Source organism: Marinobacter adhaerens HP15, assembly GCF_000166295.1.
GTDB classification, from domain to species: domain Bacteria; phylum Pseudomonadota; class Gammaproteobacteria; order Pseudomonadales; family Oleiphilaceae; genus Marinobacter; species Marinobacter adhaerens.
Genome location: NC_017506.1, coordinates 3,487,099 through 3,544,769 on the forward strand (window position 1 = coordinate 3,487,099; position 57,671 = coordinate 3,544,769).

48 protein-coding genes (1 of these 48 running past the window's edge) are annotated in these 57,671 nt (G+C 58.7%); 23 read left to right on the plus strand and 25 right to left on the minus strand.

The window, feature by feature from the left end; genetic code table 11:
* Positions 1-25: 25 nt before the first annotated feature.
* Complete coding sequence (gene yihA / locus HP15_RS16495; RefSeq protein ID WP_014578513.1) at positions 26-673, plus strand: ribosome biogenesis GTP-binding protein YihA/YsxC; 648 nt, start codon at positions 26-28, stop codon at positions 671-673.
* Between the two features lie 114 nt (positions 674-787).
* On the opposite strand, the gene HP15_RS16500 is transcribed toward yihA, so the two are convergent.
* On the minus strand, positions 788-1,537 hold the full coding sequence (locus HP15_RS16500; protein ID WP_014578514.1) for a TetR/AcrR family transcriptional regulator: 750 nt from the start codon (positions 1,535-1,537) through the stop codon (positions 788-790).
* Between the two features lie 192 nt (positions 1,538-1,729).
* Between HP15_RS16500 and HP15_RS16505 the strand changes: the two genes are divergently transcribed.
* The 4 genes from HP15_RS16505 (at position 1,730) to coaD (ending at position 6,336) form a co-directional block, all read left to right on the plus strand.
* Positions 1,730-3,175 carry a coniferyl aldehyde dehydrogenase gene (locus HP15_RS16505; RefSeq protein ID WP_014578515.1) on the plus strand — a complete coding sequence of 482 codons (1,446 nt, stop codon included), beginning with the start codon at positions 1,730-1,732 and terminating at the stop codon, positions 3,173-3,175.
* Between the two features lie 169 nt (positions 3,176-3,344).
* Positions 3,345-3,983 (plus strand): hypothetical protein, encoded by a 639-nt coding sequence (locus HP15_RS16510; protein ID WP_014578516.1) that lies wholly within the window; start codon positions 3,345-3,347, stop codon positions 3,981-3,983.
* Positions 3,984-4,011: 28 nt separating this feature from the next.
* Positions 4,012-5,601 carry a GMC family oxidoreductase N-terminal domain-containing protein gene (locus tag HP15_RS16515; protein ID WP_014578517.1) on the plus strand — a complete coding sequence of 530 codons (1,590 nt, stop codon included), beginning with the start codon at positions 4,012-4,014 and terminating at the stop codon, positions 5,599-5,601.
* A gap of 258 nt (positions 5,602-5,859) precedes the next feature.
* Positions 5,860-6,336, plus strand: coding sequence for a pantetheine-phosphate adenylyltransferase (gene coaD / locus HP15_RS16520; RefSeq protein WP_014578518.1), 477 nt, complete (start codon positions 5,860-5,862; stop codon positions 6,334-6,336).
* Between the two features lie 60 nt (positions 6,337-6,396).
* On the opposite strand, the gene HP15_RS16525 is transcribed toward coaD, so the two are convergent.
* The 5 genes from HP15_RS16525 to HP15_RS16545 form a co-directional block, all read right to left on the minus strand.
* Positions 6,397-7,686 carry a DUF945 family protein gene (locus HP15_RS16525; protein ID WP_014578519.1) on the minus strand — a complete coding sequence of 430 codons (1,290 nt, stop codon included), beginning with the start codon at positions 7,684-7,686 and terminating at the stop codon, positions 6,397-6,399.
* Between the two features lie 21 nt (positions 7,687-7,707).
* Complete coding sequence (gene ppk1, locus HP15_RS16530) at positions 7,708-9,849, minus strand: polyphosphate kinase 1 (RefSeq protein WP_014578520.1); 2,142 nt, start codon at positions 9,847-9,849, stop codon at positions 7,708-7,710.
* Positions 9,850-9,898: 49 nt separating this feature from the next.
* Positions 9,899-10,918 carry a porphobilinogen synthase gene (gene hemB, locus HP15_RS16535; RefSeq protein WP_014578521.1) on the minus strand — a complete coding sequence of 340 codons (1,020 nt, stop codon included), beginning with the start codon at positions 10,916-10,918 and terminating at the stop codon, positions 9,899-9,901.
* A 141-nt stretch (positions 10,919-11,059) separates the two neighbouring features.
* Positions 11,060-12,082 carry a lipase secretion chaperone gene (locus tag HP15_RS16540; RefSeq protein ID WP_014578522.1) on the minus strand — a complete coding sequence of 341 codons (1,023 nt, stop codon included), beginning with the start codon at positions 12,080-12,082 and terminating at the stop codon, positions 11,060-11,062.
* Between the two features lie 157 nt (positions 12,083-12,239).
* Positions 12,240-12,461, minus strand: coding sequence for a hypothetical protein (locus HP15_RS16545; RefSeq protein ID WP_008173503.1), 222 nt, complete (start codon positions 12,459-12,461; stop codon positions 12,240-12,242).
* Positions 12,462-12,733: 272 nt separating this feature from the next.
* Between HP15_RS16545 and HP15_RS16550 the strand changes: the two genes are divergently transcribed.
* The 4 genes from HP15_RS16550 (at position 12,734) to panP (ending at position 17,429) form a co-directional block, all read left to right on the plus strand.
* Positions 12,734-13,366: a TetR/AcrR family transcriptional regulator gene (locus HP15_RS16550; protein WP_014578523.1), complete on the plus strand. Its 633-nt coding sequence runs from the start codon at positions 12,734-12,736 to the stop codon at positions 13,364-13,366.
* 2 nt (positions 13,367-13,368) lie between these two features.
* On the plus strand, positions 13,369-15,069 hold the full coding sequence (locus HP15_RS16555; RefSeq protein WP_014578524.1) for an isovaleryl-CoA dehydrogenase: 1,701 nt from the start codon (positions 13,369-13,371) through the stop codon (positions 15,067-15,069).
* A 151-nt stretch (positions 15,070-15,220) separates the two neighbouring features.
* Positions 15,221-15,565, plus strand: a complete 345-nt coding sequence (locus HP15_RS16560) for a DUF503 domain-containing protein (protein WP_014578525.1) — start codon at positions 15,221-15,223, stop codon at positions 15,563-15,565.
* A gap of 187 nt (positions 15,566-15,752) precedes the next feature.
* A complete protein-coding gene (gene panP / locus HP15_RS16565) occupies positions 15,753-17,429 on the plus strand; it encodes a pyridoxal-dependent aspartate 1-decarboxylase PanP (RefSeq protein ID WP_014578527.1) in 1,677 nt (558 codons plus the stop codon).
* Between the two features lie 173 nt (positions 17,430-17,602).
* Here the strand turns inward: panP and HP15_RS16570 are convergent, their stop codons facing one another.
* Both HP15_RS16570 and HP15_RS16575 read right to left on the minus strand, forming a co-directional pair.
* Positions 17,603-17,869, minus strand: a complete 267-nt coding sequence (locus HP15_RS16570; protein ID WP_008173512.1) for a hypothetical protein — start codon at positions 17,867-17,869, stop codon at positions 17,603-17,605.
* An 89-nt stretch (positions 17,870-17,958) separates the two neighbouring features.
* Complete coding sequence (locus HP15_RS16575) at positions 17,959-19,518, minus strand: inorganic phosphate transporter (RefSeq protein WP_014578528.1); 1,560 nt, start codon at positions 19,516-19,518, stop codon at positions 17,959-17,961.
* Positions 19,519-19,725: 207 nt separating this feature from the next.
* On the opposite strand from HP15_RS16575, the gene HP15_RS16580 reads away from it, so the two are divergent.
* The 3 genes from HP15_RS16580 to HP15_RS16590 all read left to right on the plus strand — a co-directional run bounded on the left by HP15_RS16580 (position 19,726) and on the right by HP15_RS16590 (position 24,016).
* Positions 19,726-20,829: a GGDEF domain-containing protein gene (locus HP15_RS16580; protein ID WP_014578529.1), complete on the plus strand. Its 1,104-nt coding sequence runs from the start codon at positions 19,726-19,728 to the stop codon at positions 20,827-20,829.
* A gap of 79 nt (positions 20,830-20,908) precedes the next feature.
* A complete protein-coding gene (locus HP15_RS16585; RefSeq protein ID WP_014578530.1) occupies positions 20,909-21,355 on the plus strand; it encodes a flavodoxin in 447 nt (148 codons plus the stop codon).
* A gap of 81 nt (positions 21,356-21,436) precedes the next feature.
* Positions 21,437-24,016, plus strand: coding sequence for an EAL domain-containing protein (locus tag HP15_RS16590; protein WP_049784499.1), 2,580 nt, complete (start codon positions 21,437-21,439; stop codon positions 24,014-24,016).
* Between the two features lie 4 nt (positions 24,017-24,020).
* Here the strand turns inward: HP15_RS16590 and HP15_RS16595 are convergent, their stop codons facing one another.
* From HP15_RS16595 to HP15_RS16605, 3 genes are all read right to left on the minus strand, one after another.
* Positions 24,021-24,878, minus strand: a complete 858-nt coding sequence (locus HP15_RS16595; RefSeq protein ID WP_014578532.1) for an acyl-CoA thioesterase — start codon at positions 24,876-24,878, stop codon at positions 24,021-24,023.
* A 134-nt stretch (positions 24,879-25,012) separates the two neighbouring features.
* A complete protein-coding gene (locus HP15_RS16600; RefSeq protein WP_014578533.1) occupies positions 25,013-26,167 on the minus strand; it encodes an NAD(P)/FAD-dependent oxidoreductase in 1,155 nt (384 codons plus the stop codon).
* A gap of 58 nt (positions 26,168-26,225) precedes the next feature.
* A complete protein-coding gene (locus HP15_RS16605; RefSeq protein ID WP_008173532.1) occupies positions 26,226-26,393 on the minus strand; it encodes a rubredoxin in 168 nt (55 codons plus the stop codon).
* A gap of 264 nt (positions 26,394-26,657) precedes the next feature.
* On the opposite strand from HP15_RS16605, the gene HP15_RS16610 reads away from it, so the two are divergent.
* The 5 genes from HP15_RS16610 (at position 26,658) to phoR (ending at position 30,859) form a co-directional block, all read left to right on the plus strand.
* The gene (locus tag HP15_RS16610; protein WP_014578534.1) at positions 26,658-27,215 is read left to right on the plus strand and encodes a hypoxanthine-guanine phosphoribosyltransferase; all 558 of its coding nucleotides are present in this window, start codon (positions 26,658-26,660) and stop codon (positions 27,213-27,215) included.
* Positions 27,196-27,759, plus strand: coding sequence for a chorismate--pyruvate lyase family protein (locus HP15_RS16615; protein ID WP_014578535.1), 564 nt, complete (start codon positions 27,196-27,198; stop codon positions 27,757-27,759). Before HP15_RS16610 ends, HP15_RS16615 begins: the two co-directional genes overlap by 20 nt.
* A gap of 69 nt (positions 27,760-27,828) precedes the next feature.
* Positions 27,829-28,716 carry a 4-hydroxybenzoate octaprenyltransferase gene (gene ubiA, locus HP15_RS16620; protein WP_008173537.1) on the plus strand — a complete coding sequence of 296 codons (888 nt, stop codon included), beginning with the start codon at positions 27,829-27,831 and terminating at the stop codon, positions 28,714-28,716.
* A 77-nt stretch (positions 28,717-28,793) separates the two neighbouring features.
* Complete coding sequence (phoB, locus tag HP15_RS16625) at positions 28,794-29,486, plus strand: phosphate regulon transcriptional regulator PhoB (protein ID WP_014578536.1); 693 nt, start codon at positions 28,794-28,796, stop codon at positions 29,484-29,486.
* A gap of 53 nt (positions 29,487-29,539) precedes the next feature.
* Positions 29,540-30,859: a phosphate regulon sensor histidine kinase PhoR gene (gene phoR, locus HP15_RS16630; protein ID WP_014578537.1), complete on the plus strand. Its 1,320-nt coding sequence runs from the start codon at positions 29,540-29,542 to the stop codon at positions 30,857-30,859.
* On the opposite strand, the gene HP15_RS16635 is transcribed toward phoR, so the two are convergent.
* A complete protein-coding gene (locus HP15_RS16635) occupies positions 30,856-31,731 on the minus strand; it encodes a response regulator (RefSeq protein ID WP_041645678.1) in 876 nt (291 codons plus the stop codon). The genes phoR and HP15_RS16635 overlap by 4 nt on opposite strands.
* A gap of 228 nt (positions 31,732-31,959) precedes the next feature.
* Between HP15_RS16635 and HP15_RS16640 the strand changes: the two genes are divergently transcribed.
* The 3 genes from HP15_RS16640 to rsuA all read left to right on the plus strand — a co-directional run bounded on the left by HP15_RS16640 (position 31,960) and on the right by rsuA (position 34,999).
* Complete coding sequence (locus HP15_RS16640) at positions 31,960-33,210, plus strand: lytic murein transglycosylase (RefSeq protein ID WP_014578539.1); 1,251 nt, start codon at positions 31,960-31,962, stop codon at positions 33,208-33,210.
* A 62-nt stretch (positions 33,211-33,272) separates the two neighbouring features.
* Complete coding sequence (locus HP15_RS16645) at positions 33,273-34,301, plus strand: metal-dependent hydrolase (protein ID WP_014578540.1); 1,029 nt, start codon at positions 33,273-33,275, stop codon at positions 34,299-34,301.
* Between the two features lie 5 nt (positions 34,302-34,306).
* Positions 34,307-34,999, plus strand: a complete 693-nt coding sequence (gene rsuA, locus HP15_RS16650; RefSeq protein ID WP_014578541.1) for a 16S rRNA pseudouridine(516) synthase RsuA — start codon at positions 34,307-34,309, stop codon at positions 34,997-34,999.
* 3 nt (positions 35,000-35,002) lie between these two features.
* Here the strand turns inward: rsuA and HP15_RS16655 are convergent, their stop codons facing one another.
* Together HP15_RS16655 and pbpG are read right to left on the minus strand one after the other, a co-directional pair.
* Complete coding sequence (locus HP15_RS16655) at positions 35,003-35,482, minus strand: asparaginase domain-containing protein (RefSeq protein ID WP_014578542.1); 480 nt, start codon at positions 35,480-35,482, stop codon at positions 35,003-35,005.
* Positions 35,483-35,501: 19 nt separating this feature from the next.
* Entirely contained in the window at positions 35,502-36,452 is a 951-nt protein-coding gene (gene pbpG / locus HP15_RS16660; protein ID WP_041645681.1) for a D-alanyl-D-alanine endopeptidase, read from the minus strand.
* 226 nt (positions 36,453-36,678) lie between these two features.
* On the opposite strand from pbpG, the gene HP15_RS16665 reads away from it, so the two are divergent.
* Complete coding sequence (locus HP15_RS16665) at positions 36,679-39,282, plus strand: EAL domain-containing protein (RefSeq protein ID WP_014578544.1); 2,604 nt, start codon at positions 36,679-36,681, stop codon at positions 39,280-39,282.
* 12 nt (positions 39,283-39,294) lie between these two features.
* On the opposite strand, the gene ilvD is transcribed toward HP15_RS16665, so the two are convergent.
* Positions 39,295-40,983, minus strand: a complete 1,689-nt coding sequence (ilvD, locus tag HP15_RS16670; RefSeq protein ID WP_014578545.1) for a dihydroxy-acid dehydratase — start codon at positions 40,981-40,983, stop codon at positions 39,295-39,297.
* Between the two features lie 212 nt (positions 40,984-41,195).
* On the opposite strand from ilvD, the gene HP15_RS16675 reads away from it, so the two are divergent.
* Complete coding sequence (locus HP15_RS16675; protein ID WP_014578547.1) at positions 41,196-43,613, plus strand: phosphoketolase family protein; 2,418 nt, start codon at positions 41,196-41,198, stop codon at positions 43,611-43,613.
* Here the strand turns inward: HP15_RS16675 and HP15_RS16680 are convergent.
* The 5 genes from HP15_RS16680 to ald all read right to left on the minus strand — a co-directional run bounded on the left by HP15_RS16680 (position 43,594) and on the right by ald (position 50,906).
* Positions 43,594-46,320, minus strand: coding sequence for a cation-translocating P-type ATPase (locus HP15_RS16680; protein WP_014578548.1), 2,727 nt, complete (start codon positions 46,318-46,320; stop codon positions 43,594-43,596). The two genes, HP15_RS16675 and HP15_RS16680, sit on opposite strands and share 20 nt — an antisense overlap.
* A gap of 107 nt (positions 46,321-46,427) precedes the next feature.
* Positions 46,428-48,170 (minus strand): alkaline phosphatase D family protein, encoded by a 1,743-nt coding sequence (locus HP15_RS16685; protein WP_014578549.1) that lies wholly within the window; start codon positions 48,168-48,170, stop codon positions 46,428-46,430.
* Between the two features lie 216 nt (positions 48,171-48,386).
* Complete coding sequence (locus tag HP15_RS16690) at positions 48,387-48,998, minus strand: Yip1 family protein (RefSeq protein WP_008173563.1); 612 nt, start codon at positions 48,996-48,998, stop codon at positions 48,387-48,389.
* Between the two features lie 194 nt (positions 48,999-49,192).
* Positions 49,193-49,765 (minus strand): glutathione S-transferase N-terminal domain-containing protein, encoded by a 573-nt coding sequence (locus tag HP15_RS16695; protein ID WP_014578550.1) that lies wholly within the window; start codon positions 49,763-49,765, stop codon positions 49,193-49,195.
* A gap of 22 nt (positions 49,766-49,787) precedes the next feature.
* The gene (ald, locus tag HP15_RS16700; protein WP_014578551.1) at positions 49,788-50,906 is read right to left on the minus strand and encodes an alanine dehydrogenase; all 1,119 of its coding nucleotides are present in this window, start codon (positions 50,904-50,906) and stop codon (positions 49,788-49,790) included.
* Between the two features lie 157 nt (positions 50,907-51,063).
* Between ald and HP15_RS16705 the strand changes: the two genes are divergently transcribed.
* Positions 51,064-51,867: a dienelactone hydrolase family protein gene (locus tag HP15_RS16705; protein ID WP_014578552.1), complete on the plus strand. Its 804-nt coding sequence runs from the start codon at positions 51,064-51,066 to the stop codon at positions 51,865-51,867.
* A gap of 50 nt (positions 51,868-51,917) precedes the next feature.
* On the opposite strand, the gene HP15_RS16710 is transcribed toward HP15_RS16705, so the two are convergent.
* From HP15_RS16710 to rapA, 5 genes are all read right to left on the minus strand, one after another.
* A complete protein-coding gene (locus tag HP15_RS16710) occupies positions 51,918-52,613 on the minus strand; it encodes a lysophospholipid acyltransferase family protein (RefSeq protein WP_014578553.1) in 696 nt (231 codons plus the stop codon).
* Between the two features lie 170 nt (positions 52,614-52,783).
* Complete coding sequence (locus HP15_RS16715; RefSeq protein ID WP_008172950.1) at positions 52,784-52,990, minus strand: cold-shock protein; 207 nt, start codon at positions 52,988-52,990, stop codon at positions 52,784-52,786.
* Between the two features lie 239 nt (positions 52,991-53,229).
* The gene (crcB, locus tag HP15_RS16720; protein WP_014578554.1) at positions 53,230-53,610 is read right to left on the minus strand and encodes a fluoride efflux transporter CrcB; all 381 of its coding nucleotides are present in this window, start codon (positions 53,608-53,610) and stop codon (positions 53,230-53,232) included.
* Between the two features lie 17 nt (positions 53,611-53,627).
* Entirely contained in the window at positions 53,628-56,078 is a 2,451-nt protein-coding gene (locus tag HP15_RS16725; protein ID WP_014578555.1) for an acyl-CoA dehydrogenase, read from the minus strand.
* 130 nt (positions 56,079-56,208) lie between these two features.
* Positions 56,209-57,671, minus strand: partial view of an RNA polymerase-associated protein RapA gene (gene rapA, locus HP15_RS16730; protein WP_014578556.1) — the 3' portion only. 1,399 nt of this gene lie beyond the right edge of the window; only the last 1,463 of its 2,862 coding nucleotides appear in the window; its start codon lies beyond the right edge, outside the window; it ends in the stop codon at positions 56,209-56,211.

A 57,671-nucleotide genomic window follows, 5' to 3' on the forward strand; every position in this document is an offset into this window, starting at 1 on the left:
GAAATCCAAAGGAAAGCCAACCGCTGTGGACCCTGATCTGACTCAAAAAAGCCTCTCATTTAACAGCGCCCGATTCCTCATCAGCGCATCCCGTCTGGACGAGTGCCCGCCCGATTTCGGAGCGGAAGTTGCCTTCGCCGGCCGATCCAATGCCGGAAAGTCCAGCGCACTGAACGCGATCACCGCCAACGGCAAGCTGGCGCGAACCAGTAAAACTCCGGGGCGCACCCGACTGATCAACTTCTTCTCTCTGAACCGCGAGAACTGCCGAATGGTCGACCTGCCCGGATACGGCTATGCCAAAGTATCCCGGGACATGAAAGACGATTGGCAAAAGCACCTGGGCCACTATCTGAATGACCGGCGCTGTTTACGCGGCCTGGTTCTGGTGATGGACATTCGCCACCCACTGACCGATTTCGACCAAATGATGGTGGAATGGTGCGAACATAACAACCTGCCGCTGATGATTCTGGCCACCAAAGCCGACAAATTGAAATACGGCCAGGCCAAGACCGCCATGCTGGGCATTGCCAAAAACCTGAAATCGTATTCCTGCGTCGAACATCTGATCATGTTCTCTGCAACATCAAAACGGGGCGTGGACGAATGCCGGGAGGCCTTGATCGAGTGGCTGGAGGGCGATGCTGGAGAAGCAGAGACAACGGCTTGAAGGCATAAAAAAACCGGCCTGCCAGAAAGCAGACCGGTGAAACGTCAGGGTTTGCGACGTGCTAAAACCTGAGATCGCACTCAGGAGACGCAAGGAATGTCCGAATTCCCAACGTCACTCCATATGACTGTAGTGTTCGACAAAAGTTCCGGAATAGATCGTTTTTTGACCACATTTTCGGGTTTCACTGACAAACCCCGGTGCCGGTGTCGCCCAGTTCATGAAGCGACGGCCGGTATTTTCTCTCAACGCCATAACACGCTCGCGATACGCCGGGGTGAGATAGGGAATTTCCAGAGTGAGCACCTGGTAAATGCCCTGCTTCAGCTCCGTTAGCGTCAGGCAGGCGGATGCCTCGGCCGCATGTGCTGTCTTCAGGAAAGCCATCCAGTTGGTTATAACCAGCCACACGTTCAGCGACATGGCCGATCGGAGATCCTCTTCCTGGGGTTCAATAATGCCCGCTTCCGCCAGCTTCTCGAAGATACGACTGATGGACGCCAGACAGCGGTTGGTGAAATCCCGATAGTCCTGACGCAGCCTCTGATCACTATCGAGAAGGTATTCCAGATCCCGGTGGAAGAACCGATAACTCCAGAGACCGTCGAAGACCGACTCCAGGTAGAAGGTCATGTCGTCCAGGGTCATCGCCCGGTCTTCCGGAATATCCAGGTAGAAATCCACCAGTTTTTCGTATTCCAGAAAGATCTCGTAAATGATGTCCGACTTGTTGCGGAAGTGGTAATACAGGTTGCCCGGCGAGATGGCCAGGTGCGCCGCAATATGGTTGGTCGTGACGTTGCGCTCGCCACGTTCGTTAAAAAGCTCCAGGCTGGAGAGCAGAATTTTGTCTCTTGTCTTCATAGACCCGTCGGCGTTTGTTGTTGTGTCGCTCACAGATGGCCCGATTCGCCATCCGCCTCCGCTTGACTCACTAGAGTATATACTCTAATAATACCCCCAGACGCAAATTGAGTATTTTTTCGCCAGCCTTTCAATATCTGGAATAACAGGTCGCCGACGGACTCTGATCGGCACCAATGAGGAGAAAGCATCATGGGAGCCACTGTCGTCCAGCTCACCGAGAGCAAGAAACAGATCCAGCACACCCACCGCGTGTTTGAGGATCAGAAAAAGGCGTTCCGCAACAATCCGATGCCCTCCCTTGCCGAGCGGCAGGAGAACCTGAAACGCCTCAAGCGGGTTCTGCTCAACAACCAGGACCGGCTTCTGGATGCCATCGACCGGGATTTCAGCTGCCGCTCGAAGGACGAATCCCTGATTGCCGAGGTCATGCCGTCGATCCAGGGCATCAACTACACCCTGAAAAGCCTCAGCGGCTGGATGAAGCCGTCCAGGCGCCACGTCTCCGTGCTGTTCCAGCCCGCCAGCAACAAGGTCCACTACCAGCCCAAGGGTGTGGTTGGCGTGATCGTGCCCTGGAACTACCCTCTGTACCTGGCGGTGGGCCCACTGGTCGCATCCCTGGCAGCGGGCAACCGCACCATGATCAAGATGTCGGAGTACACGCCACACACCTCGGCCCTGTTCAAGGAGCTGATCGAAGCCAGCTTCCCGGAGGACCTGGTCTCGGTTATTAATGGCGAGGCCGACGTGGCTGCAGACTTCTCGTCACGTCCGTTTGATCATCTGCTGTTCACAGGCTCCACGTCGGTGGGCAAGCTGGTCATGAAGGCCGCAGCGGAAAACCTGACACCGGTCACCCTGGAGCTGGGAGGCAAATCCCCGGCCGTGGTCTCTCCGGATGTGCCCATGGAAGACGCGGCCCAGAGAATCGCCTTTGGCAAGGCTTTCAATGCCGGCCAGACCTGCGTGGCGCCCGATTACGTCCTTTGCCCCGCTGACCGGGTGCAGTCGTTTGTCGACGAGTTCCGTGCCCGTTTTTCCGAGATGTATCCCAGCCTGCGGGACAATGACGATTTCACTGCCATCATCAATGAGCGGCAGTACGATCGACTGCAAGGCTACCTTGAGGACGCCCGGGAGAAAGGCGCCGAGCTGGTGGAGATCAACCCTGCCCGGGAGAATCTGAAGGACGGCACCCGAAAGCTGCCCCTGACGCTGGTGCTGAACACCACTCCGGATATGAAGCTGATGCAGGACGAGATCTTCGGCCCGATTCTGCCGATCGTCAGTTACGGCGGCCTGGATGAAGCCATTCATTACATCAATGATCGTCCGCGGCCTCTGGCGCTGTATTTCTTCGGGTACGACAAGACCCAGCAGCAGCATGTGGTGGATAACACCCACTCTGGAGGCATGTGCATCAACGATTCCCTGATGCACGTAGCCCAAGATGATCTGCCGTTCGGGGGCATCGGTGATTCCGGCATGGGGCACTATCACGGCCGCGAGGGGTTCCTGACCTTCTCCCATCACCGGGCCATTTTCACCAAGCAGAAATTCAACAGCGGCAAGTTTGTCTATGCGCCCCATGGGACAACTGCGCACAAATTGGTTTACAAGTTCTTTATCCGCTGAGAACTCGGAGTCTGTCGCGGGCTGGAAGCCCCTTCCAAAACACGCCGTGAATACGTCCGTGTAGGCTTGAGCAAAACATCCCTGTTTTGCACAGTTTTGGAAGGGGCTACCAGCCCGCGACGATTCAGCATTTTCCCCGCTATCCAAAAACAATAACGAGAACACATCCATGCAGAAACAGATCCCTGATTCGTCAGGACACCCTCAATTTGCCGATCTCAACCGCCGAAGCTTTCTAAAAACCGGACTTGGCGGTGCCTTGTTTCTGGGCACCGTCAGCGTCACCGCCGGGCTTAGCGGATGCGCCACGCAGCCGGCGGGCCGGCTGAGTGCCGTTGGCACCCGGATGGACGCCAGCTACCAGTTCCAGTTTTTAAACGAGGATGACATTGCGCTGTTCGAGGCCTTGTTGCCCGCCATGATTGGGCCGGGCTTGCCAGAGCAGCCACAGGCCAGAAACCTGGCAATTGCCGGAACGATCGAACGAATTGATGCCGGTATCCACAAGTTCGGTCCGGCCAACCAAAAGGAACTGCGGCAACTGTTTGATCTGCTGAACTTCGGGCTCACCCGGGTGACCGTTGCCCGGGTCTGGTCCAGCTGGCCGAATGTGACAACGGCGGAAGCCGACGCGTTTCTGGAGCGTTGGCGTACCAGCCGCATCGGGCTTTTCAACAATGGCTACATTGCGCTGACCAAGATCAGCAACGTGGCGTTTTATGGCTATCGGGATTTCTGGCACCTGTCCGGCTACCCCGGACCACCGCAATACGCGGTCGACGCATTGCCACAATTCCAAAACGCCTGATTGCCAGCTGATCTGACGGAGCACAAACATGTCATTGACCGATCGTATTGCCCAGGGCCTGGAATCAGGCTGGAACGTCACCGATAGCGCCCTCCTGACGCAAAACCTGACCGCAGAAGCGGACGTTGTTGTTATCGGAACCGGTGCTGGTGGCGGTACCACTGCCGAGATTCTGGCCCGCAGCGGGTTGTCCGTGATACTCATGGAGGAGGGCCGGCTTTACTATCAGAAAGACTTTAAGATGGACGAGCAGACCTCCTATGCGAACCTTTATCAGGAAGGCATGAGCCGGGTAACCCGGGACGGGGCAATCGCCATTTTGCAGGGCCGCTGCGTGGGCGGTTCCACCACGGTAAACTGGACTTCCAGCTTCCGGACACCGGCGCCCACGCTGAATTACTGGGCCGAGCAGTTTGGCCTGGACGAACTCCGGCCGGACGCCATGGCGCCCTGGTTCGATGGCCGGGAAGAACGCCATTCCATGGCCCCGTGGCAGGTCGACCCGAACGTTAATAACGACATCTTGCGCCAGGGTTGCGAGAAACTGGGCTACAGCTGGCAGATCATTCCCCGCAATGTGAAAGGCTGCTGGAACCTGGGCTACTGCGGCGTCGGCTGCCCGACCAACGCCAAACAGGGCGCCCTGATGACCACCATTCCGGGGGCGCTCGATAACAACGCCCGGCTATTCCACAGCCTGCGCGCCGACCGCCTGGTCATGAACCAGGACCAGATCGACCATCTGGAAGCTTCTGCATTTGCCGACGATGGCGTCACCCCGACCGGCATCAAGGTCAATCTCAAAGCCAGACACTTCGTGGTCGCCGCCAGTGCCATCGGCAGCCCCGGACTGCTACTTCGCTCCAACATCCCGGACCCGCACCAGCGGATCGGCAAGCGTTCGTTCATCCATCCGGTCAACGCCACCGTCGCCCAGATGCCTCAGCGCGTTGATCCGTTCTATGGCGCGCCCCAGTCCATCTACTCTGACGAATTCAACTTCCGCAACGGCGTCGACGGCCCGGTTGGTTACAAACTCGAGGTACCACCGCTGCACCCGGGCATGTCCAGCGGCGTCATACCCGGCCACGGCGAAACCCAGATCAACAACATGGCCGGCCTGCCCCACATGCAGTCCGTCATCGCCCTGCTCCGGGACGGCTTCCACCCCGAAAGCCCCGGCGGCACGGTCTCCCTCCGCGACGACGGCAGCCCGGTACTGGACTACCCCGTCAACGACTACCTCTGGAAGGGCATCCGCGAAGCCTTCCACACCATGGCCGAAATCCAGTTTGCCGCCGGTGCCGAGAAAGTCCGCCTGATGCACCTGGATTCCGACTGGTACACCAACTGGACCGACGCCAAAGCCGCCATCGACCAGCTCCCCATGGCACCCCACCGCGTCCGCCTGTTCACCGCCCACCAGATGGGCGGCTGCGCCATGGGAAGCAATCCGCAAAACTCGGTCGTCAACGGCTTTGGTGAACACCACCACGTTGGCAACCTCAGCGTCCACGATGCTTCGATCTTCCCGACCAGCATCGGGGCAAACCCGCAGCTGTCGGTTTACGCTTTGGCCGCAAGAAACAGCACGAGACTGGCGCAAAGACTGTCCTGATCAGCCGGCAAACGCTGCACGCCGGGGAGACTGGCACTGGGATGACAGGGCCAGTTGGAAGGGCTGATCCGGGAATGTGAGAAGCCAGGGATGGCTTCGCTCAAGCGCACATGGATGTGCTCGTAGCGTTTCCCGGATCAGCCCTTCCAACTGGCACCACCCGCACAGCAAACATGCATTTACCAATGCCCCGGCCGCCAACTACAGGTGGCCAAAAAATGCTGCTATCCTAGGCCCTTGCAAAGAAAGGAGCTGCGCATGTCCAAAGTCATCTACCCGGGCACCTTCGATCCCATCACCAACGGCCACACCGACCTGATCGAACGGGCCGGCCGAATGTTTGATGAAATCGTCGTCGCCATTGCCTACAACCCCAAGAAACAGCCACTTCTCGACCTCGAAGAACGCTGCGAACTGGTCCGCCAGGCAACCGCGCACCTCCCCAATGTCACCGTCACCGGCTTCAGCAACCTGCTCGCCGACTTTGTCCGTGAACAGGGCGCCACCGTGATTCTTCGCGGGCTCCGGGCAGTCTCCGATTTCGAGTACGAATTCCAGCTGGCCGACATGAACCGCCGGCTCGCGCCGGAAGTCGAAAGCGTTTTCCTGACGCCGGCCAACCACCTGTCCTACATCTCCTCCACGCTGATCCGGGAAATTGCATCCCTGGGTGGCGATGTCTCGGAGTTTGTTGATCCGGCGGTAGAAGCTGCCCTGAAAAAGAAGTTCAACTGAAGCTGAACTCACAAAAAAGCCCCGACCAGCGGGGCTTTTTTTGGCAATGAACCAGCGGCGTCAAAGCAACGGCGGCAAAGGAATTTCCACACCGTTCACGTCCAGCACAAGATCCTTCATACTGGCATCAAGCACCAGCCGGTCGCCTTGCTCGACCAGCAGCCCCTGCTTAATCAGCGGTGCCAGCTGTAACCGGAATTCCGGGTATTCCTCCGCGAGCGCGACGGGCAGACTGAGATCCATTTTGCCGGTCAACTGCTGCATCACCATCAGCATTTCTGCTTTCTGATCCGCCGTCAACTCCGGATGGGCGATCCGGGCGCTGCCTTCAATCACACCCTCCGGGGTGGTCACGGTCAGCTCTGGAAAACCAACCGAGAACCCCGCTGCTGCCAAATCCCGAACGGCGGCATTCACCTGCTGCATAGCGGCCATCTGCTGCTCAAACTGCTGGGGACCGCCAGAGGCCTGTGTGATAGCCAGCGCCTGCATGGATGAAAGGCTCTCGGTCAGGTTGCTCCAGGCCGCCACATCCAGCCCGGACAATGCCAACACCAGTCTCTGGGGACCATAACGCTCATCGGCCGTTGAAACGCCAGCGACCTCGAACGTCATTCGTGAATCCAGGCGTTCACCATCGTTGACCGGCTCACTGCTGCTAAGAACCGAAATCCCCTGAAGCATGAACGGGGCTTCCGATGCCGGGGTCACAGCAACCGATTCCACCGCAATCTCGCCGGAGCCGGTCCAGACCTCACCGGTCAGATGACTCATGGTTTGCTCGAGGCGGAAGTCGCTGACCTGGATATCCAGGTCCGGACCGGACAGGGTTACTCCCGGCCAGACCATCAAGGCATCGGCCTGAGAACCGGCGTCACTGACCTCAATTCTTGCCAAGCCGCCACTTGAGGCCAGGGTCTCCCCGGTATCCGGGTCCGTCAGGGTCATCTGGGGCGCTTCGAGTTCGAGAACAGCAGTACCCCAGAGACGGGTTTCCAGGGTCAGCCTCGGCTCCTCACCGGAGAACCAGTCGGTATCGCCGGCGGCCCAGCCATCCTCAGGCTGGAAATCCATCAGGCTGCCGGTCACGCCATGGGTTACATTGGCCCGATAGGCAAGCTTCTGGGATTCACCGGTTTCCGGATTGATCAGGTTCACCGAACCTCTGAAACGGGCCCCGAGAATACCTCTCTCATAGTTATCCGTTTCCATGCGAAGGAAGGGTTGTGCATCGTTCACCTCCGCTGTTGCCTGGTGCCACTGCTGCTCAGTTACGTATCCCACGACCCAGGGCAGGCCGCCCGCTACAGCCAGCACACCAGCGCCGGCAATCATCCATTTGGTGTTCAAACACTTTCTCCAGTTCGGGAATCAGGTTTTTCCGGTCAGCCGTTCAAGCAACACCAATTGTGAGGCAAGGCGCTCTTCACCTTCTGCAGGCTGGTTCTGAATATAACTACCGTCCGGTTGCAGTACCCAAGACTGGCAATTGTCGGCCAGGTAGGTATCCAGATCTTCTCTGACCCGGGCAGCGAGATCAGGATCGTCCAGGGGGAAAGCGGTTTCCACCCGGCTGAGCAGGTTCCGTTCCATACCATCGGCACTGGAACAGTACACATCCGGGCGGCCATTGTTGCCAAAGTAGTAGACACGGGTGTGCTCCAGGAAGCGGCCAATGATCGACCTCACCCGAATATTCTCCGAGAGGCCCGGCACTTCCGGACGCAGACAACAGATGCCGCGGATGATCAGATCGATTTTTACACCGGCCTGTGAAGCCCGGTAAAGCGCCTTGATCAGCTGGATTTCCGTCAATGCATTGAACTTGAGAATAATCCGGCCTTTCTCGCCAAAGCCTGCTTCCCGATCAATCAGGCTCAAGAGCCGGGCATGCAGGGTGAAGGGCGCATGGAACAGCTTCTTGATCTTCAGGGCCTTACCCATGCCGGTAAGCTGCTGGAACAGCTTGTTGACGTCGTCGCTGATGGATTCATCGCAGGTCATGAAGCTGTAGTCGGTATACAGACGGGCGTTACCGGCATGGTAGTTACCGGTGCCCAGGTGCACATAGCGGCGCAGCCGTCCCTCCTCACGCCTCACAATCAGAATCATCTTGGCGTGGGTTTTGTAACCAACCACGCCGTATACCACGATCACGCCCGCTTCCTGCAGCCGACTGGCCAGCTCGAGGTTCTCGGCCTCACTGAACCGCGCCCGTAACTCGATAACCGCGGTAACCTCCTTGCCGCGGCGGGCCGCATCCGCCAGCGCCTCGACAATCTCCGAGTCTGCCCCCGTCCGATATAGGGTCTGGCGAATCGCCAGAACCTGAGGATCCTTGGCGGCCTGGCGCAACAGATCAACGACCGGGCTGAAATTTTCGTAAGGGTGCAACAATAGAATCGGGCGCTTGCGAATGGCATCGAACATCGATTCCTTGCTGCGTATCAGCTTGGGAATCGACGGCGAAAAACCGGAATAGGTGAGGTCCGGACGGTCCACCAGCCCTCCGACCGCCATCAATCGGGTCAGGTTCACCGGGCCATGGACCTGGTAAAGATCGCGCTCGGTCAGACCGAATTCCTTCAGCAGGAACTGAACCAGCTCTTCCGGGCAGTTGTCGGCAACTTCAAGGCGCACGCCGTCGCCAAACCGGCGGCTGAGCAGCTCACCACGCAGGGCCGAGGCCAGATCTTCCAGATCGTCTTCAAGCTCAAGGTCGGCGTTACGGGTCAGCCGGAACTGATAGCAGCCTTTCACCTCCATGCCGGGGAAGAGCTCGTCGGCATGGGCGTGGATCATGGACGACAGGAACACAAGGTTTTCGCCACCATTGCAGACATCATCAGGCAGACGGACCAGGCGGGGCAGCGAACGCGGAGCCGGCACAATCGCCATGCCGGTTTCCCGCCCGAAGGCGTCCTTGCCGTCAAGCTCAACAATGAAGTTCAGGCTTTTGTTGACCAGACGCGGGAACGGGTGCGAAGGATCCAACCCGATGGGGCTGACCACCGGCAGGATCTCCTCCTCGAAATAAGTGCGCACCCACTCCGCCTGCTCCGGCGTCCACTCCCGGCGCCGGACAAAGTGAATGTTCTGCTCTTCCATCTCGGGAATCAGCACATTGTTCAGTATGTCGTACTGCTCGCGAATGTACTCGTGAGCAACACGGCTGATCTCCGCCAGGGCCTGGTCCGGCATCATGCCATCGGCACCAACGGTCTCACGGCCGTACTTCATCTGCTGCCGCAGACCGGCCACACGGATCTCGAAGAACTCGTCCATGTTGCTGCTGAAAATGCAGCAGAAAATCAGACGATTGATCAACGGGTGCGTCGTATCCAGGGCCTGCTTGAGCACGCGGTAATTAAACTGGAGCTGGCTCAGTTCCCGGTTAAAGTAATTTTCATTGGCATCCAGGTTGATCTCCTCACCAACCGGGGGCACATCCACCGGCGCAGGCACACTCCGGTCATCCCCTGCCGTCTGATTCTTCGCCGTTTCCGTTGTCATGATTCCTCGATTCCAGTGTGTTCGCCACTGCTGGCGAATGATTTTGGCCTTATCCGCGCTGACGATCCCGCAGCAGTCGGGCCGCGCGCACGGCAAAGTAGGTCAGGATTCCGTCGGCCCCGGCTCTGCGCATGGCCATCAGGCTTTCCATCATCACCGCATCCCCGTCGAGCCAGCCGTTCTGGGCCGCGGCCATATGCATGGCGTATTCGCCGCTGACCTGGTAAACGAATGTCGGTACCCGTAATTCCGTCTTCACCCGGTGCACGATATCGAGATACGGCATACCGGGCTTGATCATCACCATGTCCGCGCCTTCGGCCAGGTCCATCGAGACCTCATGCAATGCCTCGTCACCGTTGGCCGGATCCATCTGGTAGGTCGCCTTGTTACCCTTGCCGAGATTGGCGGCCGAGCCTACCGCATCACGGAAAGGCCCGTAATAGCTTGATGCGTACTTGGCAGAATAGGCCAGGATCCGTGTGTTCACATGGCCGCCGTTTTCCAGGGCTTCGCGAATGGCACCAATACGGCCATCCATCATGTCAGACGGTGCGACCACATCGGCGCCCGCATCGGCATGGGAGAGCGCCTGATTGACCAGTGCCTCGACCGTCACGTCATTGAGGACATAACCGTCGTTATCGATGATGCCGTCCTGGCCATGGGTGGTGAACGGGTCCAGCGCCACGTCTGTAATCACTCCGAGTTCCGGGTGGGCCGACTTGAGGGCGCGAACCGCTCTCTGCGCCAGGCCATCGGAATCCCAGGCTCCGGAGCCGGAAAGATTTTTCTTCTCGGCCGGAACTACCGGAAACAGGGCAATTGCCGGGATACCCAATTCCACCAGCTCCGCCGCCTGTTCAACCAGCAGATCAATGCTCAGGCGCTCCACTCCCGGCATTGAGGGCACCTGTTCCCGCTGGCCCTCACCCTCCAGCACGAATACCGGATAGATCAGGTTGTCCGGCGTGAGCTGGTTTTCCCGAACCAGGCGACGCGAGAAATCGCCGGCCCGGTTACGGCGTAAGCGGGTGGCAGGAAAAGTACGGGGAGTCGGAATCGGCACTGACAACCTCCTGAATGGCTGAACAAAAAGTCTGATGGACCGTCTCGGCATCCGCCGGGCGCCCTTTGCGCCATCATACACGGCCGGCGCCGCTGGTTGCAGACTCCCCTGGCAGGATAGGGCGATTAAATGACAGGTTAATTACCGTATCGAATCCAGCGCCTCGGCTCGAACCTGTTCGGCTTCATTGAAGTGGCTGGCCCTGAGGCGCTCCAGCGCCTGTTGACGTTCCGGCTCGGCAAGCCCGGAGGACAATAGCCGGTCCCGCTCCTGTGAATAGACTTGCCAGCGGCGGTCCCAGCTCTTTTGTTCCTCCTCAAGGCGAGCCAGCCTGTCCGCCGCGGCTTCCCCAAAGGCCTCCTGACGCCACGCATCGAGTGCACGGGGATCATCCGCCAACTCCCGGCGCACCTGTTCATAGTCTGCAAACCGTCGGGTCTCCTCCCTGGCCTTGCGGAGCGGCTCCGGCAAGGCAGACTCGGCCTGGCGAAGAGCCTCTGCTTTCTGCTCATCGGTCAGGCTGTCATCGCTTGCGATCCTGAGTTTTTCGATCTGGAAGCGGTCGACTGCCTCATCGTCAGCAAAGAAAGCGGCGGCGGTATCGGCATCAAGCCAGGTCCGCCGCAGTGCCTGGATCTCTGACATCCTTCGCTGCATCTCACCCGCGCCAAGCCCGGACACCTCACCATAGCTTTGTTCCAGCTCAGAAACCGCAAGTTTGTATTCCAGGTAGTTTCCAAGGGTTACCAGGGCCTGGGATCTAGCTGGCTCTTCCAGGCCCGACAGCGCCGCTTCGATGCGCGCCACCAAAGCTTGCAGCGATTCCTCTCCCAGGGCTGACAGGAAATACTCGAACAGCTGTCGCAGATGCGGGGTCGGGACAAGGTTGCCGAACCTGTCCGTTCGGGCCCAACCATCCGGGACCGAGGTGCCGGCCAGCGACGCTGGCAACTGCTCGGGAACACGGACCGTGGAAACGTTGTTTACCAGGTCGGAGGGCGCAGAAACGGCCGCCCCCTTGTTCAGTGATTTCAGAGACTCATCAACAGGCGCCGATACGACCGGCTCACCCTCGGCAGCCGGATCTGTCGTCATCAGCCAGAAGCTGGCAACAGCTGCTATGATCAGTAGCAAAACAAGGAAAAGATGGATTCGGCGCTTCATTACCACACAGGAGTCCGGATTACGGGTGACTGGCGATTTGCCCGGGCTAACGGCGCAAAATGATAATGAACGAGGATAAACGACGCTGACAGGTCATACCGAGACAGGGATCAAAAACGGAGCCGGGGCGAAGCGCCCCGGACTGCCGTCTGAGCGTTCAGAGGGAGCGGTTGTTAAAACCCACTTCCACCTTGCGAGGCGTATCAGAACGGAAGGAGGTATCTACTTCCTGGATCCTTCCGCCCTGGCTCAGGAACGCTTCGATGTCTGCCTGCAACTGTGCTCTAACGCGGGCACGGCCGGCGATGGAATGGTTGTCGTCACTGTCGCTGGTCCAGCTTCCGGACTGCTCCAGGTTGCTTTCGTCGAATTCACTCATGATCTTTTCTCCATCAACGAAAACAGAAGGTCGAGTGCTGCGACCCCGCAGGGAACCTCACTCCGTATCGACGAAAGACCGCCTGCGGCTTCGTCTTGGCGTCTTTATAATCTGCTTTTCGTGACCACGCTATTTATTGGCAACGACTTTTTTGTAAATTTTTGTAAACCACAACAAACAATTGAATTAAATGCGAAAATTTTATATTCGTCTGTAGATCAAAAAATTGACAGAAAGAATGAATAGTGATTCACTACTTATAGGGAGCCTGAATGGCCTATCGAGAAACGGAAAAAATGCGCCAGCGCAAGGCGGAGGCGCGCAAACGGATTGTGGACTGCACCTATCAGTGCGTGGCCGAAGGCGGTTTTCGAAGCGCGCGGATTACCCGGATCGCCGGGCTGGCCGGCGTTGCCACAGGAACTATCTACCGGCATTTCGAGTCCAGAGAGGACCTGTTCGCCGAGATTTTCCGGCTGGCAACCCAGCGGGAAGTCGACAAGGTCGCCGAAGCTCTGGCCTCCGATGGCAACGCCGCCGAGCGGCTTGAGCGGGCACTCAGACAATTTGCCGAGCGGGCACTGAAAGGCCCGCAAATGGCCTGGTCACTGATCGCCGAGCCGGTGGACCCGAAAGTGGAAGAAGAACGACTGGCATACCGCAAGGCGTACGCCAACCTGTTCGAAAAAGCGATCCGCGAAGGCATTGAAGAAGGGTGCATCCCGGATCAGGACGCTCGCCAAAGCAGCACCTGCCTGGTGGGCGCCATAGCGGAAAGCCTGGTTGGCCCCCTGTCACCGACACAAACCAGCCAGGCTACCAGCACAACAGAAGACAACAATGACCCGCTGGTCAATTCCATCATCTGCTTTTGTATGCAGGGGTTGACCGGCACCAGGAGGTAGCTATGAACGCGCGGCAGCCCCGTCCAGAGACGCCATCAAACGACCAGGAAGATCGCTACCTGGCCAGCACCCACGAGGTCTTCAACCAGCCACCGGCCCTGGAGAACTACAACCTGTTCGAACAGGACATTGCCCTGCAGGAAGCTGCCCTCCGGGAGGGCGCCGGTAAAGCTGCCGAGGACCTCAAGGCATTCGGAGCCCTTGCCGGGGCCGCGCAGACCATTGACCTGGGGTTTCGCGCCAACGCCAACAAACCGGTCTTCAACACCCATGACCGTTTTGGCCACCGCATCGACGAAGTGGACTTCCATCCGGCCTACCATGAGCTGATGCGGATTGCCTTCGACAATGGTCTCCACAGCAGCCCCTGGAGCCATCCAGGCCAGGGCGCGCATGTTGCCCGCGCAGCCAAGTACTACATGCACTCCCAGGTGGAGGCAGCCCACTGCTGCCCTGTAACCATGACCTTTGCCGCCATCCCATCGATTCGCAAGCAGCCGGAACTCGCGGCCGACTGGGAAGCCAGGATCCTGGCCGACAGCTACGATCCCCGCAACCTGCCGGACAGCCAGAAAAGTTCCGTGACCATTGGCATGGCCATGACCGAGAAACAGGGTGGCAGCGACGTTCGCGCCAACAGCACCAGGGCTTACCCGATCGGCGCGGGAGGCCCGGGCCAGGCCTATGAGCTGGTGGGTCACAAATGGTTTGTCTCTGCTCCCATGTGCGACGCTTTCCTGGTACTGGCGCAGACACAGTCAGGACTGTCGTGCTTCCTGATGCCCCGCTGGCGCCCGGACGGCACCAAGAACCCCTGGCAGGTCCAGCGCCTCAAGAACAAAATGGGCAACGTTGCCAACGCCTCCAGCGAAGCCGAACTGCGTGGCGCCCTAGCCTGGATGGTTGGCGAGGAAGGCCGCGGTGTGCCCACCATCATTGAAATGGTGGCCATGACCCGCTTCGACTGCATGATCGGCAGCTCCGCCGGCATGCGTCAGGCCATCGCCCAGGCCAGCCACCACTGCCGCCACCGCAGCGCCTTCGGTGCCCGCCTGATCGATCAGCCTCTGATGCAGAATGTCCTGGCCGACCTGGCCCTGGAAAGCGAAGCGGCACTGGCCTATACCATGCGAATCGCCCGCGCCCTGGATAACCAGGACAAAGAACACGAACGACTGTTGGCACGCCTCGCGACACCGGTCGGCAAATACTGGATCTGCAAACGCACCCCGAACCATGCCTATGAGGCCATGGAATGCATCGGCGGCAGCGGCGTGATGGAAGACTGCATCATGCCCCGGCTGTTCCGGGAATCTCCCGTCAACGCCATCTGGGAAGGCAGTGGCAACGTCCAGTGCCTGGACACCCTCCGCGCCCTGCAAAAAGAGCCTGAAACCCTCGACGCCTTCTTCAACGAAGCCGCTGAAGCGAAAGGCGCCGATCGCCGCTTCGACCAGTTCCTGGCGCAGCTGCAACACGACTTCGCCGACATCAGCGATTTCCAGTACCGCGCCCGCAACCTGGTCGATCGCATGGCCCTGGCCCTGCAAGGCTCCCTGCTGCTCCGTCACTCGGATGCCGCCGTCGCCGACGCCTTCTGCGCCTCGAGACTCGAGGCCAGTGGCGGCATGAACTACGGCAACCTGCCCTCGGGCACCGATCCGGCAGCCATTATCAAACGGGCAACGCCTGTAGTAGGCTAGAAACAACAGAATCCAACTGAGAGATCGAGAACCGGCGGGGAACTCCTTTCCAAAACCTTGCGGAGCCATGGATGGCGGAGCAGAGCGTACAAGGACGTATTCACAGCGTGTTTTGGAAAGGAGTTCCCCGCCGGTTCCTGCACCCAAGTCTATGTCTGAAGCACTCAGAAAACTCCTGCGGGAAGGCCACGCTCCCCAGCAGCCGGTTATCACGCCCCATGTGGGCGTACTGACCCTGCACTTCCAACTCTACGGCTGCGACGACCTCAAAGCCAAACGCAAAGTCTTCACCGCCCTGAAGGCCGTCTGGGGTAAAGAACCCGACCTCGCCGTCGCCGAAACCGCCGACCAGGAGGCTCTCGACTGCGCCACCTGGACCATCGCGGCCCTGGGCACCTCCTCACAGCAGATTACCCAGCGTCTGGACCAAATCGAAAAAGCCATCGAAGAACGCGTGGATGCTGCCATACTGGATATACACCGGGAAATACTCTGACCGTATAACCCCGAGGGCCGCGTGTGGCGTAACCCGTCGCCAGGCCGTATACTACGCCCCCTCAGGGATGCCAGTGCGCCTGCCAGCGGCAGGCGACCAGACATTAATGCCGGACAGCAATGCCGGCCGTATCCGCAGGGCATCCGGAACCGGCCCTTCGGATGACCACTGATTGTGAGTGGCGCCTATGACCGGAAAGAAAAAATCCGCCCAGGCCTCGGTAGAGGCCATGTATCGCGTATTCACGGTGCCCGAGGCGCCGGAATCGACGCTGAGCCGGATTGACCAGAACATCTCCCGCAATCTTGCAGGCTTTCTGCAGGAGCACATCGTTGCGGTAGAACGGGACCTCTCGGATGTGGAGAAAGACTTCTCCGACTACAGCATTCCCGAGAAGCCTGTCTTTGTGTCTGAACAGGCCCAGTTCCTGCTCGACAAACTGGTGGCCAACTCCGTTCACACCGCCTCACCAGCCTTTATCGGGCACATGACCTCAGCGCTGCCGTATTTCATGCTGCCGCTGTCGAAAATCATGATTGCCCTGAACCAGAACCTGGTCAAAACCGAAACCTCCAAGGCGTTTACACCCATGGAGCGCCAGGTGCTGGGCATGATTCACCGGCTGGTATACCAGGAAGACGGCGCTTTCTACCGCAAGTGGATGCACGACCCCCGTTACGCCCTGGGTGCCATGTGCTCTGGTGGCACAGTCGCCAACCTCACCGCCCTGTGGGTCGCCCGCAACCGGGCCTTCCCGGCCGAGGGCAGCTTCCGCGGACTCCACCAGGAAGGCCTGTTCCGGGCTCTGAAATACTACGGCTACGAAGGCGCCGCCATCGTCGTCTCGCGCCGCGGCCATTATTCCCTACGCAAAGCCGCCGACGTACTCGGCCTGGGCCGGGAATCCCTGATTCCCGTGGATACCGACGACGAAAACCGCATCAACACCGATGCCCTGCGGGACAAGTGCCTGGAACTGCAGCGCCAGAAAATCAAAGTCATGGCCATCTGCGGCGTGGCCGGCACCACCGAAACCGGCAACGTCGACCCTCTGGACGCCATGGCCGACATCGCCCGCGAATTCGGCGCCCACTTCCACGTGGACGCCGCCTGGGGCGGGCCCACGCTTTTCTCCCGCACCTACAAACACCTGCTGCGCGGTATCGAGAAGGCAGATTCCGTCACTTTCGACGCCCACAAACAGCTCTACGTCCCCATGGGCGTCGGCCTGGTGGTATTCCGCGACCCGAGCCTCGCCAGCGCCGTGGAACACCACGCCCAGTACATCATCCGTAAAGGCTCACGGGACCTGGGCAGCACCACCCTCGAGGGCTCACGGCCCGGCATGTCCATGCTGATCCACTCCGGCCTGAAAATCCTGGCCCGGGAAGGCTACGAGATCCTGATCGACCAGGGCATCGACAAGGCCAAGACCTTCGCGGAAATGATCGAGGCAGAACCGGATTTCGAGCTGGTTACCAGGCCCGAACTGAACATCCTGACCTACCGCTACTGCCCGGAAAACGTTCAGGAAGCCCTGGCCTGCGCCGACCCGCTGCAGGCGGAAAAGCTCAACACCTGCCTCAACCGGATCACCAAGTTTATCCAGAAAACCCAGCGGGAACGGGGTAAGGCGTTCGTGTCACGGACCCGGTTGGAGCCGGCCCGTTACTACAACTTCCCGTGCATCGTGTTCCGGGTGGTACTGGCCAACCCTCTGACCACCAAAGAAATCCTGGCCGACATCCTTTCGGAACAGAGAGAGTTGTCACGGGATGAGGGCATAGAGGATGAGATCAGCATCCTGCACCAGATGGCGGATGCGGTATTGAAACAAGCCGCACCAAACGCGAGACAGGCCTGAAGGCGATTCGACAACGCTGGTGAGCCGGCAGGGTGGGTGTTTCGAAAACTGTGCGGAGCCATGGATGGCGGAGCCCAAGCGTCACAGGGACGTGCCGCAAGGAGCGTGTTTTCGAAACACCCACCCTGCTGGCTCCTCCCCCCAGGTTTTAGGCCCGGTAGCCTAAGGGAATCTCAGTAAAGCGCCTCTTCGTCATCCAGAACATCATGGATGATATCCAGGAACATCTTGTCTGCCTCACTCCAGTTCTCCGGAATCCGGATATTGGTGCTGGCACTGATTTCCTGCGCAATCAGCTCCTCGGCATTCGGCTGACCCCGGTGCTTGCGAGCAATCTCCATGGACTTGACCGCAATGGTCGGGTCGCTCAAAACCTTCTTGATGAAGGTCCTCAGCTCATTAATCATCTTCGCCTGACGGCCTTCAACGGATGAACTCATACTTCACTCCACGGACAAATAGGCTTGAGGGGTGAAACACCCCTTTTTACAGATAGTATGACCAAACTCGGTTTATACAACCAGCCCGGTCAGATCAACAAGCCTCGCAGGGTGAAGAACAGAATCGCTGCCATAATGGCCGATGCCGGTACGGTGATGATCCAGGCTGCGGCAATGCGCACCAGATGCGAACGCTTCACCAGCTCTTCCCGGTAGATCTTCTTCAGGCGTTTACGCTCGGACTTGGACAGAGGGACCTGCTTTTTCTTCTTGGCCCGCTTGAGCAGATTCTCCATTTCCTCAACCGACGCGTTGCGGAAATCATCCAGGAACGGCTTCAGACGCTCCTGCTCGGCAGGATCATGGTGCTCCATGATCTTGTGCAGCTGGGTTGCGTAGTTGGACTTCAGGTACTCCCGAAGGAAGCCAACGCCGAACACGCCACCAATTGCGATATGTGTGGAGCTGACAGGCAGGCCAAGCTGAGACGCAAGGATCACCGTGAGCGCTGCCGAAAGCGCGATGCAGAACGCCCTGGTCTTATCCAGTTCGGTGATTTCGCTGCCGACGGTCTTGATCAGGCGTGGGCCGAACAGCATCAGGCCAACGGCCAGACCCAGGGCACCCACCATCATGACCCACAGGGGAATATTCGCTGACATAACCACCGAATCAGCCGAGAGGGCATCGTTAATGGCAGCGAGCGGACCAATGGCGTTCGCCACGTCGTTGGCGCCGTGGGCGAAACTCAGCAGCGCCGCGGCAAAGATCAGCGGCCAGGTGAACAGGGTGTTTACCCCGGCGGAGCTGTTTTCCATGGTCGAGGCCATGCGACCCACCAGGGTACGCATGACAAAGAACACCACGGCGGCGGCAGCGAGGCCGATCAGAGTCGCTTCCATAAAATCGACTTTGACGATTTTCTTGACGCCCTTGATCATCAGATAGGTGCCGAAAGCCCAGGCCATAATTGCGACCAGCCAGGGCACGAACGTGCGGGCGGCCGGAATGACCTCCTTGCGATAAAGCACGGTCTTCTTGATCGCGAACAGGAACAGGGCCGCCAGCGCACCACCAAGAACCGGGGAGATCACCCAGCTGGCGGCAATCTTGCCCATCACCGCCCAGTCAGCGATACCCCAGCCGCCGGCAGCGATACCGGCGCCGAGAACACCACCAACGATGGAATGCGTCGTGGAGACAGGGGCTCCCATCCAGGTGGCCAGGTTCAACCAGAGCGCACCCGCCAGCAAGGCTGCGGTCATCAACCAGACAAAAGCCCGGCCTTCTTCAAGGCTCGAGGGATCGATGATGCCGCCCTTGATGGTGGAAACCACGTCACCGCCGGCAATGATTGCGCCGCTTGCTTCAAAAATGGCGGCAATCATCACGGCCGCACCGAGGGACAGGGCCCCGGAACCAACAGCAGGCCCTACGTTGTTGGCAACGTCGTTGGCGCCGATATTTATCGCCATGTAACCGCCAATGACCGCAGCGGCCATCAGCAGCATGTTGTTAGGCATTCCCTGACTGAAAGATCCGACAGTCAGCCACACGCCAAGTAGGAAAAGCAGGCTGATGCCGACCCTGTATCGTTCCGTGGTAGGGCTGGTGAGAAGGGTATCCAGTAATCCGCTCGAACGGGCCATAACAGCTCAGGTCTCGTTTAGTCTGTGGGGATTGGGAGCGAGCTCTGTCGCGCGGCAACTATAAAATTTTTGACATGAAAATGAAATAAAACGGTCACATTTCACACAAAGTAAACACATCACAGACGGAACTGCAAAAATTCACTAAATTGACCCATAATTCCGGCGAATAGCGTCAAAATTATAAAAATAGCAAACAAGGTCTCCATGCCCCATCCAACTTCCTCCGGGCAGCTCGCTGCCGGCGAACGGGAAGATGCCCAGGTCTCGCGACTTCTGACCTGGCTGTCTGCAACCGCCATTGGTTTCCTGATTGGCATCGGCGCCAAGGCCTGGTTCGCCGGGCACTCGACCCATGCCTGGGTGCTCTGGTCCTTTATCGGCCTGATTGCCCTGAACATGCTTTACTTCGCCAGCACCGGAAACCGTGCCCGCCAGAAAGCGGGGATGATCGTGATTGTAGGGCTGCTTTTCACCTACCTGATCGCCTCCGGCGGCGAGAGCAACACCGGGCCACTCTGGTTTTATGTCTTCCCCCCTCTCCTGTTTTATCTGACCGATCTCAAAACCGGCACGGCGGTTCTGCTTTTCTGCTACCTCGTTGCCGTCGTGGTGTTCCAGTTTCCCGGCCTTCCTCTCGTCTCCGCGGAATACAGCATGGATTTCAAGATCCGGTTTTTCGCAGCCCTGACCTTCGAATCCATTTTCTGTTTCGTGCTTGAAGCCAGCCGCCTGAAGGCACGCAATGAACTTCTCACCCTCGCCGAAACCCATGAGCATGCAGCACGAACCGACGAACTCACCGGGCTGGCCAACCGGCGCGACATGCAGAATCGCCTGGCGATGGAGTTTTCCCGTTACCAGCGTTCCGGCCACCATTTCTCCATTGCCCTGATCGATCTGGACCTGTTTAAACAGATCAACGACCAGTTCGGCCACGATGCCGGTGATGACGTCCTGCGCGAGTTCGCCGGACTGATAAGAACGGTGATCCGGCAGGCGGATGTCGCAGCCCGGTGGGGCGGTGAGGAATTTCTGGTGTTGTTGCCGGATACCTCCCTGTTGCAGGCGCTGACCCTGGCAGAGCGGTTGCGTTCTGACGTGTCCAGGCATGCGTTCCGGTTCAGGGATCAGGCATTGCCGGTGACCATCAGTGCCGGCGTCTGCTCCATTGCCAAGGCCCGCTCACTGGACGATCTGCTCAAGCAGGCCGACCTGCATCTCTACAATGCCAAGGAATCCGGACGTAACCGGATAGCGCCCCGGGTCCGAAGCCAGGAAACCGAATCTTCGCCCTCGCCGTCTCCTTGAGGCGGCAAAGCACTCCCGCTATGATCGTGCGCCACCGAACGACCGTATGGTCATTCCTCAGGCGACGAATGGATAACCTATGACATCAATCAGAATCCTGGTGGGCAGCGTCTATGGCGGCGCCCTCCTGACGGCCAGAACGCTCAAGAAAGAGCTTGAGGGGGAAGGTCACCACGTGACCGTGTTGGAAAATCCGGTACTGGATGACATCACGTCGAACAACGATGCGCTACTGGTATGCACATCGACAACCGGACAGGGCGAGCTTCCGGCCAATCTGCTGCCCTTCTACCTGGACCTGAGGGACCAGTTGCCACAACAACCCGGCCGGCCCTTTGGCATCATCGTCCTGGGTGACAGCTCCTACGGAGATACTTTCTGTGGCGCTGGCGACCTCATGGAGGAAGCGCTTTACGAAACCGCTGCCCGTAAGGTTGGGGACACGCTTCGGATTGATGCCCTGGAAACCATGGAACCGGAGGCCGAAGCGCTGCCCTGGGTCCGGGGGTGGCTAGAGCAGGTCTGAGACACGGCTACAAAAATTTGCCAATCAGGCTCTGCCAGCGACTTGAGCCGCCAAAGACGACACGCCATACTCCCAGAGACAATGACAATTAAGCGGTACGACGTGGCATCCACCCTCTGGCTTCGTTTACTGATAACACTTTTGCTGTTATCCGGCCTGTCCGCCCCATCCTTCGGGGCCGAGGATTCCTATGTTCCGCAAATCGAGTACCTGCGCGTTGCCCCCGACAACAAGCTGACGGTCAGTGAAGCCCTGGCCTCCGACAGCTGGCAAACTCTCGAGGAAAAAAGTCCGAATTTTGGCTATATCCGCGATACCGTCTGGCTTCGGTTTCCGGTATCGCAGCCGGCGACCATCAACCTTCTTGAAGTTCGCTACTCGCAATTGGATAAAGTGACCTTCCACCTGATTGAGAACGGCCGAATCGCACGGCGGGTGGAGACCGGAGACCACGTTCCGTTTGAACAGCGCCCGATACTGCACCGCCATTTCCTGTTCCCCTTCGAACAAAGCATAGCCAGCGAGTACCAGATTCTGCTGGAGGTGCGCACCGAGGGGGCCATGCAGATTCCGGTTCGTCTCTGGAACGCCCAGGCGTTCTTCGAGCATTCTTCCACCGAAGACCAGATGCACGCGCTTTACTACGGCATCCTGATCACGGTGATTTTCTTCAACCTGTTTATTTTTGCCGCGCTACGAGAGCCGGTATACCTGCTCTACGTGCTCTCGACACTCGGCTATCTATTACTTATCGGAAGCCTGAATGGCTCAACGTATCAGTTTCTCTGGCCTGACAGCCCTGCCCTACAGAATCAGATCATGTTGCTGGCTGTGCCTTTCTCTCTTTTCTTCACCCTGGTGTTCTCCCGCTCATTCCTGAAACTTGAACACACCGGGCCTGTTCTGAACCGGCTCGTATTGTTCATGATCTCACTGAATGCAGTGGTTGGTCTGATGACATTCTTTCTGGACTACAGCACGGGCAGCCGACTGACCGTGGCCCTGGCAATACCCAGCTGCCTTTTGCTCACTGTTCTGGGGCCCGTGCAATGGTGGAAGGGGAACCCGCAAGCCGGTTATTACACGGTGGCCTGGGCGGCACTGACACTGGGCAGCGCAATAACCGCGGCCAACAAATACGGTTTGCTGCCAAACAATTTTGTGACCACCTACGGTATGCAGATTGGGTCGGCACTGGAGGCCATTCTGCTCACGCTGGCCCTCGCGGCGCGAATTTATCAGGAACGCCAGGACAAGGTTGACGCCCGGGAAGCCGAACTGAATGCTCTGGCAGCACGACGGTCAGCAGAGCTGAAACTGATGGATCATGCGCTGCATAATCCCCTTACCGGCCTCCCCAATCGGAGCAGCCTGGAAATGATGCTGAACGACCTGATGCTGCGCAGCCCCGAGCGACGCTATGGCGTCGCCGTCATCCACCTGAATAACCTGCAGTCGGTCACGAAGACGCTGGGGCATCGCAACAGCGACCGCATTCTGGCGCTGGCATCCAAGCACTACAATGCCGTGGCGAGGGAGCTCCCGGGCGCCTTGCCGATTGAGCAGAGTGATCAGCGCAATTTCTACCTGGCGTCACTGGACCCACAGACATTCGCCTTTGTTGTCGACGCCGATGCAACCGGCCACGTTCCCAGAGCCATTCTGAAGGCGCTGGAGGGCATACGCTACCCGATCGACTATCTGGGCATGCAGATACCTCTGGACCCCGCCCTGGGAGTGGCAATTTTTCCCGAGCACGGCACCGATGCCAATACCCTGATACGCCGGGCAGTGATCGCTGAAGGATCCGACTCTGCGCGGGAACGTGGCATTGCCTATTACAAATCCAAAAAGGACTCCTACAGCGCCGACCGATTGACCCTGGTGTCGGAGCTACGGCATGCGCTCAATACCAACGAGCTCGCTCTGTTCATGCAACCCAAGCAGAGCCTGAAAACCGGTCGAATCGTCGGAATTGAGGTTCTGATCCGTTGGCCCGGCCGGGCAACCCCCCTCCGCGCCGACGAGATCGTCAGCCTGGCCGAACAGACGGGGCTGATCAAACCAATGACCCGATGGGTTCTCGAACAATCGCTTGAGCTACGGTCGCGATTGTTGGAGCGCGGCTGGCCCCTGAACATATCCATCAACATTTCACCCAACAACCTGCGCGAACCGGATTTTCCCATTTTTGTGCAGCGCCTGATGAGCAGCTACCACAGCCACCGGGGCGCAATCATTTTCGAAGTAACGGAAACGTCCATGATGCAGGACCCGGCCAACTCCCTGCGGGCGCTGAACTCGCTGAGTGCCACGGGAATCCCCGTGTCGATCGATGACTTCGGTTCCGGCTATTCCTCACTGTCCTACATCAAGCAATTACCTGCGAGCGAGGTCAAGATCGATCGGTCGCTGGTCACCGAGCTGAACACCGAAGCGGAGGACCGCGTGATCGTCCAGACCACGATAGACATGTGCCATAGCCTCGGCTACCAGGTGGTGGCCGAAGGCGTCGAGGATGAGGTCACCGCCAATCTGCTCAGGGACATGGGTTGCGACATGATCCAGGGCTACCTGCTGACACCACCACTGCCCTTCGACGAAATGATGGATTGGCTTGATAAGAATCACCAGCAGCCGGACCATCGCAAACTGGGCTAGCCGGCTAGGACCTCTGACGAATCAGTGCTTCCTGGGTAGTGGATGCCACCAGCACACCGTCCTGATTGAAGAAATTACCCCGATTGAATCCCCGTCCGGCCGAAGCGCTGGGGCTGTCCTTGTCGTACAACAGCCATTCGTCCATGCGGAAATCCCGGTGGAACCAGATCGAGTGATCAAGGCTGGCCACCTGCAGCCCTTTGCTCATGAATGTCAGGCCGTGCGGGTTCAGGGAAGTCCCGAGGAACTGGAAATCCGATGCGTAAGTGAGCAGGCAACGGTGAAGCACGGGATCGTCTGGCAGATGCCCCTGGGCCCGGAACCAGCTCTGCTTGTGGGGCGGCCGCTTCTCTGGCTTCAGGGGGTTGACCGGGTTCACCGGGCGGATCTCGATCGGGCGGTCCCGGGTCAGAATCGGGCGCATCTTATCGGGTACCTGGGGTGCCAGCAGTTCGCCCCATTCCTGTTCCGAGCGAAGTGTTTCCGGGTCCGGCGCATCCGGCATGGTCAGCTGATGTTCGAATCCTTCCTCGGCTACCTGGAACGACATGGAACCGGTCAGGATTTCCTTGCCGTCCTGGCGGGCAATCACCCGACGTACCGAGAAACTGCCACCATCACGGACCCGCTGGACCTCGTAGTCGATGGGCATGTCCTGATTGCCGGGGCGCAAAAAGTAGGCATGAAGGGAGTGGCTAAGGCGACCTTCAACAGTTCGGCTGGCCGCCATCAGCGCCTGGCCAAGAACCTGCCCGCCAAACACGTTTGGAAAGCCCAGATCCTCGCTGTCCCCCTGGAAATGGTCGTCACCGATGGGCGAGAGATCCAGCAACTCCACCAGTTTCTTGGTTACCTCAAGCATGCCTGCTCCTGTGATTTCGTTAGCACACGAAGGAGTTTTCTACCGCAAGCGGCGAAATTTCGCAATGAAAAGCCGTCGCCGGCCAAGAGAAAGCAGCCCCGTGGTATCGGGACTGCGGATTGGAGTCCGGCTAATCAGCCGTGTATCGGAGGCACTTCCTTGGACAGGGCCTGTTTCTCCATGGCATAGCTGCCGGTTACCGCAAACCCCAGTACATCGCCCCCGGCGCTCTTGAACAGCGCCTTGACGCTGGTGCCATCCTGCTCAATTTCCCAGTTGCCCTCGGCTTCCGACGGTGGTGGACAGACGGCGGTCGGGCAGCAGGGGGTCTTGATCATCACCGGCATGGTGCCATAGCTCACTTCGGTGCGCTCACCGAGCAAGGTTTTTGCAAGCGCCCGGGAACAGGCCATCAGCGGCAGGACATAAAGCAGCACGTGGCCGTCGACTTCGGCGCAATCACCGAGTGCGTAGACATCCGGCGCAGAAGTCTCGAGCGCGCGATTCACTACGATGCCCCTGGCCGTCTCCAGCCCGGCAGCCCGGGCCAGATCGGTCCTCGGGCGCAGGCCCACAGCGGACAGTACCAGATCAGCGTCCAGAGTCTCACCATTGGCCAGGGTCAGACTGACCCCGTCACCCCTGCGGTCGATCCGATCAACCACGGTTCCGAGGTGAAACCCGACCCCCAGATTCTCGAGCTCCTGCTGGACAGCATGGGCGGCCGCCTCCGGCAGCAGCCCCGGCATCACCTCCTCGGAAGGAGCAATCACGTCAACCTCGTAACCGCCATTGCGCAGGTCGTTGGCAAACTCACAACCAATCAGACCGGCTCCCATGATCGCCACCCGCTTGCCGTCGCCCAGGGCGTCCCGGAAGGCACGGTAATCCATCAGGTCATTGATCGAAAACACATGCTCCTGGCCATCACCGTCCAGGCCAAGCCGGATCACATCGGCGCCCCAGGCCAGAACCAGCTTGCTGTAGGCAAGTCGCTCATCACCGAGAATCAGTTCGTGGGCCTCGGTATCAATGCCGGTGACCGTGACAAATGTGCGAATCCGGACATTCAGCTGATCCGCCATGGCGTCGGTACCGCCCTGGGCCAGGCCATCGGCGTCCTTGCCCTTGGTAAAGCCGGTGGACAACATGGGCTTGGAGTAGCTCACGCCATCGTCGGCGGTAACGATCAGAACCGGGGTCTCCTTGTCCTGCTTCCGGATTTCCCGCGCCAGGGAATAACCGGACAAACCGGTACCGACAATAATGATGGGGGCCTGTTCAGTCATAACCGTGTTCCTGTATTTAACTCACCTGGGCGGGTTTTACCGGCCGTGCCGGGTGCTATCAACCGATCTCGATCATTTCAAAATCTTCCTTGCCGACACCGCAATCCGGGCATACCCAGTCTTCCGGTACGTCTTCCCACTTGGTGCCCGGCTCAATGCCGTCCTCGGGCCAGCCTTCGGCTTCATCGTAAATCAAACCACACACCACACACTGCCACTTCTTCATAACGTTCTCCCAACATCAGACGGGCGCAATAATAATTGTCAGACAATATTACACGCAAGTGTTTTATTCAGTTAACAGATACGAACAACTGTCGAATCAGGCCATCATACCCATCGCCCCGGTATTGACCAATGCCAATGCCGACGGTCCGGTCAGGGGATTTCTGCCAATAGCCACAAATACAGATCTGACAACCGGGGTGGCCCCTCCCTTCTGCAGGCCCTGTCCGGTATAATCGCCCGTTTTACGACAGGACCGACCGATATGACCGATACCGTCGCCGAAATGAACCAGGTTATGGCCGAAGCCGACTGCCTGGTGGATGAACAGCAGGTACAGACTGCAATCGGCAACCTGGCCGACGATATTACCGCCCGCCTGAAAGACAGTAACCCCCTGTTGTTCTGCGTGATGAACGGCGGGCTGATCCTGACCGGACAACTGCTACCCCGGCTCCGGTTTCCGGTCCAGGCCGAATACCTGCATGCCACCCGCTACCGTCAGGAAACTACCGGCGGCATTCTCGAGTGGAAACTGCAACCTGAAGCCGATATGCACGGCCGTACCATCCTGATTATCGATGACATTCTGGATGAGGGGACGACCCTGTGCGCCATCGCCGACTACTGCCGCGCTCACGGTGCCAGTGAGGTACTGACGGCCGTTCTGGTCGACAAGCAACATGACCGGAAAGCCCGTCCGGATCTGAAGGCCGATTTCACCGGCCTGAAAGTGGAAGACCGCTTCCTGTTCGGTTACGGCATGGACTACAAGGGCTACTGGCGCAATGCCCCCGGCATCTATGCAGTCAAGGGTCTCTGACATCGACAGTCGCCTGACCATACCCCCGACGGACTGGTACCAATCGCTGACGGCCGCCGGCCTCCTGAACCCGGAGGTTCACGGGCCTGCCCGCTATTGGTTGCAGGTTGAGGGTTCGTTTACACGGGCCCTGCAGAAACAGTGCAGCAATTCCTTTCACGTTGAGGTCCGCCGGGAGGGCTTTGCAACGCCGACACAGGAAGAGGCCCGGCGCCTGCGCATTCCCCACCGTCAACACGCCTGGATACGGGAAGTCAGCCTGTGCGGCGACAACCAGCCCTGGGTATTGGCCAGGACGGTCATTCCCCTGAAGTGTCTGGAGGGCGAGGGGCGCCGGCTGCTTCACCTGGGCAATCGACCTTTGGGCGCCTACCTGTTCACCAGCCCCCACTGGCAACGGGGCCCTCTGGAAACCGGCCTCTGCAGACCGGTAATCCCGGGACAGCCGGAACTGGCAAGGCGCTCCCTGTTCAGTGGCCACAACAGCTCTCTGCTGGTTGGTGAATACCTGCTACCGGCGCTGTTTCAGCGGAACACGCTTTAACCGGCCTCCTGCGACTGGCTATAATCCCAGCACTCATTCAATTCGAAGAACACCAGACGGACGCGCGCCATGCTGCCTGACGCTGTGCCAGAACCTATCCAGCGCCGGTTGGCCGACTACGCCAGCCTGCTCAGAATCGACCGCCCGATCGGAACCCTGCTCTTGCTGTGGCCGACCTACTGGGCCCTGTGGCTGGCCGGAGACGGCAGCCCCGCATTGGCTAATGTCATCATTTTCACCCTGGGCGTGTTCTTCATGCGGGCGGCTGGCTGCGCCATCAACGATTTCGCTGACCGGGACTGGGACAAGCATGTCAAACGCACCAAGGACCGGCCACTGACCGCGGGCCGGGTAAAACCCTGGGAAGCGGTGGCGCTGTTCGCGGGACTGTGCCTGGTTTCCTTCCTGATGGTGGTTCTGTTCACCAACCCGCTGACCCTGTATCTGTCGTTCGGCGGTGCCCTGCTGGCGTTTATTTACCCGTTCATGAAGCGTTACACCCATTTGCCGCAGCTGTTTCTGGGCGCGGCCTTTTCCTGGGCCATTCCCATGGCCTGGGCGGCGGAGGCCGGCGAACTGAGCCAGCTCACGTGGCTACTGTTCACGGCCAACGTGCTCTGGACCGTGGCCTACGACACCCTGTATGCCATGGTGGACCGGGACGACGATCTGAAAGTGGGCATCAAGTCCACGGCAATCCTGTTCGGAGAAGCCGACAAGGCGATCATTGGCATGCTGCAGGCCATGGTTGTACTGATCCTGATCATGGTGGGCCATCGTGCCGAACTGGGCACCTTCTACTATTTGGGCGTCGTGGCCATGGCCTGCCTGTTCATTTACCACCAGTACCTGGCGCGGGAACGTGAACGGGACGGCTGCTTCAAGGCGTTTCTGAACAACAACTGGGCCGGCTTTGCCGTTTTTGCCGGTCTTGTAATTGATCTCATGGTCAGCTGAACCTGTCATATACTTGTAACACTTGAGCGTTGTAATGAGGCAGCAACAAATCAAGGTCTGACACAGGTTAAAAGCTCATGACTGGAAAAACTGTCCTGATCGTCGATGACGAGGCCCCGATCCGAGAGATGATCGCGGTGGCCCTCGAAATGGCGGATTATGACTATCTGGAGGCAGCGGACGCCCGGGAAGCCCATGCCCTGATTGTCGACAAACACCCGGATCTCGTACTCCTCGACTGGATGCTGCCCGGCACCAGCGGCGTGGAACTGGCGCGTCGCCTCAAGAAAGAAGAATCGACCGCCGACATTCCCATCATCATGCTCACCGCCAAGGTCGAGGAAGACAACAAGATCCAGGGCCTGGAAGTTGGTGCCGATGATTACATCACCAAACCGTTCAGCCCCCGGGAACTGGTCGCCCGCCTGAAAGCCGTGCTTCGGCGTGCGACGCCGCCGGGCGTAGACAGCCCGATTGAAGTGGAAGGCCTGACGCTGGATCCGGTCGGGCATCGGGTCACCACCCAGGATGGCGCCCTTACCATGGGCCCGACAGAATACCGACTGCTTCAGTTCTTCATGACGCACCAGGAACGGGTATATACTCGCTCCCAACTCCTGGACCAGGTATGGGGTGGCAATGTCTATGTTGAGGAACGGACCGTGGATGTGCATATCCGCAGGCTCCGCAAGGCGCTTGGCGACCAGTACGACCATCTGATCCAGACCGTACGCGGAACCGGTTACCGCTTCTCGACCAGAGCCGCGTAAGTAACTCCGGCCAGCTGAGCATCAGCCCCGGAACGGACACAAGGCAGTTTTTGATGCAGCACAACTGGTCACGATACCTGCGCTACATTATCGGTGGCCTGATTGGCTCCACCCTGGTTGGCCTCTATTTCGGTGAGCCCGTCTACGGCCTTACCCTCGGGCTGATCGTCTATCTCTGGTGGACGCTGCTTCAGGCCAGGCGCCTCTACCAGTGGCTGTCCAACCCCAGCGCCACCGACGAAGCCCCCCAGAGCATCGGCCTGTGGGGCGATATTTTCGACAACCTTCACAAACTGCATCAGACCCACCTGAGAACCCAGGACCGGTTGAGGGCCCAGATCAATCGGGTTCAGGAATCCACCAACGCCATGCGCGATGGCGTGATCATGACCGATTCCCGCGGCGCCATGGAATGGTGGAACGGCTCCGCCGAGTATCTGCTGGGTTTCCGGCGCAACACCGATCAGGGCCAGTACATCCATAACCTGATCCGCACGCCGGCCTTCAAGACCTATTTCGATTCACGGGATTACCGCGAACCCTTAGAGATACATTCTCCGGCCAGGCCTCATATTCACCTTCAGATCCAGATCAGCCTGTTTGGTGACGACGACCGTCTGATTGTCGCCAAGGACGTAACACGGCTGTACCAGCTCGAACAGATGCGCCGTGACTTTGTCGGCAATGTGTCCCACGAGATGCGCACGCCCCTCACGGTCATCAGCGGCTACCTCGAAACCCTGGTGGACAACGCTGCCGACCTGCCGCCTAAGTGGCGCCGGGCCATTAACACCATGGCTGCCCAGTCATCCCGGATGGAAGCCCTGATAACCGATCTGATCCTGCTCTCACGTATTGAAACCGGGGAGCAAACGGTCAACGACACCCTCACGGACGTGGACCAGTTGCTGACCCAGATCTGTCATGATGCCCGGGCGCTCAGTGGCGAAAAACAGCACGAGATTACCGTGCATATCGGCGACCACCGCCTGCTGAAAGGCGATGAAAGCCAGCTGCGCAGCGCTTTCTCGAACCTGATATTCAATGCGGTGAAGTACACCCCTGCAAATGGCCAGATTATCGTGTCCTGGTCCACCAATCGGGAAGGCGCACACCTGTCAGTCAGAGATACCGGCATCGGTATCGACCCGGTCCATATTCCCCGTTTGACAGAACGTTTCTATCGGGCCGATCCCAGCCGCCACAAGGACACCGGCGGCACCGGCCTTGGCCTGGCAATCGTCAAACACGTGTTGCTCAACCACGATGGCAATCTGGAGATTCGCAGCCGGATTGGCGAGGGCAGTGAATTTATCTGTCATTTCCCACGGGAGCGACTGGTCGAGCGGATCCCCGAGAAGGCAGAGAGCTAGCGCATACCCGCGCGGAAGCGGGCGACAAACCTCGACAGGTCCTCCAGCTTTTTCGGGTCTTCATCGACAAAACGAATGGTAACGCTGACAAAGTCCGTGTCCTGGCGCTTGTCCACCGCCTGCAACTGGTGCACGTAGCCGTTCAACCTCGCCATCTGGCCATCGGCGATCTCGATGTCCACCACCGCCTGGTCGAGAATCCCCGGGAATACCTGGTCCCGCTTCGCGATCACCCGCACCTCCGTCAGATTGATATCCTTGACCACCGATTTCAGGGTGCTCTCGGCGAAGCGTACCGAGGCCAGGCTCATGGGCGTCCGGGCCGAGGTCGGCCTTGTCGGTGCCAAAGGCTCCGGCCGGGGGGAAGAGGGCGGTGACTCGGCGGAAACCTCCGCCGCGGCTTCGGGCTTGCGGGTCAGCAGGTTGGCCGACTCTTTGAAGGCATCGGCAGGGCTGGCCATGGATTTCCCGCTCAGGTCCATGGCATCTTTCAGTTTGCGGCCCATCACCTTGATGATTTTCTTGCTCAACCCCTCGGGGCTGAACGGTTTGCCAAGGTATTCGGAAACGCCGCCTTTGACCGCTTCGATCACGTGATCCTTGTCGCCCCGGCTGGTGATCATGATAAAAGGCACGTTTTCGTACTGGGGCTGCTGGCGCATCCATTGCAACAATTCCAGCCCGGACATTTCTGGCATCTCCCAGTCGCACAGAATCAGGTCAAACGCGGTCCTCGACATCAATGACTGCGCTCGCCGGCCGTTCTGGGCGTCGGTAGTCTCGATGACCGGAAAACGCTGGCGCACGGTTCGCTTGACCAGATCACGTACAAAGCTGGCGTCATCCACCACCAGCGCTTTCAGCATTGCCATAGCTCAGACCTTCCCCTATCCACAACCCGGTTCTATGGTGCAACTATAGAACAAACACCCACGCCAGAAACCTGTCGGCAACAAAAAGACCACAATCGCCGTTTTTCGGGAACCGTCAGGTTAAAGAATTGTCACTCCACGGGAGCCAGGACAGTGTTTCTCCGGCTGGAAAACGCGCTAACATGGGCTCAGGATACTCCACGATCATCAGCCTGATAGAGGTTTTGTGTGCTGACCAAACCTGCAAGGATTCTTCGCCAGGGCGGCGTTACTCGCGGCTTATTGTTTTCCGGTTTTCTGTCATGTCTGTCACTGCCCGCCATTGCCCAGGACAGCGCTGAAGTTGAGCCGGCGGGATTTGCCGAATGCAAGGCCCGGCTTCAGGAGCAGGCCATTGCCGCCGGGGTCAGCAGCAAGACCGCCAGCGAGGTGATGTCCGGGGTCCAGCATCTGGCACGGGTGATCGAATTGGACCGGCGGCAACCGGAGTTCACCACTACCTTTGCCGATTACCTGAACCGGCGGGTTAACGATGCCCGGGTCAACACCGGCCGCGAACTGTTGCAGGAACATCAGGAGCTGCTGGCCAGAGTCACCCGGGAAACCGGCGTGCCCGCGCCTTATTTGGTGGCCTTCTGGGGCCTGGAAACCAATTTTGGCAGCTATTTCGGCAAGATGCCGGTACCCAGCTCCCTGACAACACTGGCCTGCGATCCTCGCCGCAGCACTTTCTTTACCGAGCAGTTGATCGCGGCCCTGCGCATTATTGACGAGGGCGCCATACCGGCAGACCAGATGGAAGGTTCCTGGGCCGGCGCCATGGGCCACGTTCAGTTCATGCCGACGGTTTTCCTGAAACACGCGGTGGATGCCGATGGTGATGGCCGCAGGGATCTGTGGAACAGCCTTCCGGATGCCATGATGTCTGCGGGCCGGTTTCTCGAATCCATGAACTGGGACGGCGACTACCGTTGGGGCCGCGAGGTCCTGTTACCCGAGAATTTCGACTATTCCCTTGCGGACGGGCGTCGTCTGCCACTCGAGCAGTGGCGCAAAATGGGCATCACGGATGCCTTCGGCAAGCCACTGGCCCGCGAACCGATTAATGCCGCCCTGGTGGTGCCGGCAGGACACCGCGGGCCTGCGTTTCTTGCCTATCACAATTTCCGCGTGATCATGGGCTGGAACCGCTCCGAGTTCTACGCCATTGCGGTTGGTCATCTGGCTGACCGGATTGCCGGCGCGGGTAAACTGCAAAATCCGCCGCCCGAAGACGCCCCCGTGCTGTCCCGCGCCAACATCATCAACCTCCAGAAAGCCCTGCAGCAAAGGGGGTATGAGCCAGGCAACCCCGATGGCATCATGGGCCCGGCAACGCGGTCTGCCATCCGTCAGTTCCAGGCTGCCAACAACCTGGTGGCTGATGGCTACCCCGGTGAATCGGTGCTGGCGGCGCTGGAAATACCTGCAGGACAGTGATCCACCGGGGAGTCGGTGGCCTACTACTGCAGGACACCGTTTTGATGCGAGACTGATCTGACATGGATTCACTCACCCAGGCCGCCCTGGGCGCCTCCCTGGCCGGCGCCGTAGCCGGCAAGACTCTTGGCCGCTCGGTTTTGCTGACAGGCGCAGTTCTGGGCACCCTCCCGGATCTGGATGTCGTCATCGATTACGGCACCGCAGTGGCCAATTTCACCCAACACCGTGGATTCAGCCATTCGTTGTTCGTTCTGGCCCCTCTGGCAGTGGCCCTTGCCTGGCTGCTCTGGCGCTGGAAACCACAACTGAGTTTTCAGCGGTGGCTCGCCCTGACGGGGCTGATCCTGATTACCCATCCTTTGCTGGATGCCTTCACAACCTATGGCACCCAGTTGTTCTGGCCCATCGGGCCACCCGTAGCCGTCAGCAGCATTTTTATCATCGACCCGCTATACACCCTGCCCCTGCTGGCCGGCTGCCTGTTTTTTCTCGCCCGGCCGCCCGCCAAAACAGCGATAGTTGCAGGCCTGGCAGTGTCCACCCTGTACCTGGGCTGGAGTGTTCTAGCCCAGCAAGTGATGACACAGCGAGTGCAACCCGCGCTTGCGGCCGCCGGCCTGGAAAACCCGGACCTGCTGGTTCAGCCCATGCCATTCAGCACACTGTTGTGGCGGGCAACGGCTCTGCAGGGTGATCAGCGGGTAGAAATTGTCACCGGCTTTCTGGATGGCGACACGCCGCTGAATCTTGAATACTTTCCACGCCGCCCGGAGCTGGCGAGCGAAGTCTCGGACCTGCCCGAGGCCCGGCGACTTGAATGGTTCACCCGGGGCTTCCTGGATTACGACCAGGCCGGCGACCGCATCACGGCCACCGACATCCGGCTGGGCATTCCAGGCGCGCACCCGTTTACCTTTGTTCTGGCGACCCGCAATGGCAGCGGCATCGACCCCACGGCGAGCTTTCGGACTCCACGCCCACCAGTAAGCTCCGAAGCCCTCGGGCTGCTCTGGTCCCGGATGATTGCCGAAACGCCGGTGCTCTGTCTGGCCAGTCTGAGCTCCCCGGCACCCGGACAAAGCTGCTGAATACCATGCGACTGGACCAGTTTATTGCCAACAGCACCGAGCTCTCCCGAAAAGAGGCCAAGCGGGCCATCGGCCGCGGAGAAGTAACGATCAATGAGCAAATCTGCAAGGGCGCCAACACCCGGTTGGCCGGGGATGAACGGGTGGCCTTGTCAGGCACCCCTCTGAGCCTCCCGGGCGAGCGCTATCTGATGATGAACAAGCCAGCAGGCGTGGTGAGCGCGACGACCGACAGCGACCATCCAACAGCGCTGGACCTGTTGCCAGCAGAGATCACCCGACATCTCCATATTGCCGGGCGCCTCGATGCAGATACAACCGGCCTGCTGTTACTGACCACCGATGGCCAGTGGTCTCACCGGGTCACCTCACCGCGAACCGACTGCCCCAAGACTTACCGGGTAACCCTGAACGAACCTCTGAGCGACGCTGCGGCACAGCAACTGGAACGTGGTGTGGACCTGCATAATGATCCCAGGCCGACGCGACCGGCCCGGGTGCATTTTCTGGAAGACAGGATCATTGAGCTGACGATTTCGGAGGGGCGCTATCATCAGGTCAAGCGCATGATGGCAGCCGTTGGCAACCACGTGGAAGCCCTTCATCGTGTCCGCATTGGACAGGTCGAACTGGACGATGCGCTGATGCCCGGCGAATACCGGGAACTGACCGCCGAGGAAAGAGACAGCCTGGCGTGATACTCAGGTGCGCTCGAAACGTTGCGCCTTGAGATTCTTGCGCACTGCACCGGCCTCGAACACTTCACCATTCATCGCGATATACACACCCGGCGGCAGAAGCTGCACCGCAGCCCAGGCAAACCCGACATTGAATACCGCATCGGTTCGGCGCATACGGGCCGGCTGCATCGCGCCGGTCAATACGATGGTCTTGTCCTTCAGGCCGGACAGCACCGCCGCAGTATCGGCCATGGTGTCCGTGCCGTGGGTGATAATGATTCGGCCACAATCGCATTCAGTGGCCGCCGCCAGTACCTGCTGGCGATCATCATCGGTCATCTCCAGGCTGTCCTTGCGCAGCAGTTCCCGCAGGCGATAGCCCTCGTGGATGTTGGATTCAGACAGCAGCTCCGGCAGCAGGCTGTGCCCTACCTCGAACTCGCTGTTGGCATCGAAGTAGACCTTGTCGATGGTGCCACCGGTCGTGAATATCTGGATCATAACGGGATTCCTTTCAGTGTCAGTTCACACTGACCGTACTGTTACCAGCGGTCGCGTATGACGCGTTCTTTTCCTGTTCGTAACGCCGGGCGGCAGCGGCCACCGAGCCCCTGGCTCCGGTATCAAGCCAGCGCTTTATCCGTCCGGCATCGCCCATCGGCGAGCGGGTACCGAGGGAATCAAGCAGCACGGTCACCACCTCTTTGCCGTTCATCTTCGAAATCATCACCAGGCAGCGCCCGGCCTCGGAGAGATAGCCGGTCTTGCTGAGGGCCACCCCCCAGCTATCCCGATGCACCAGGGCATTGGTATTCCCGAACGACAGGCTGTAACGGGGCTGCCGGAATTGCCCACGGAAATAACCGGTGGTGGAGTACTCCCGGATTTCCGGGTAATCAGCCGCAGCGTTTACCAGCTTTACAAGATCCGCGGCGGTTGAAAGGTTCTCCGACGACAGCCCGGTCGGATCAACAAACCGGGTACCGGTCATTCCCAGGGCCGCGGCCTTGGCGTTCATCGCCTCGATAAAGGCATCGAACCCGCCCGGGTGGTTACGGGCAAGGGTGTAGGCGGCAAAATTTTCGGAGGACATCAGTGCAATGCGCAGCACATCTTTACGCCGCATCTCCGAGTCGATGCGAATCCGACTGTAGGCGTTGGCGGCGGCGGGCGTATGCCGCTCATGAAAAGTCAGCCACTCATCCAGCGGCTCGCCGGATTCCAGCACGACCAGCGCGGTCATGACCTTGGTAACAGAGGCAATGGGTACGGACCGGTCGGCATTCTTGCCGAAAATCAGCTTGTTATCACCAGCCACGGCAACCGCGGCATTCACCGAAGCGAGCCTGGGTCCACTGTCTGTTTCTGCCTCCCGCTTTTGGGATTCACCCCCCGTTTGATGGGCCAAAAGCGATCCTGGCAGCCAGAGCAACATCAAGATCACGAAAGGGGAAAAGCCGGCGAGTCTCATTTGTACAGATCCTGTGGTTTATTCATGCATCGCGCAACCGGTCCGGAAACAGGCTTCTACAGATAGGATGGTCAGGGTTAACTATACCAGCGAATGTCTTGTTTGATCAGGTGAAAAGTTTCTTGCGCCAATTTCACCTGGCAAATGCAAGTGAGCTGAAAAACCATTAAAATTCGAGCTGATTCTTCGAGTCAGAAAACACCACTTAGCGGGACCGTCGCTTCATATGGATGACAGCACACATCAGACCGAAAAAGCCGTGCTGTCACAACTCCGAGCCCAGTCCGGGCTGACACCTTTTCGACGCTGGATGCCATTCCTGTTCCTGATGGCTGCCATGGCATACGGTCTGCTCGCAAGCCTCCTTCAAGCGCCTGAAAATCCGCTTTCCGCGCTGTCGCAGGTCGACTCTCCCGAGCCAGCGTCCCAGTCCTCCCGCATTGTGCAGATCGACTATCTGGTTGCGCCTCTGGAGCAGGTTATAGAGGACGAAAACTGGCGGCAGAAAAACTGGCAGGCGGCCCCGTCAGAGAACTCCGGCATTGGCTATTACAACGGACCTGTCACCTTCAAGGTGACGGTGGAAAACCCCGGAGCCACAAACGCCGAACAGTGGGTCCTTGTATCCGCCCCCTACATCGACCGGCTCAGACCCGCCATTCTCGATGAAAATGGCGCTTTCCAGCGGCTTCGTGACATGGGAGACCTTTACCCATTCGGTAACCGGCTGATTTCGCTACCACCGTGGATCTGGCCAGTTTCATTACCGGCGGGTACGACCACGCTGTTGTTCGAGGTTCAGAATGCCGGCCCCACACTACTGCCCATTAGCATTCTGGAACCTGACAAGGTTGTAAGCGACATTGCAGGAACCATGACCTGGAAGGCATTCATCACTGGCCTCCTCGTTTTTGCGCTGTTGCTGAACCTCAGCTTCATGATGAAATTCAGGCTCCCGGGGCTGGCCTGGTTGGGCGTTCTCACGCTATCCGTTATTCACGTGCAACTTGTCATGGAGGGCTTCGGGCTCTGGCTGATTTGGCCAGACTTCCCGGAAATAAACGCATTACTGAACATCAGCCTCTGCCTTTGCCTCATCTCACTTTGCCAAATCACGCCAAACTTTATCCAGGTCTCCAGACTCCCGAGACTGCTACTGAATGCAGCGAGTGTTCTTGGCCTTTTACATCTGCTGGCCATGCCACTGCGGCTACCGTTGCTCGGTCAGGACTCCTTCCTGATACTGGCCCTGACCGGTGGTTCAATGATTCTGGCCCTGACGCTCAAACAGGCCCGACACGAGGTGTATGCCCGCTATTTTGCGTTATCACTGCTCTTCATTCTCCTGGGTACAGTTATCTCGGCGGCGCGGACTGTCGGCTGGGTCCCGGTGAACAGCTTTACCGATTCCGCCTTCTTTATCGGTGCAGCAGCCGCATCTCTGATCCTGACCAGCGGCATTGGCCGTCAGATATTGGAAGAGCGCAAAAAAAGGCTGGCTTCTGATATTCGGGCTCGCCAGGAACAAACACTGCGATCTCACGTTGAGCAAAATTACAAGCAACTCCTCAAAACCCACAGTGTTACCGGCAAACCCAATCGGGCCATGCTGGAGGAGTCATTGGATCAACTTGATAGCCACCAACAGCCCTACACCGTCGCCATGATTCAGTTGAGCCGGTTTAACGAAATCGAGCAGGCTCTCGGCTATCGGACGGCAGAGGATCTGCTCAGAAGTTATCTGTGGGAGCTCGACGGATTCCTGAAACGGATCATGGGTGATCAGTTGATCATGATTGACGGCTATGCCCTCGCCAGCATTGATACCAGCAATCATGCCTTTGCCTTTTTCCATAGTGACGCCCCGGACACTTACCCGGAAAAACTGAAAACACTCATGAGCTGGCTGGGAGAGAACTTCCGCGAGGGCCGGTTCTCGCTATCGTGGAGTTCATCGGTGGGTATCGCCCATGCTCCGGAGCATGGGGTCGACGCGTCAGATATCCTTTCATCAGCTGGCTTTGCTGCCCTGGATACGCATCAGCCCCTGACGGTTTACGACCCGGCTATCGCGGACTGGCAGTACCAGCAGCAAATGCTGATGTTGGATATCGAAGAGGCACTGGGTAATGGCTGCATATGGCTGGAATACCAACCAACCGTGCGAATACAGGACGCACATATCGCTTCATTGGAAGCCCTGATCCGCTGGCAACACCCGGACTTCGGCACGGTTGCTCCGGATCGGTGGATCCCATTAGCCGAACAGGTCGGGATGATTCACCACGTTACGCTCTGGGTGGTGGACCGCGTCTGTGAAGATATGAGCGCGCTGAAGGCCCGTCACGGGGACCACATTGCCGTTGCGGTCAATATTTCTGCAAACGATCTCACCCACCCGGACTTTGTGGAAAAGGTGAAGGCAATTGTGCAGCACCATGGGGCACAACCTTCCGATCTTATTCTGGAGATTACCGAAACAGCGATGATGGCTGACACAGCCTTGGCAAAAGTCGTTATTCGGACCCTGAGCCAAAGCGGGTTCCGAATTGCCGTCGATGATTTTGGAACCGGGCACTCGTCGTTGGGAACCCTTGCCACATTCGAGCTGGACGAGTTAAAAATCGACCGGAGTTTTCTCAGCGACATACTCACCCAACCCGCCCGACAGCGAATATTCCGAGCGGCGCTTGACCTCGGTGAGGCTCTCGACCTGGATGTTGTGGTCGAAGGTGTGGAGGAGGAAGCTATCGCCGCCTGGCTACAGCAGTTCCCCGGCCTGTATGGCCAGGGATACTACTGGGGCAGGCCAGAACAGCTGAAGACCTGAGCTCCGATCAGATCAGGGCAAATCGGTCACAGCCCCTTTCGAGGCAGAACTTACGGTTCGCGAATACTTCGCCAGCGTGCCTCGGGTGAAACGGGGTGGTGGAGCCTGCCAGGCCTGCCGACGACGTTCCAGTTCCTGATCCGAGACATCCAGCTCAATCCGATTACTGACGGCATCAATGGTAATGGTGTCGCCATCCTCGACCAGCGCAATCGGGCCGCCCTCGGCCGCTTCCGGTGTGATATGACCAACCACGAAACCGTGGCTGCCCCCTGAGAACCGGCCATCGGTAATCAACGCGACATCGCTGCCCAGGCCCTTGCCCATGATCGCGGAGGTGGGGCTCAGCATCTCCCGCATGCCCGGTCCGCCTTTGGGGCCTTCGTAGCGGATGACCAGCACATCGCCGGCCACCACTGTGCCGTCGAGAATCCGCTCCTGGGCTTCTTCTTCCGAATGGAATACCCGGGCACGGCCGGTAAAATGCGTGCCTTCCTTGCCGGTGATCTTCGCCACCGCTCCCGTTGGTGCGAGATTGCCAAACAGGATCCGCAGATGGCTGTCAGCCTTGATCGGGTTGTCGAAGGCGTGAATGATGTCCTGCCCTTCCGGATAGGGGTCAACATCAGCCAGGTTCTCGGCCAGCGTCTGCCCGGTTACGGTCAGACAGTCGCCATGCAGCAGACCGCGATCCAGCAGCATTTTCATCAGCGGCTGGATACCGCCGATGGCCACCAGCTCCGACATCATGTAGTGGCCGCTCGGGCGCAGATCCGCCAGCACCGGCACCCGCTTGCCAATCTCGACAAAGTCTTCCAGCTCCAGATCGACACCGACGGTGCTGGCCATGGCCAGCAGGTGCAGTACCGCATTGGTGGAACCGCCCAGGGCGATGACGACCGTAATGGCGTTTTCGAAGGCTTTCCGGGTCATGATGTCGCTGGGCTTGATGTCTTTCTCCAGCAGGTTCAGCACTGCAGCCCCGGCACCCCGACAATCCTCCGCCTTGGTCTCCGACACAGCGTTCTGGGCGGAGCTGCCCGGCAGGCTCATGCCCATGGCCTCGATAGCCGACGCCATGGTATTGGCGGTATACATGCCACCACAGGACCCTGGCCCCGGAATCGCGGTTTCCTCTATCTGCTTCACCTCAATCAGATCCAGATCACCACGGGCGTGGGCACCCACGGCTTCAAACACGGAAATAATATCGGTGTGGTTCTCGCCAGGCATGATGGTGCCGCCATACACGAACACAGATGGCCGGTTCAGACGCGCCAGGCCCATCATGCAACCGGGCATGTTCTTGTCGCAGCCACCGATCGCCACCAGGCCATCGAACCCTTCACAACCGGCCACGGTCTCGATGGAATCGGCGATCACCTCCCGGGACACCAGGGAATACTTCATGCCCTCGGTACCATTGGCAATGCCGTCCGATATGGTAATGGTATTAAAAATCAGCGACTTGCCGCCTGCCTCATCGGCTCCGGCAGCCGACTCCTCGGCCAGTTGGTTGATGTGCATGTTGCACGGCGTGAGGTTACTCCATGTGGACGCAATGCCGATCTGGGGCTTTTTGAAATCCTCATCGGTAAACCCGACGGCCCGAAGCATGGCACGGCTGGCGGATTTGCCAATGCCATCAACAACGGGGGCCGAATATTTCCGGCGCTTATCCTGATTCTTGTCTTGCGTCATGGGAGTCTCCTTATCAGGTGGCTTATTCGAACAGACTCTCAGAAACCATGGCTTTCGGCAACGGGCAGGCGAGCAAGCCTGCATGCGGGCGGGTGGAACGCTTGGCTTGGGGCAGTCTGTAGAAAGATGCAGTTTCGACTGACCTGCATCAATGGCAGTTCACAGCGGTGGTTTTAAAATTCGCGGACACACTGACGCCATGGAGGCATCTCATGCCATTTCCCATTCAAACAGCAGCGGTGAATCACGCCGCTTCAGACTGCCCGGATTTCCGGCGCTGGTGCGATGGTTATGGCGTCATCCAGCACAGTGAAGCCACGCAACATCAGGTCAGCCTACTGGCAGAGCACCTGGTTGCTGCCGGCCACCAGCCCGATGCTGCCACGGTCTATCGTAAACTCGCCGACCTGGACAGACTCACCAGTGCCGGTCTCTGGCTGGTAGTCCACATGACCTACGCCCGCCGGGTTGATGTCTCCGGCCAGCCGCTGGCGCCTCAGGACTTCAAGACCAATCCGGAAGGCCACACCGGCGGGGCACTGAACATGGTGCCGGCCTATGCCGGCTATCTGGCTCTGAACAATCTGACCGGACGCACACGGAGCTGGCTGATGGGCCAGGGGCACTGCGTGGCAGCCGTGGACGCCCTGAACGTCCTCACCGGAAACCTTCATCCGGAACAGGCGGAACGTTATCGAGGGCCGGACGGGCTCTCAACTCTGGTTTCCGATTTCTACAGCTACCGCCAGAAGCCGGACGGTACCATGGCCGCGCCCCTTGGCAGCCACGTCAATCCGCACACCGCCGGTGGTATTCTCGAAGGGGGCTACCTCGGGTTTGCCGAGCTGCAATACGCCCATATGCCCCTGCCGGGTGAGTCTCTGGTGGCCTTTCTGTCTGATGGGGCCGCCGAGGAGCAGCGCGGCAGCGACTGGATCCCCCGCTGGTGGCGCGCCGAGGACTGCGGCGCAGTGATGCCGGTTATGATTGCCAATGGACGGCGCATTGAACAGCGAACCGAGCTGGGCACCCGCGAGGGTCTCGAACGTTTTGAAGCGCATCTCGAACACAGGGGCTTTGTGCCCTTCCGTTTTGATGGCCGCGATCCTGCCGCCTTTGTCTGTGCTCTCTATGAAATGGAGCAGGCACTCGCCACCAATGGCGAGGCGGCGCTACGGGGAGAGAGCGGCTATCCCGTTCGGGTACCCTATGGCATTGCGGAGACCACCAAGGGGTATGGTTTTTATGGCGCCAGCAGCAATGCAGCCCACAACCTGCCACTGCCCGGAAACCCGCGAATGGATGCCCGGGCCAGGGAGCTGTTTAACGAGCATGCCGCCAGATTGTGGGTGGCTCCGGATCAGCTTCAAAACGCTATCACTCATCTTAACCAGCACACCGGGCAATCTCGCCCACTTGAGCGTGATCATGCTCTCGCGACCCGCAATCCACCGGACCCGATAATCCCCCGGCTTCCAGCCTGTCGGGAATGCACCTCGCCGATGAAGGCTGTGGATGATTTTTTCCGGGCGCTGGTAGCCCAGAACCCGGACCTCAGGGCCAGAGTGGGCAATCCGGACGAGCTGGCAAGCAATCGTCTTGGCGGAGTACTGGATGATCTGAAGCACCGGGTGAACGATCCCGAGAACGATCAGGAGTCGGTGCACGGCAAGATCATCACGGCACTGAACGAAGAATCTGTGGTATCGGCTTGTCTGGCCAATAAGGCGGGGCTGAATCTGGTCGCCAGCTATGAGGCCTTCTGCGTAAAAATGCTTGGCGCCATCCGCCAGGAGCTGATTTTTGCCCGGCACCAGAAAGAAATCGGGCGGCCTGCCCGCTGGCTCGGCTTGCCGGTTATTGCCACCTCACACACCTGGGAAAATGGCAAGAACGAGCAGTCCCATCAGGACACCACCTTCTGCGAAAGCATGCTCGCGGAGATGAACGACGTCTCCCGGGTGGTGTTTCCGGCCGACTACAACAGCACCCTGGCAACATTGCCATCGGTATTCCGTGAAAGGGGCACGATCAGTTGCATGGTGATCCCGAAACGGGAACGCCCCTGCGTCTTCGACACCCGGGAAGCGGAACTGCTGGCGAGGCACGGGGCCCTGGTGGTGGATGAAGATACCTCGTCCGGTGAACCATTGCTGCTCATCGCCAATGGCGCCTACCAGTTATCCGAGTCAATCAGAGCCTGCGAACGCCTGAGGGAGACCGGCACCCCCTTTCGCCTGGTCTATATCCAGGAACCCGGCAGATTCCGCCAACCGAGGGACACCATGGAAGCCCAGGTATGCCTGTCCGAATTCGAGCGGGAGCGCCTGTTCCCCCACCGCATTCGCCGGCGGGTTGCTCTCACGCACATGCGCCCGGAGGTCTTCCGGGGCCATCTCCATCCGCTGTTCCCGGAGCCGTCACAGGCCCGGGTTCTTGGCTACATCAACCGCGGCGGGACATTGAATGAGGCCGGCATGCTGTTTGCCAACGGCTGTTCCTGGGGCCATGCCCTGGCTGCCTGTGCCAGCGTGATGGACAAGCCCCCGGGCGAATGGCTCTCCAGTGCGGAGCTGGCAGCGGTTGAAGGCCGGGGCGACCCGGCGGTGATTACCCGGGGCCTGCCCTGAGCAAACGCCTTCTGACAACCGTTTCGATTTCGAGGATCACCAGAACCACCACACCCGAAGCCGCTGCAAACGCGAGCATTTCAACGCTCAGCGCCTGCGTGCCAAAGGTCTCGTTGAACCAGGGCGTATAGGTAAACAGCAGTTGCAATGCAATAACCGCGGCGACTGCCAACAGGACGATCGGCGTACCCAACACCCCGCGCAGGGTAATTGACGCTGAATCCAGGTATCGCACCGCAAACAGGTAAAACATTTCCATTGCCACAAGCGTGTTAACCGCAAGGGTCCGGGCAGTGCTCTCATCACCATGATGATGCATGGCCCAGTACCACGCAGCAAAAATGCCACCAAGGAACAGAAGTGAAACGAAGACCACGCGCCAGACCACGAATCCCCGAAGCAGGGACTCATTCCGCCCCCTTGGCGGATGCTTCATAACATCGGGTTCCGTGGGTTCAAACGCCAGTGTCATGGCCAGAACCACAGAGCTGACCATATTGACCCAGAGAATCTGCAGTGCCGAAATGGGCAGGGTCAGCCCAAGCAACAGGGCGGTAACGAGACTGATAGACTCCCCACCGTTAATGGGCAGCATAAAGGCAATGCCTTTTTTGAGATTGGTATAAACAGTTCGCCCCTCGCGCACGGCTGCCGCAATACTGGCGAAATTGTCGTCCAGCAACACCACCGAAGACGCTTCCCTCGCAGCCTCCGAGCCCTTCACCCCCATGGCAATACCCACATCCGCCCGCTTGAGGGCCGGTGCGTCATTGACCCCGTCGCCGGTCATGGCGACAACTCCATGCAGGGCCTGCAGCGCAGTGACCAGCCTCAATTTGTGTTCGGGACTGGTCCGGGCAAAGACATCCACTTCACCAACAAGATCCCGAAGTTGATCATCATCCAGCTGGTCCAATTCCTTACCAGTCAGAACCCGCCAGGTATTTTTCAGGCCCAGCTTGCGGGCAATAGCGCCTGCCGTGATCCCGTGATCACCGGTAATCATCTTCACCCGGATTCCGGCATCGTGGCACTCGGCAATGGCCCGAATGGCTTCCTGCCTTGGCGGATCCAGCAAACCAACCAGTCCAAGCAGTTCTGCACCCTGTTCAAGATCTTCAATGGCCAGTTCGCCAATGCCACGTTCTGCGGGCGTCCGGGCAAGGGCCAGCACTCTGAGACCATCGGATGCCATTTCGGTGATAACCCGCTCCCAGAAATCCCGGCGCAGTTCGCTGGTTTCCCCGGATTCGGCAACCTCGCTGTTACACATATCCAGGATCCGCTCCGGCGCGCCTTTCAGGTAGATCACGCTGTGGCCGTGGTGGTCATGATTCAGCGTGGCCATGAAGCGATTCTCGGTATCGAAAGGAATCTCATCTTTCCGGGGCCAGTCGGCGGCGCTGCCATCAACATCAAACCCGGCTTTGCGGGCAAACACGGAGAGCGCGGCCTCCATTGGATCGCCGGCGATTCGGATTCTGCCTGAGTCATGGTGAACATGGGCGTCGTTACAAAGGGCGGCGGCCCGGGCAAGTTCGTCCAGCAGAGTGGAGTCCGACGGGTGACCATTTTCGGCGTTTACCGCACCATCAAGATCGTAGCCTTCGCCAGTCACCTCGAGCTGAACCCCGGATAACACCGCCCGAGTGACCATCATTTCGTTCCGGGTGAGCGTTCCGGTTTTATCCGAACAGATTACCGACACCGCGCCCAGGGTTTCGATAACCGGCATTCGGCGAACCACGGCCTGCCGGCGTGCCATCTGGCGCACACCGATGGCCAGGGTAATGGTGAGAATTGCTGGTAAGCCCTCGGGTATCGCGGCAACGGTGAGGCCAACCACTGCCATAAACAGTTCCCGGAATGGCAGACCGCTGAATGCAGCTCCGCCAACAAAAATCGCAATGCCGGCGGCAATCACGATGATGGAAAGGATTCGGGCGAACCTGTCCATTTGCTCCAATAAGGGGGTTTTCAGAGTTGTGGTCTGAGCGAGGAGTCCGGAAATGCGACCGATCTCAGTGCGCGCGCCGGTTCGAACCACAACGCCACGGCCGGTCCCGGTCGCAACCATGGTGCCGGAGAAGGCCATCCCGGACTGATCCCCCAACGGAGCATCTGGAGCCACCGACCCTGTTGATTTATCAACAGCCTCGGACTCACCAGTGAGAATGGCCTCATCGATTTTCAGGTTGTGGGACTTTTCCAGACGCAGATCGGCGGGCACCCGGTCTCCGGGCTCCAACAGTACCGTATCGCCCGGAACCAGATTGGCAGCATCTATCTGATGCTGGCCATCAGACCGCACGACCCGTGCTTTGGGCGCAAGCATGTGGCGAATGGCCGACAGGGCCTGCTCGGCCTTGCCCTCCTGAACGAAGCCCACCAGCGTCTGGATAACAACAACGGCGAGAATGACGCCGGCATCCACCCAGTGGCCCAGGCTCGCCGTGATTACGGCGGCCCCTGCCAGTACGTAAATCAGGAAATTCTTGAGTTGCCGTCCCAGTCTCGCCCAAGGCCCCTTTGCACGAGCCTCCGGCAAAGCATTTGGGCCATGGCGGGCCAGGCGCTGGCGAATCTCATCCTCAGACAGGGGCTCCTTAGCTTTGAGCTCCTGCCTTGCTTCCGCGGGCTGAAGCACATGCCACTCCGGCTCCCGCTGCTCGCACTCGCCGTTTTTCAAGACCACCGATTCCGACATCCCCTGAGAGCTCCCTGCCATTGCAACACCCCATTAAACCCCGGAAAGCACCCGGGGTGGTTTGCGCTGCATCAAAGACAGAATAGTCAGGGGACCGGTCGGACTTCTTATCCTATGCTTGTGTCCTGCACCGTACGATTTCCGGGACCGGGCAATACCCGCCGGGAAGCGGTGCGGCTCGCGTCGATCTGATAATCCTTTGACTTGATGGTGTCCACGAAATACCAGTCGGCCCGGGCTTCTTCGGGCGTAAAGGTCACCAGCATGTAGCCACGCTGATTCACGTTCAGGTAATCCAGGTCATCCACCAGCAGACCAATGGCCTGTTCCGCGCCCTGAATCATGTCATCAGGAATGCCCAGATACTCCTCCAGGCCGGGTGATGTAACCGACGCTGTAGCGAACTCCACGCCAATCTGGTCGCCCTGGATGTCTTTCAGGTTATTGGCCCAGGCGTTATGGGTATCCCCCGCCAGTACCACCAGGTTCTTGTTCAGCGCCTTGGCCGTTCCCAGAACCACTTCCCGTTCATATTGGTAGCCATCCCAGGCGTCGAGATTGTAGGGGGCAACTGTATTGATGCGAGCCAATTCCTCTGGTGTCAGGGACGGATCCCCCTGGAGCTCCCGGCCTTTGAGCTGGGCCAGTTCCGCCAGTTTTTCCGGCAGACCGTCAAACTGCTCAGTAGCAATGGCCACCAGCAGCTCCGCAGGCAGATTCATTCGGCCCATGAGGACTTGTTGCCCCAACACCTGCCACGTTGCGGTGGAGTAGTTCAGGGAAGACTGCAGCCAGAGCAGTTGCTCCGCACCCAGCAGGGTACGATTCGGACTGCCGACATCCGCAGTGAAGCGGGCGGCATCCAATCCTTCTCCCGTAAAGTAGTCCATATAGTCCAGTTGCTGGTCGCGACCGATAATTCGGGTGTCGAGCATGTGCAGGTCCACCAGGTCGCCGAACCGGAAGGTCCGGAAGATGGCCTCGTCGCTGCCCTCGATAACAGGGCGGATCGGCATCCATTCGAAATAGGCCTTCAGGGCATTGAGCTTACGCTGGGTGAAATCGCCCTCGCCCTCGTTATGGTTTTCAGCTCCCTCTTCCCAGGCGTCGTTCGCCACCTCGTGGTCGTCCCACACCACAATGAACGGCACTCTCGCATGCAGGGACTGAAGATCCGGGTCCGCACGATACGCAGCGTAACGTCTGCGATAGTCCACCAGTTCAATCAGCTCAAGATTGTTGTCCTCAGAAAAGGTCCTCCCCAGCGCCTGGGCATCCTGTGCCGCATAACTGCCGCTGTCGGAGCTGTATTCGTAGATGTAGTCGCCCAGATGGACCACGGCATCCAGGTCATTCTGTTTACTGATTTCCCCGTAGACGTTGAAATAACCGGCCGGATAATTCGCGCAGGAGACCACGGCCAGGCGCACTGAGTCGATACTGCCTTCCGGTAAGGTCCGGGTTACGCCCACCGGTGACTGCCGATCGGTCGTCTGAAAGCGGTAATAGTAGCTCTGCCCCGGTGCCAGGCCGCGAACGTCCACCTTGACGGTGAAGTCATGGGCCTCAGTGGCCTCTGCCGTGCCGGAGTGCACAAGGTTCTCGAAACCCTCATCCGTCGATACCTCCCAGGCGACACCGACAGGTGCCGAACCGGTCGCCGGTGCAGCCCTGGTCCAGAGCATGACACCATCGGCAAGCGGGTCGCCGCTGGCCACTCCATGGGTAAAGCTGATTGTTCGCTTGTCGGAGCTGTCCAGTACACAGCCTGCGAGGCCGGTCGAAATCACCACGGCGCCCATACCCATGGCTGATGCCTTCAGAAAATCCCGTCGTGTCAGTCGTTTCATTGTTATATCTTCCCCTGCGTTCGTCCCTTGTAGTCTCGGCGTTCTGCACCTTTCGCCGTTTCTACTCCAAATGAAGAAGCTAATCGGGCTTGGTTAAGAACGCATTGCCAATTTGCGACAGGGGGATGGCAAATCACGACAAGTCTTTTGCAAGAAACAGAAACCATAAAAAAGGGGAGCCAGTGGCTCCCCTTTTACGGTTCGTTTAAACCCGGTCTATCCGCTGATAAATACCGGACCGACTCCGAAGTTCCAGAGAATGACGGAACCCACTCGAGTGGATACCAGGATGACCAGGGCGACGGTCAGCAACGCTCCGGCGTACATGACCGCCCGCTCCTTTTCGATGCCCATGACAATCGGCAGTCCGTCATACATGAGATAGGCGCCATAGCAGGCGGCGGCCAGGAAGACGATGGCGTTGAACCAGGGCACTGGATACAACAGGGCAAATCCTGCCAGGAACAGAGGAGTGCAGGAGTAGGCTGCCAGGGCAATACCGTTCGAGGGTACGTGTTCTTCCTTGGCGCCGTAGGTTCTTGCCATCCAGTTGATGGCATAACCCAGCGCAAAAACGCCGACCAGCATTGCCAGATAGGTCAACACGCTGAGCTGCATTGCACTGATCTCGGTTAACTTGATCAGCCGCTCATTGCCAACCGTCCAGCCGAAATAGGCAGTCGATATGTAGGCACAAATGGGAGCTATCGCCGCCAGAATCAGAACATAGGCAACATAGACCCGGCGCGGAGTTTCATGTTCTTTTCGTATGGAAGCCCACTCTTCATCAGGATGGGTAAAGAGACCGAACGCATGTGACAGGAGCATGGATGACCCCCTCTCTCTTCTATTGTTGGTATTTATACGTACGGAACGCGGTAACCGGCAGATCAGACGCTGTTCCTTAATCTTAACTATAGTCAAGAACAGCGATTGCGAAAGCAAAATGACGCAGGATGATCGGGCAAGTTTTTTTCAGCCTTGGCTGGAGGCGGCGGCCGGCGATTGCCGGCCGCGCGGAGTCAGGAATTGCGCGGATCGGTCTCGGCAACCCAGGGGTAAACCCGGTGGCTGTCGCGGAAGGATAACAGGCTCTCCACACCGGAAAAGTCCACAAGGTCCCTGAAATCCAGCCAGTCTACCAGGCAATAAAGACAGATGGCCGGGTAATTCCATTCCTCGAACTGGCCCTCTTCCGCCATTGCCGACAGCGTGCGCAAGGTTGTCATGATGCGTTCACGTTGAAGGTTGTAGAACATCAGGTCGGCGCCGGTATCGATTCCGGACTTCTCCGAGAGCAGCAAGGTGACCGCGGAGTCATTGGCGCCATCAATCATGGTCAGCTGGTTTTCCTGATCCCAGGTCAGCGGATCGCGGCCCTGTTTGGCACTGATGTAACGGGCGATAATCCGGGAATCATAGATTTCCTTGCCACCGTCTTCGAGTACCGGAATTTTCAGGGTCGGATTGTTTCGCCGCAGCTCGTCCCGGCCTTCACCATAGATATTGAGATTGAGGAATTCATAGGGCTCTTCGTCCAGCAGGATACGAATGCGCCGAACGTAAGGTGAAGTAGTGGATCCGATCAGTTTCATGGTTTCTCCGAGGATTTCACACTCAGGATCCCAACAGGGATTCAGGGTTGGTGTATGGGTGCCCGGTCGCTTCTGCCACTTCCCTGTAGGTCACCTTGCCCGCGGCCACGTTCAGCCCGGCCCTGAGGTGTTGATCTTCCTTCATCGCCCGATCCGGACCCTTATTGGCCAGGGCCGCCACAAAAGGCAAGGTGACGTTATTCAACGCCAGAGTCGACGTGCGCGCAACGGCACCCGGCATATTCGCCACGCAGTAATGTACCACACCATCAACAATATACGTGGGATCGTCGTGCGTCGTGGCCCGGGAGGTTTCGGCACAGCCACCCTGATCAATGGCAACGTCCACGATAACGCTTCCCTCCGGCATCCGGCGGATCATATCGCGGGTGATCAGCTTTGGCGCAGAGGCCCCTGGAATGAGCACACTGCCGATGACAAGATCGGATTCCGTCACCGCCTGATCCAGAGTCTGGGCCGTTGAAAACAGGGTTGTGATGCGGTTGCCGTAGAGATGGTCCAGGTTTCTGAGTACGTCCATGTTGCGGTCCAGAACCGTGACCTGGGCACTCAACCCGACCGCCATGGCAATCGCATTCTGGCCGACAACTCCGCCACCAACGACCGCTACCCGCGCCGGACTGACACCGGGTACGCCGCCCAATAGCACGCCGCGACCGCCCATGGCTTTCTCCAGGCAATGGGCACCGGCCTGGATCGACATGCGCCCGGCGACTTCCGACATAGGCGCCAGCAGGGGCAAATGTCCTCCATGGTCGGTCACTGTCTCATAGGCAATGCAGGTAGCGCCGGACTTCACCAGGTCGTCCGTCTGCGCTTTGTCCGGGGCCAGATGCAGATAGGTGAAAAGCGTGTGTTCCGGCTTCAGCATGGCCCGCTCTTCGGCCTGGGGCTCCTTGACCTTGACGATCAACTCTGCGGTATCGAAAACCTCCCCGGCCGTCTCAAGAATTCGCGCTCCGGCCTGCCGATAATCCTCGTCAGAAAAACCGATGGCGAGGCCAGCTCCGGTTTCCACAAACACCTCATGATTGTGGCCGCACAGCTCATGAACGGCAGCGGGTGTCATGCCTACACGGTATTCACGGTTCTTGATTTCCCTGGGTACACCGATCCTCATACACAACCTCCAGATCATTCGGGATTTGCGGGTGTCTGACTGTAGTGTAGTCAAAAGGTCCTATACTGGATTGGCAACTGATTGCATCGGTTTACCGGTTCCGGGCGTAGATTTCCGGACAAAAAGACAATCCGACCCAAAAGGAGTAGGACAGATCATGACACCCCTAAAAGCAACAGCGGCAGCCGCAACCTTCTCAATAGCGCTGGCAAGCACGCAGGTACTGGCAGAAATGCAAACCAAGACTGTTGAATACAAGGTCGGTGAAACCACCTTCACCGGTTACATGGCCTGGGATAATGAGTTCGAAGAGAAGCGCCCGGGTGTTCTGGTGGTGCATGAGTGGTGGGGCCACAATGACTTCGCCCGGGATCAGGCAGAGCGGCTTGCCGCCGCCGGCTATACCGCCTTTGCCCTGGATATGTATGGCTCCGGCAAGCAGGCGGACCACCCTGATACCGCCCAGAAGTTCATGCAGGAAGCGACCAAGGACATGGATCAGGTGAAGGCGCGCTTCATGAAGGCGACGGAGATCCTGCAAAACCATGAAAGCGTTGATGCGTCCCGCATCGCTGCACAAGGCTACTGTTTCGGCGGCGCGGTGGTCCTGAATATGGCACGTATGGGCGTGGATCTGGACGGCGTCGTCAGCTACCACGGTGCGCTTGGCAGCCCCATAACCGCCGAAGCCGGAACAGTGAAGGCCAGGGTTCAGGTGTACACCGGTGGTGCCGACAAGATGGTTCCCTCGGACCAGGTCGCCGGCCTGGTGAAGGAGATGCAGGATGCAGAAGTCGATCTCACCCTGGTGAGCTTTCCCGGCGTGCTGCACTCATTCACCAATCCTGGCGCTGACAAGGTCGCCGAGGAGTTCGGCATGCCGCTAGGTTATGACGAAGAGGCCGCCACCCGTTCCTGGGAGGGAACCATGCGTTTCTACGAGGCTATTTTCGCCCGGTAACACCTTGCGCTGAACACCGGAACCCGGCCGGACGGCCGGGTTCTTCTGCTTCAGAGGGACGACGCAATACTGTTGCGAACGTCTGTCATCAGATCATCCAGCGGCAAAGCCCCGGACGCCATCGGGGGATGAATGACGATTTCAATGTCACCTCTGCTGAAGGCAGCACTTCCCTTGGGCAATCGCTGGTGGGACCCACAGATGGTGACGGGAAGAATCGGAAGCTCGCCATCCTGTGCAATGACGAAACCACCCTTCTTGAAGGGTAGTAATTTGCCATCCCACGAACGGGTTCCTTCCGGGAAAATCAGAATGCCGGTGCCGTCCGGGAGCTGGCCGACACCCCGCTTGATGCTCTCCAGTGCATCACTGCCTTTCGAACGATCGATAAACAAATTCCGCGAGGCTTCCAGTGCCAATCCGAACAGGGGCACCTTGCGCAACTCTTTCTTGATCACCCACCGATATTGCAGACCAAGGGCGAGCACCAGCGCCGGGGGATCAAGATAGGAGGCATGGTTGCTCAGAATGACATATCGCTGACCGGGCTCGATGTTTTCCCTGCCACGAACCTTGAGGCGGATACCGCAGACTTTCAGGATAATCCATGCATAGATCTGGGTGCCGTGGAACGCCGCATCCCCTCGCTTCCCCAAAAGGGCTGCAATAACAATCGGGAAGAACAGAATCAGGGTGAGCAGTATGGCCCAGAACAGGATCCAGGCGGCCTTGAGCAGTCGGAGCATGTAATGATTCCTGGAGATCTCGACTTCCGGTTAAACGAGCAGCAGGTCGGTAAAGATTACACAATGATGGGAAAATGACAAAAGCGTGCCACCTTGCCAGGCGTTTTTCAGCCATTAAAAAAGGCAGCCGAAGCTGCCTTTTTGGCGGTTATTGCCGAATCCATCAGGGATTACAGGGCAACAACGTTCTCCGCCTGAGGACCTTTCTGGCCCTGGGTAACGGTGAACTCAACCTGCTGGCCTTCTGCCAGAGTTTTGAAACCGCTGCCCTGAATAGCGCTGTAGTGAACAAAAACGTCCGGGCCGCCTTCACGAGTGATAAAGCCAAAGCCTTTTGCTTCGTTGAAGAACTTAACAGTACCGGTAGTAGTAGACATACTTAAACTTCCTGAAATCAATCATATTATCTGCCGCCTCGCACCTTCATGGTGTCAGGTCAGCGTTTTGCGGAAATACAGAACTCGCGGAATCAAAAACAGGACGGTCACTACTAACTGCGGAGGTACGTCTTATTCATGAAATGCTTTACTGAATCTTTCCTACGCCCTTCACTCTACTCCTGAATCCGAAGCTTGCCAAGGGTATTTTCGAGAATTTGTGTAGGTAGTGGTACCCATCATCCCTTCACCAGGCCAAAGGTGTAAATTCCCAGTGCAGTCATGAGGATGGAGCCGACAACGTGGGCCAGAATACCGGTGATGGCCATGGCCCATTTGCCGTCCTGGATTGCAGCAAACATCTCGAGTGAAAACGTCGAAAAGGTGGTCAGCGCACCGCACAATCCGGTTATGGCAAAGAGCCGCCACTCCGGTGCCAGCGTGGTGCCATGGCTGAAGTAACCGATCAGCAGCCCGATCAGCCAACCACCACTGAGATTGGCAACCAGCGTTCCGTAAGGAACGGCATGGTATGTCGTGTTCAACCACAATCCCAGAACCCAACGAAGGTTGGCGCCGATGACGGCGCCAACACTCACAGCAACGAACGACAACCACATGTCAGGGCTGTCTCCTGTCAGGCAGGGTTGTGATCAATCACTGTCTCCTTGTTGCGCGCAAACTCATCAAACGGGAAGTCATCGACCGTTAGCATCTCGAGTACCACCGTCTCATACTGGCGCATGAAATCGGCCTCTTCCTTGGTATAGATACCAGCCTTCAGGGCCGCCTCAAACCGCTCTTCCGGATGCAAGGCGGTCATCGGCAATTCACCTTTGGCGTAGGCCTTGGTCGCTTTCCGGTATAGCTGTTCTGCCTTGTCATAGTCCTTGAGCAGACCGTTGTAGCGAGCCACCGGATTCTCCACGGTGCCCTCGCCATTGGTATGCCAGATGCTGGCAATCAGCTTATTGCGGATAGGCGTGTCTGTGGATATTGCACGAGCCAGTTTGCGCGCAAGGTCGTCTTGCGGACTGCCCCAGCGACGGCCAAGCGGCATCGTGACGCCCCGCAGAACCAGCGCCACGGCGCGATTCGGCAGGTTCTGGAGGAACTCATCCAGGGCGTTTTCAGTGCGATGCAGCAGCATGCCCAGGCTGTACTCCATTACTTCCTTCTCACCCTCTACCGGCTGGGTCTCGTGCCAGTTCTTGAGGACCATGGAAGCCAGGTACAGGTTGGACAGCATATCCCCCAGCCGTGCAGAGATAAGCTCCCGCATTTTCAGTTCGCTGCCAAGCGTGGTCATCGCGGCATCCGAGCACAGACCAAAGGCTGCGCTGAAGCGGGCCACGGCCTGCGCGTACTTGCGACTGGCACTGTCAAACGGCACATCTGCCCGTCCAAGACCAAGAGCCTGGGTGAAGGCGCGGGCGGCATTGCCGAAAATCAGCCCGGCGTGGCCGAAGAACGCATCGTCAAACGCGTTGATATCATCGTTGTCCTTGGCCGCCAGCTCCTTGAGCACATAGGGATGGCAGCGAATGGCGCCCTGGCCGAAGATCATCAGGCTGCGGGTCATGATGTTGGCACCCTCAACAGTGATCGAGACAGCGGCACCGCTGTAGCCTATGCCCAGGTAGTTACGCGGGCCAAGCGTGACGGTCTTGCCACCGTGAACGTCCATGGCATCGGTCAATACACCGCGCTGGAACTCGGTAAGGTGGTATTTAAGGATGGCAGACGGCACTGCCGGCTTCTCACCTTTATCAATCATATTGGCAGTGTGGTTTACAGCTGCCTGAGAGATATAGGTCTTGGCGGCGATTCGGGCCAGAGGCTCCTGCACACCCTCCATATCAGCAACCGGCGTATTGAACTGACGGCGGATACGGGTGAAACCACCAGCGGTGCCAACGGCCGACGCAGCCGCACCGGCCGCACCGGACGGCAGGGTGATGCAGCGACCCACCGACAGGCACTCAACCAGCATACGCCAGCCCTGACCGGCCATATCCACGCCACCGATGATGTAGTCCAGCGGAATGAAGACATCTTTACCCTTGATCGGGCCATTCAGGAACGGGCTGCCAATCGGGCAATGACGACGGCCGATCTCCATGCCTTTGGTGTCCCTGGGGATCAGTGCGCAGGTAATACCATAGTCTTCGGTTTCGCCCAGGAGCCCGTCCGGATCGAACATGCGGAAGGCAAGGCCAACAACCGTGGCGATGGGCGCCAGGGTGATCCAGCGCTTCTCGAAATTCAGCCGGATACCGACAACTTCCTTGCCATCGACTTTCTTTTTGCAAACGATACCGGTGTCCGGAAGCGACGTCGCATCTGAACCAGCCCTTGGGCCCGTCAGACCAAAGCAAGGAATTTCACGACCGTCTGCAAGCCTTGGCAGGTAATGGTTTTTCTGCTCCTCGGTGCCGTACTTGACGAGCAGCTCGCCAGGACCAAGGGAATTGGGTACGCCCACAGACACCATGAGCGTCTCGTTGGATGCCAGTTTTTGCAGAACTGCAGACTGCGCCTTGGCAGAGAATTCGAGGCCACCGTATTCCTTGGGAATGATCATCCCGAAGAAACCTTCCTTCTTGAGGAAGTCCCACAGCTCTTTGGGCAGATCAGCCCGCTCGACCGCCACGTCCCAGGTGTTACACATGGAAATTGCCTGGACACACTGATTGTCGACGAAGGCCTGTTCTTCCTCGCTCAGGCCGGTATTGCGGTTGATCAGCAGGTTGTGCCAGTCAGGCCGACCAGTGAACAGTTCACCGTCCCAGCCGACCGTACCGGCTTCGAGAGCCACTTTCTCAGTCTCGGAAACCTTCGGTGCGACCTTCTTGAACATCGCGAAAATGCGGGGTGTCAGCCAGCTTTGGCGAAACCCGGGGAGGCCGGCAGCAGCTGTTAGGGCGGCACCAATAAACAAAACCAGGGCCAGCAAACCAGAGGCAAAAATCAGCGACAGCAGGCCGGTAACGGCCATTACGCCAATCGCGGACGTTGCACCAGACTCGCGCCGCATCACAATCAGCAGGCCAGCCAGTGCCACTACAAACAGTATGAAAGTCATCATAGGTTCTCTCTGTCATCCATGGTTCGGGAATGTCGAAGACTATAAACCGTTACGTTTACGGTACCGCATCAGATGAGGGCTGACCAGCAAATGCCGCACAGTCAGCCAGTTACGGAGATCACACCTGGCATTATGCGGTCACGATCACACGAATGCCTTCCAATGCCAGACTGGCGTGCCCTATCGCCTCTTTTGCCGCTTCGAACTGATCGCGGAAAAAGTCGATTTCCTCCTCACGAATCGCCGGATTCACCTTTTGCAATGCTTCCAGCCGACGGATTTCCGGTCCGAAACTGGCCTCCAACTGCTCAAGCGCCTGAGACTTCAGGGGCTCCAGATGAGGCTCCGACAACCGCTCCACGTGGTCCACCATGGTTTCCACCTGGGGCCGGATCTGCGGAACGATGGCCTGGGCCGTGCGCCGCCGGATATTCGAGCACATCTCGTTGAGCCGGTCGTGAGGCAACGCGCCCGAAAGCTCCTTGCCATTTACATCCACCAGCAGCCGAAGTGGCGAGACCGGCAGGTAGCGGGTCAGTTGGAGCGCTTCCGGTGCCGGGCAGTGCACAGTAAACAGGGCCTCCATCAACAGCGTTCCGGGCGGCAGCGCCTTTACGGAAAGACTGGCGAGGGCGGCCTTGCCAAGGCCGGAGCTGGTCACCGAGTCCATCACCCCCGTGACCATCGGGTGCTCCCAGCTCATGAAAGCCAGGTCTTCCCGCTCCAAGGCATTCTGTCGGTCCCAGGTCACGGTAATCCCGTCTTCCGGTAATTCGGCGACATGGCCGGCCTGATATTGCTCGCCGGGTCGCAGAATGTCGGAGTGATCGGCATGGTCTTCGACATCCACGCCGAGGATGTCAAAAGCCTCCATCATGTAATCCCGAACCCGGGCCTCGGATTCTTCGTCTTCGATGGCGGCGATCAGATCCTCTGCCACCTCAGGGCGACAGGAATTCAGCTCGATCAAGGCATCACGGCCAGCCTGCAAGAGCGTTTTCAGGCGCGTTGCTTCGTCCGCAGAGGCCTCGACCAGCCCATCAGCCACATCAAGGTCGCCATCAATAGCCTGCTGCCACTGGGCCTGCAACGCTTCCTGAACGGCAACGCCCACCGCGCAGCTCTCGGCAAAGGCGTTCAGGCCCTCGTGGAACCAGCGGAACTGCACCTCCTGACTGGTGCCACTGAGGTAGGGCACGTGAATATCAATCGCTTCTGTCTGACCGATCCGGTCCAGCCGCCCGATGCGCTGCTCGAGCAAGTCCGGGTTTGCAGGCAGATCGAAGAGCACCAGATGATGGGCAAACTGGAAATTGCGGCCTTCGCTGCCGATTTCAGAGCAGATCAGCGCCTGGGCACCCTGCTCCGTGTCAGCGAAATAGGCGGCGGCTCGATCACGCTCGATCAGGCTCAGGTGTTCATGGAAGGCAGCACTGCGGATACCCGCTCGCAGCTGGAGATAATGCTCCAGGGCCATGGCAGTCTGGGCACTGGCACAGATCACCACCACTTTGGCGGGGCGCAGGCCGATCAGCTTTTTCTCAAGCCATTCAACCCGGGGATCGTCCGCCAGCCACTGCTCCTCGGGCACCA

Excerpts from the sequence above, each read along its gene's own strand:
- HP15_RS16500 (WP_014578514.1), bottom strand. The coding sequence starts at position 1,537 with ATGAAGACAAGAGACAAAATTCTGCTCTCCAGCCTGGAGCTTTTTAAC.
- HP15_RS16505 (WP_014578515.1), top strand. The coding sequence starts at position 1,730 with ATGGGAGCCACTGTCGTCCAGCTCACCGAGAGCAAGAAACAGATCCAG.
- HP15_RS16510 (WP_014578516.1), top strand. The coding sequence starts at position 3,345 with ATGCAGAAACAGATCCCTGATTCGTCAGGACACCCTCAATTTGCCGAT.
- HP15_RS16515 (WP_014578517.1), top strand. The coding sequence starts at position 4,012 with ATGTCATTGACCGATCGTATTGCCCAGGGCCTGGAATCAGGCTGGAAC.
- coaD (WP_014578518.1), top strand. The coding sequence starts at position 5,860 with ATGTCCAAAGTCATCTACCCGGGCACCTTCGATCCCATCACCAACGGC.
- ppk1 (WP_014578520.1), bottom strand. The coding sequence starts at position 9,849 with ATGACAACGGAAACGGCGAAGAATCAGACGGCAGGGGATGACCGGAGT.
- HP15_RS16540 (WP_014578522.1), bottom strand. The coding sequence starts at position 12,082 with ATGAAGCGCCGAATCCATCTTTTCCTTGTTTTGCTACTGATCATAGCA.
- HP15_RS16545 (WP_008173503.1), bottom strand. The coding sequence starts at position 12,461 with ATGAGTGAATTCGACGAAAGCAACCTGGAGCAGTCCGGAAGCTGGACC.
- HP15_RS16550 (WP_014578523.1), top strand. The coding sequence starts at position 12,734 with ATGGCCTATCGAGAAACGGAAAAAATGCGCCAGCGCAAGGCGGAGGCG.
- HP15_RS16555 (WP_014578524.1), top strand. The coding sequence starts at position 13,369 with ATGAACGCGCGGCAGCCCCGTCCAGAGACGCCATCAAACGACCAGGAA.
- HP15_RS16560 (WP_014578525.1), top strand. The coding sequence starts at position 15,221 with ATGTCTGAAGCACTCAGAAAACTCCTGCGGGAAGGCCACGCTCCCCAG.
- panP (WP_014578527.1), top strand. The coding sequence starts at position 15,753 with ATGACCGGAAAGAAAAAATCCGCCCAGGCCTCGGTAGAGGCCATGTAT.
- HP15_RS16570 (WP_008173512.1), bottom strand. The coding sequence starts at position 17,869 with ATGAGTTCATCCGTTGAAGGCCGTCAGGCGAAGATGATTAATGAGCTG.
- HP15_RS16575 (WP_014578528.1), bottom strand. The coding sequence starts at position 19,518 with ATGGCCCGTTCGAGCGGATTACTGGATACCCTTCTCACCAGCCCTACC.
- HP15_RS16580 (WP_014578529.1), top strand. The coding sequence starts at position 19,726 with ATGCCCCATCCAACTTCCTCCGGGCAGCTCGCTGCCGGCGAACGGGAA.
- HP15_RS16585 (WP_014578530.1), top strand. The coding sequence starts at position 20,909 with ATGACATCAATCAGAATCCTGGTGGGCAGCGTCTATGGCGGCGCCCTC.
- HP15_RS16590 (WP_049784499.1), top strand. The coding sequence starts at position 21,437 with ATGACAATTAAGCGGTACGACGTGGCATCCACCCTCTGGCTTCGTTTA.
- HP15_RS16595 (WP_014578532.1), bottom strand. The coding sequence starts at position 24,878 with ATGCTTGAGGTAACCAAGAAACTGGTGGAGTTGCTGGATCTCTCGCCC.
- HP15_RS16600 (WP_014578533.1), bottom strand. The coding sequence starts at position 26,167 with ATGACTGAACAGGCCCCCATCATTATTGTCGGTACCGGTTTGTCCGGT.
- HP15_RS16605 (WP_008173532.1), bottom strand. The coding sequence starts at position 26,393 with ATGAAGAAGTGGCAGTGTGTGGTGTGTGGTTTGATTTACGATGAAGCC.
- HP15_RS16610 (WP_014578534.1), top strand. The coding sequence starts at position 26,658 with ATGACCGATACCGTCGCCGAAATGAACCAGGTTATGGCCGAAGCCGAC.
- HP15_RS16615 (WP_014578535.1), top strand. The coding sequence starts at position 27,196 with ATGCAGTCAAGGGTCTCTGACATCGACAGTCGCCTGACCATACCCCCG.
- ubiA (WP_008173537.1), top strand. The coding sequence starts at position 27,829 with ATGCTGCCTGACGCTGTGCCAGAACCTATCCAGCGCCGGTTGGCCGAC.
- phoB (WP_014578536.1), top strand. The coding sequence starts at position 28,794 with ATGACTGGAAAAACTGTCCTGATCGTCGATGACGAGGCCCCGATCCGA.
- phoR (WP_014578537.1), top strand. The coding sequence starts at position 29,540 with ATGCAGCACAACTGGTCACGATACCTGCGCTACATTATCGGTGGCCTG.
- HP15_RS16635 (WP_041645678.1), bottom strand. The coding sequence starts at position 31,731 with ATGGCAATGCTGAAAGCGCTGGTGGTGGATGACGCCAGCTTTGTACGT.
- HP15_RS16645 (WP_014578540.1), top strand. The coding sequence starts at position 33,273 with ATGGATTCACTCACCCAGGCCGCCCTGGGCGCCTCCCTGGCCGGCGCC.
- rsuA (WP_014578541.1), top strand. The coding sequence starts at position 34,307 with ATGCGACTGGACCAGTTTATTGCCAACAGCACCGAGCTCTCCCGAAAA.
- HP15_RS16655 (WP_014578542.1), bottom strand. The coding sequence starts at position 35,482 with ATGATCCAGATATTCACGACCGGTGGCACCATCGACAAGGTCTACTTC.
- pbpG (WP_041645681.1), bottom strand. The coding sequence starts at position 36,452 with ATGAGACTCGCCGGCTTTTCCCCTTTCGTGATCTTGATGTTGCTCTGG.
- HP15_RS16665 (WP_014578544.1), top strand. The coding sequence starts at position 36,679 with ATGGATGACAGCACACATCAGACCGAAAAAGCCGTGCTGTCACAACTC.
- ilvD (WP_014578545.1), bottom strand. The coding sequence starts at position 40,983 with ATGACGCAAGACAAGAATCAGGATAAGCGCCGGAAATATTCGGCCCCC.
- HP15_RS16675 (WP_014578547.1), top strand. The coding sequence starts at position 41,196 with ATGCCATTTCCCATTCAAACAGCAGCGGTGAATCACGCCGCTTCAGAC.
- HP15_RS16680 (WP_014578548.1), bottom strand. The coding sequence starts at position 46,320 with ATGTCGGAATCGGTGGTCTTGAAAAACGGCGAGTGCGAGCAGCGGGAG.
- HP15_RS16685 (WP_014578549.1), bottom strand. The coding sequence starts at position 48,170 with ATGAAACGACTGACACGACGGGATTTTCTGAAGGCATCAGCCATGGGT.
- HP15_RS16690 (WP_008173563.1), bottom strand. The coding sequence starts at position 48,998 with ATGCTCCTGTCACATGCGTTCGGTCTCTTTACCCATCCTGATGAAGAG.
- HP15_RS16695 (WP_014578550.1), bottom strand. The coding sequence starts at position 49,765 with ATGAAACTGATCGGATCCACTACTTCACCTTACGTTCGGCGCATTCGT.
- ald (WP_014578551.1), bottom strand. The coding sequence starts at position 50,906 with ATGAGGATCGGTGTACCCAGGGAAATCAAGAACCGTGAATACCGTGTA.
- HP15_RS16705 (WP_014578552.1), top strand. The coding sequence starts at position 51,064 with ATGACACCCCTAAAAGCAACAGCGGCAGCCGCAACCTTCTCAATAGCG.
- HP15_RS16710 (WP_014578553.1), bottom strand. The coding sequence starts at position 52,613 with ATGCTCCGACTGCTCAAGGCCGCCTGGATCCTGTTCTGGGCCATACTG.
- HP15_RS16715 (WP_008172950.1), bottom strand. The coding sequence starts at position 52,990 with ATGTCTACTACTACCGGTACTGTTAAGTTCTTCAACGAAGCAAAAGGC.
- crcB (WP_014578554.1), bottom strand. The coding sequence starts at position 53,610 with ATGTGGTTGTCGTTCGTTGCTGTGAGTGTTGGCGCCGTCATCGGCGCC.
- HP15_RS16725 (WP_014578555.1), bottom strand. The coding sequence starts at position 56,078 with ATGATGACTTTCATACTGTTTGTAGTGGCACTGGCTGGCCTGCTGATT.